Raw genomic sequence first — 57,671 nt, forward strand, 5'->3', positions numbered from 1 at the left:
GCCAATTTTTCAGCTTTAGAATATTTCATTCGAGCCATAAAAAATACTCCCCTTAGATAAGCAGATTTTTATATTTTATCTGTCTACCTAATGGGGAGCATATCATCTTTTTTCAAAATGGATTCTTTTTCGTTCACACTAAATAAGGATTTGTAAAAAAATTCTGATCAAACTTTATTTCAAAGTTACAAAAAACAGAGGTTCTTTTTTGAAGGATCAAAAGATTAATTTCACGCACCGTATTTTAAAAATAATACAAAAACTCAAAATGCAAACTAAAAAAATTGATACAACACACTTTTTCTTAATTTCATATACCGAATTGTTTTTTAATATAAATACTTCATGAAAGCAAGCAAAAAGGCACGTTGTCAATATTAGCACCTATATTCATACTAATATTGATATTGATACATTGAAAATTACATAATAAATATTATTTCTAGAATGAACGAGCATGATAGCAAAAAAACACGAATCCATTCAAGCAATACACAAAAAAAACTAATAAAATAAAAAATTATGACTTTTAATCCGTTTACAAAATTAGGAACCCATGATAACATATTAAAAAATTACATGCGATGAAGAGAAGAGTAAATAAAATGAATTCTTCACAGAGAGCTCCAGTAGCTGAAAAGGAGTAAGAATTCTTTATTGAACCAAGCCTCTGAGTATTACATCGGAACCTTTAAAAAGGGGGTGGTGTAACGGGAGCTCCCGTTATTGAGCTAAGGTATAAGCATTTCTAAAATGCCGTACCTGATAAGATTAATATGGTGACATATTAATAAACTGGGGTGGCACCGCGATGATAAATCTCGCCCCCAAGACTTTAAAGTCTTGGGGGTGGGATTTTTTTTATTGGACAAAATGAAAATAGCTAAAAATTCTTTATTAGAAGGGAGCTAGTGAAAATGAAAAAAACATTAGAATCATGGAAATATCCAGCACTTTTATTGTCCGGAATCGGTATTGCTAATCTTGGTGCATGGATATATTTAATCGTATTGAATCTTATAGTCTACAATATGGGGGGATCACCTTTAGCCGTAGCTGCCTTATACGTCATTAGACCATTAGCTACTTTATTTACAAATGCTTGGACGGGAAGTATGATAGATCGTTTAAATAAACGTAAGTTAATGATTCATCTTGATATATATCGCGCATTATTCATCGCTGTTTTACCATTCCTTTCATCTATTTGGCTTATTTATTTGATGGTTTTCTTTATAAGTATGGCTAGCGCTATATATGAGCCAACAGCTATGACGTATATGACAAAGCTAATTCCCCCAGAGCAAAGACAACGTTTTAATTCACTTCGTAGCTTAATAATCTCCGGGGCATTTCTAATTGGACCTGCAATAGCAGGTATACTTTTAATCATTAGTACACCTGGATTTGCTATATACATGAATGCTATTGCATTGTTTGTATCTGGAATGATTACGCTACTTATGCCGAATCTTGAAAAAGAAACTTTTTCAAATACATCCAATAACAAACTATCTCTTACATTATTGAAAAAAGATTGGATTACAGTTTTACATTTTAGTAGACAATATGTATATATCGTATTAATTTACTTTTTATTTCATGGAATGATGGTATTTACCGCAGCAATGGATTCACTTGAATTATCTTTCTCTAAAGAAATTCTATTGTTATCAGATAGTCAATATGGATTTCTAGTAAGCATTGCTGGGACTGGTATTATTGTCGGAGCTATAATAAATACCATTTTCACAAAGAAATTAGCGACTTCTTTTTTAATTGGTATAGGATCATTATTCATTTCAATTGGGTATATAATTTATGCTTTTTCAAATTATTTTTTAATAGCAGCTATTGGCTTCTTCATTCTTTCTTTTGCGATGGCTTTTGCAAATACAGGCTTTTATACATTTTATCAAAACAATGTACCGGTAGATATGATGGGGAGGATTGGAAGTATGTATGAATTACTTAAAGCAATCCTCACGATTCTTACAACCATTGTTTTTGGAGTTGCTACAAAATTCATTTCTATTCAAGTCGTAGTGATTGCTGGGGCATTTGTAATGTTATTTATAACCATTGTTTTATGCGTGCTAAATGTATTACCATCGAAGACAAAACTTTATTCGTCGCATCCATTAAGTTCTAAAGAAATTTGAAATAGGGAGGGAGTTATCATTTAAATATTGAAGATATTAACGAAAAAAACTACTTAAAAACGAGGTATGATTTCATGATAAAAACAAAAAAAGAAATTGATAAGGTTGTAAAAGAAATCACTGATAAGATAGATTTTTCAGGAGTTGTATTAATGAAAGATGAGGGAGAGGTGTTTCTTGACTCAGCGTTTGGTCATGCAAATAGAGCGGAAAAACTACCTAATACTGTTCAAACAAGATTTGGAATCGCTTCAGGATCTAAACTGTTTACGGCTATTGGGATTTGCCAACTGGTTGAAAAGGGTATGGTATCTTTTGATACGAAACTGATAGATTGTTTAGATATACATTTTCCTAACTTTCACAAAGATATAACAATCCACCATCTTTTAACGCATAGCTCTGGAATACCGGACTATTTTGATGAAAGTGTTATGGATAATTTTGAAGACCTTTGGAAGCAAACACCTATGTATCTATTAAAAACTTTAAGTGACTTTTTACCTTTATTTCAAGATGATAGAATGATGTTTACACCGGGAGAAAAATTCCATTATAATAATGCAGGATTTATCGTATTAGGGTTAATTATAGAAAAACAAACAGGTCTTGAATTCACTGAATATATCGAAAAATATATATTCAAAGAAATTAATATGAAAGATTCAGGTTATTTTTCTTTTGATAATCTCCCTCAAAATACCGCTTTTGGATATATAGAAGATAAGGGAAATCAAAGTTGGAAAACAAATATGTACTCTTTGCCTATTAAAGGTGGGGCTGATGGTGGAGCATTCGTTACAGCACAAGATATGATGAACCTATGGGAGGGACTATTCGACCATAAACTATTAAGCAAAAAGTATACAGATATCCTATTAACCCCTCATATACTTGTAAAAGAAAATCACTCTTATGGATACGGGATATGGATCGAGACACGAAACAAAGATGTCTTTAAATACCATGTTATGGGATATGATCCTGGTGTAAGCTTTCGTTCAACAGTTTATCCTAAATCAGGAATCGAATTGGTAATTATTTCAAATAAAGGATTTGGTCCAGAAAAAATGATAAAAGGGCTAGAAGAAATACTGTAAGTGCATTTTAGAAAAGTTCGCATTAGATTTGGAAGGGATTTATGAAAGATTATGAAACAAAAAGAATAAAAAATCTATTTGATCTTGATATAATCCATTTAATAGAAGAGAGCAAAGAAGAGGGGGGCGGTTTCTTGGAAGGTTAGTTAATGATTATCGAAATGGTACAAATAGTTTTAATAAGCCAGAAGAATCTTTATATGGTGTCTTTAATAAAGAAGGTGTCCTAATTGCGCTTGGTGGATTGAATATAGATCCTTTTTCAAGCGAACAAGAAATCGGACGATTAAGAAGATTTTATGTGTCTAGAGATTATCGAAGAAAAGGCATCGGTAAACTTCTGTTAGCTGTTCGTTCAATTGAAGAAGTAAAAGTATCTTATGAGTTTCAAAAGAATGCTAATTACATGTTAACCATTAAACTTAAGTAATGTTGCAAAAAGAAGCCTATGTTTATTTTCTTAGGTTTCTTTTTATTTTTTAGCTTGATAACAATGTGGTACTATCCCATGATTTATTTAATCATGAAATTCATTAATTATTTGGTCTTACAGCATCGGTAGTGTTCTGAGAGGAATTCATATATGTTTTTCAAACTAACAATATATTTACATCAGAGCCAAATGAGAGTTATTGAAGGTTATTGATGATATCAAAGGAGCGGAAAAAAGAATAACAGTAAGTAGACATTAGAAAATACGATTAAATATAAGTGAGATTGGTTAGGATAATTTAGTATCTTAAGATTCTTTATTTATTTCAATTTAAAGGAGAGACGATCATGCTGCGAAGAAGTCCACGAATAAAATCAAAAAACCGGTCGCTCTTATCTCAAAAAAAGGAGATTCCTAAATATTCTCAAGCTATTTCTTCGAATTTAGAAAAAAATCTTCATTTTTTTCAAATGATTTTTACTGATTGTTCAGATGTGGTTTTCCGTTCCTTTTTAATTGGAGACCAAATTGATGCTGTTCTCATTTATATTGAAGGTTTATCGGATCTTGAAGAAATGGATAATAATCTCCTATCTCCTTTAATGCAGGAGATAACAGAACAAAAAGACGTTATAAATCAATTAAAGAAAAGTAAGATTGCGGTGGCCAATGTACAGGAAATCGATGAAGTTCATGAAGGGATAGATTCGATTTTGCAAGGAAATCCTCTTCTTTTAATGGAGGGAGAGGAGCAGGCTCTTTCTTTAGGGTTGTCCAAATGGGAGAAACGATCAATCGAAGAACCCGTTGCAGAAGGTGTGATCCAAGGGCCAAGAACTGGTTTTGTGGAGACTTTAAGAATCAATACGTCTCTTTTGCGTAGAAAAATTAAAAGTCCAGATTTGAAATTCAAATCAATGAAAATCGGTCGCTATACGCAAACAGATGTAGCGATTGCTTACATCGAAGGACTTGTCGATCAAAGGCTGCTTGAAGAGGTTCAAAATCGGTTGCAACGAATCGATCTGGATGGAGTATTGGAAAGCGGATATATCGAAGAGTTGATTGAGGACAATTCTTTTTCGCCATTTCCTCAAATCATCAATACAGAACGACCAGATGTTGCGGCTGCAAGTCTTCTGGAGGGAAGAGTAGCCGTCATAATAGATGAGACACCTTTTGTTTTAGTTTTGCCTGTGACGTTTTTTTCATTGCTTCAGGCTCCAGAGGACTATTATCAACGATTTCTTATAAGTACTTGTATTCGATGGATGCGCTATTTATTTCTTGGGGTTTCTCTTCTGGGTCCTTCCGTATATGTAGCCATCATGACGTTTCATCAAGAAATGGTTCCAAGCACGTTGTTAATTAGCATTGTCGCATCACGAGAGCCTGTTCCTTTTCCAACGGTAGTAGAAGCCCTTATCATGGAGCTTACATTCGAAGCATTACGTGAGGCAGGAGTCAGGCTTCCTAAACAAGTTGGGGCTGCTGTTAGTATTGTGGGGGCCTTAGTAATTGGTGAAGCTGCTGTCCAAGCTGGGTTGGTTTCCGAAATTATGGTCATCGTGGTGGCTATCACCGGTATCTCTTCCTTCATGATTCCGCGTTATGTTCAAGGAACAGCATTTAGGATGCTTCGTTTTCCTCTAATGTTCGCTGCTGGAACGCTTGGATTACTTGGAGTCATGTTCGGGATAATTGCAATTAGTATCCATTTGTGTTGCTTACGATCTTTTGGAACTCCCTATCTGAGTCCGATTGCTCCCACCAAAGGGCGCGATTTGAAAGACGTATTATTCCGGGCACCTTGGTGGATGTTGAATACTCGTCCCCATTTAACAGGAGAGTATGATTCAGACCGGCAATCTCCCAGTCAGAAGCCTGCTCCCTCAAAAGGAGGTGAATAAACATGTTGGAGAAAGGAAAGATTTCCGCCATTCAGATGGGGCTCATAGCGTATCCTATGATTTTGGGAACCTCTATTCTGGCCGTTCCTACGATTATGGGGAGAGAGGCAGAACGAGATATGTGGATCTCCCCTATTTTTGCTTCATCCATGGGCTTTCTTTCAGTATATCTTGCCTACCGGCTTAACAAGATCTATCCCGACGAAACGTTTATTCAATACAGCGAACAAATTCTAGGAAGCCTGCTCGGAAAGATTCTTGGTTTTTTTTACCTATTTTTTTTGCTGGAGAATATCGGTAATTTCCTACGGCAATATGCGGAGTTCACAGTGGGTGCTTTTCTTCCGCAAACACCGCGTATTGTCATAATATCCTGTCTTACCTTGCTTTGTGCCTTTGTGGTTCATGGGGGGATAGAAGTATTGGGTAGACTGGCTCAACTTTATCTCCCACTATTTATTGTTCCTTTATTCATTATGGTGCTTCTTCTTCTGCGGGACTTTGAGATCCGAAATATGTTTCCCATCATGATGCATGGGATCAAGCCTTCTATATCGGGAGCGATGATCCCAGGATTAGCTTGGTTTACCGAATTCTTCGTTATTGCTTTTTTATTACCCTTCTTAACAAATCGGGAGAAAGGAAAGAAATGGGGCATGATCTCCGTTTTGGCCGTTACACTCACGATGGTAGTAATCAATCTGACAGTCCTTTTCTTATTTGGAGGAATGATGACTAGCAGCTACCTTTATCCGGTGTTTGAGGCAGCTCGGTATATACGCATTGGCGATTTTTTTGAACACCTAGAAGCCTTTATTATGGTGGTTTGGGTGGCGGGGATTTTCCTTAAAATATCAGTTTTCTATTATGCTCTTTCGTTAGGTACTGCTCAATGGTTAAAATTGTCTGACTATCGTCCTGTTGTCTTTCCATACGGTTTGCTTATGATCGTGTTCGGTATATGGGCACATCCTAATATACCGGAAATGACGCAGTTTTATAAAACGGCGAGTCCGTTATATAAACCGCTTTTCCTCATTGTAATTCCATTATGCCTCCTGTTTCTGGCTATGATTCGGAAGAAACATAATACAAAGAAGGGAGAGCGACAACAGTGAAATGTTATGTCTCGATTAACAGAAAAAATGCGCCCTTAGTTCCTCTTTTTTTTACATGTTTTCTTCTACTCACGGGTTGTTGGGATCGAGTAGAAACGAATGAGATGGCAATGGTATTAACAATGGCCATTGATAAAAGCAAAGATCAGCTTAAAGTGTCGGTTCAGATTTTGATTCCTCAAGGGGAGAAGAGTGGCCAACATGGAGCTGGTGGAGAGAATAAAACGACAATAGTGAGAACTGCATTGGGGAAAAGTATTACGGATGCTATGTCGAAAATTCAAGCAAAAACCACTCGTTTGCTCTTCTGGGGACAATGTAGAGTTTATATTTTTGGGGAGCAGCTTGCGAAAGAGGGTCTTCATGATGAAATAGACTTTCTTATACGCCACCCAGAACCACGGAATCGCTCATATTTATTTGTCAGTGAAGGGGAAGCAGCGCATCTTTTAACACTTCAGTCTCCTCTTGAGGGATACATAGGGCAATCCTTACGGAAACTTGCGGATGAACGGATGAATGCAGTTATTACTTTAAAAGATTTTCAACAAATGATTACGGGGGAGGCAGGTGGAGCTATTCTTCCTTACATTAAAACTAAAAATTTAGAACAGGTTGAAGAAAAAGAAACACTTGGCCCGATTCTTGAAACATCCATTTTTAAGAGAGACAAAATGATTGGGAAAATTGATCAAAAAATGACAAAAGGGGTCCTTTGGTTAAGAGATGAAATTCACGAAGCGGTTGTGGGAGTGAAACCTCAAAATGGAAGAGGGATTATAACAGTGGAACTCATTCAAGCACATACAGATATAGTTCCTAAAATTGAAAATAATAAATGGCAGATAACAGCGAATATTAAAACTGAAGGAAGTATTGTGGAGAATGCTACTGCTTTGGATGTTATGAAACCGGAAATAAATAAAATGCTTCAAAAAAAATTGGCAAAGGTTATCCAACAGCGGATCACTCAGACTTTAGAAGAGGTACAAAAAGGAATGAAGGCGGATGTTTTTCATTTTGCAGAAGCCTTTGAACGAAAATATCCGGAAAAATGGGATAAAGTGAAGGATCGGTGGAATAAGGTCTTTCCGCAAGTAGAGGTTGAATTAGATATTAAAATTCATGTGCGGAGGCCAGGAGTAGGCACGAGACCTGCAGGTTTGCCTAAACAAGAGGAGGGAAAGAAATGAAGATAGGGCCAACTGTTGCTATTACGTTCTTAGTGTGTCTTATGATTCTCTATCAGTGGCCCAACATGAATCATTATCCAAAAAAGGATAAATTCGTTTTTATTTCTTTGACAGCGATTGGATGGATTCTGGCTATACTGCTCAATCACTTTCCAGATATGCCAGGTCCTAATAAAATGATTCAAGTTATTTTCGAACCGTTTGAGAAGATGCTACCAAAATAAGAAAAGGCAATTCATTATTAAGGCTTTTCCATAGATTTTCTACAATGTATGTTGTATAGCCACCTATATTTTGATATTACTCAACATATAGGCGGCTATTCGAATTAATTTCAATTCGGGAGCTGGATAGCAATCGAACCAAACATACTTATAAGTATTAGTGGACATTAAAAATATATATAATGAATTCCGGAACAAAATAAATCGTATTAATATGATTCTTATATAATGAAAAAATGGGTTGGTAGCTAATTAATTGTAGAGAGATAAAATTTTTGTTTTGGGGATATTTCTTTTGTTAGCTTGATAGCGATGTACGTGCTACCCAAATATATATGATAAATCATAAAAGTCAGGTGGTTATAAAAACTACCTGACTTTTAATACGTTTATTCTCCCCAATATTCATGAATGATTCTTTGAACATGAACTTGTTGGAGAGTTGTTGATCGGTTTGCAGAAATTACTTTGTGCCTCTGTTTTTTATTTACTAATGCTGGTTGATTGTTCACTAGGTCAGGAAAAATTCCAAAAATGATATTGTGCTACTACATAGGCTTTCGTACTAAATGGGGTGTGCTGCGAATAGGCTAATAAAAGAGTATAAGCAAGGGGGTGTGGAATGAAACAATATCACATCATTGGAAAAAGCGTCAAACGAAAAGAAAGTGCTGATAAGGTAACGGGAAGAGTGAAGTATGTGAATGATGAGATAGAGGTTGGCACTTTATATGCAAAACTTTTAACGAGTGTATATGCTCATGCTTTTATTGAAAGCATTGATATAAGGAGAGCTAAGAAAATACCTGGTGTTCATGCTGTGATAACAGGAGCAGATTATCCTATTCTTGTCGGCTCTAGTATTGTAGATCGTCCTATCTTAGCCTATGAGAAAGTACGGTATTTTGGTGAACCTATTGCACTTGTTGTAGCAGATAGTGAAGCGATTGCTAAACAAGCAGTAACGCAAATACGTGTTACATATAAGAAACTCCCTGTGGTCCATGCCCCGCTGCAAGCTTATTTAGAAAGGGATATTCTCGTACATGAAAATGTAGAACAATATGAATTAGAAGAAGCAGTATATCCTGAAGCACATACAAACATTGCAAATAGAACGAAAATTCGTAAGGGTGATATTCGAGAAGGATTTGCAAATAGTGAAATCGTCGTCGAGGAAACGTTTTCCTTCAGGCAATCTGATCATACTGCAATGGAAACGCGATGTGCGAAGGTAGAAATTAAGCCAGATGGAGAGGTTATTGTTTATTCTACTTCGCAAGCTCCTTTTGAAATTAAAAGATCGCTCAGTACAGCGTTTCAAATTGATGAGGAAAAAATAATTGTGCATGTTCCTTTAGTTGGGGGAGCGTATGGTGGAAAGACAGCGGTACAACTTGAGTATTTAGCTTACCTTGCTTCAAAAGCGGTCGGTGGAAGGCGTGTTATCATTCGAAATAGTAGAGAAGAAGATTTTGTAACATCGCCTGTTCATATTGGTTTACAGGCTAAAGTAAAGCTTGGATGTACAAAGAATGGAAAGTTACAAGCTGCAGAGATTTTTTATTTATTTGATGGTGGTGCTTATGCTGATCGAGCGGTGACAATGAGTAAGGCAGCTGGATTAGACTGTACAGGTCCATATGCAATTCAGCATGTATCGTGTGATTCGCTCTGTATGTACACGAATCATCCATATGCGACATCGTTTCGAGGATTTGGTCATGCTGAGTATACATTTGTAATTGAAAGAATGATAGATATATTGGCAAATAAAGTAGACATATGTCCGCTGGAGTTTCGTATAAAAAATGCAATTGAATTAGGAGATACAACACCGACACAAGTATTGGTCACTAAAAGTAATACAGGGGATATTAAGGCGTGCCTACAAAAGTTGAAGTCGCTTATTAGTTGGGAAGAGAGTAATCGAATTGTTTTACCAAATGGAAGGATACGAGCCAAAGGAATTAGTTGCTTTTGGAAAAATTCAAATACACCAAATAATGCTGGAGCGGGTGCGACTTTAACCTTTAATAATGATGGGAGTGCAAATATTAATTGTGGTGCTGTTGAAATTGGGCAAGGAACGAAAACGATTTTGACGCAAATGGTTGCAGAAAAAATGAATATGAGTGTTAAAGATGTATCTGTCATGATGGAAGTCAATACACAAGTAGCGCCGAAACATTGGAAAACAGCTGCTAGTCGAACGACGCACCTTGTTGGAAATGCAGTTGTAAAAGCGGCTGAAGATGCAATGAAGCAGTTACTGGATACGGCTGCTCATTTACTTGGAACATCAGCACATGAGTTAGCAATTGCGAACAAGACTGTATATGTGAAAACAAATCCAGATATTTATGTGCCCTTTTCAAAAATTGTTTTTGGATATGTTGATTCGAGTGGAAAGGTAGTTGGATCACAAGTAATCGGAAGAGGTACTTATGTCTTTGAAGGGATTACAAAGATTGATTATGAAACAGGAAAAGGACAACAAGGACCGGAATGGGGAGTGGGAGCACAAGCGATTGAGGTTGAATTTGATCCACAGACGTATACATATAAATTAATTAAAGCAATAACTGTTGCAGATGCAGGAAGGATTTTAAATAGAAAAGGAGCAGAAACACAAATTATAGGGGCTATGAGTATGGGATTAAGTTTTGCGACGAGAGAAACGTTTCATTACGACTCGTATGGAAGAGTTCTTAATGATCAGTTTCGTTCTTATAAAGTGATACATTATGGTCAACACCCCAAATATATAGCTGAATTTGTGGAGGTACCGCATGACCAAGCTGCATTTGGTTCAAGAGGACTTGGAGAGCATGGAATTATCGGTATGCCAGCTGCTTTAGCGAATGCTTTATCAATTGCAGCTATTATTTCACTTCGTCAATTACCACTCACTCCTGAATTGATTTGGAAAGTAAAACAAGAGGAGGAGAATGGTGTGTATGATACCATTTGACTTTGAATATTATCGTCCGTGTTCCATTAAAGAAGCAATTCAGTTATTTCATCAATTGGATGAAGAGGGGAAAAGCCCCCTTTATTATGGGGGTGGCACTGAAATTATTACAATGGGTCGCTTACAGCAAATCGTTACGAAAGCGGTGATTGATTTAAAGGATATTCCTGAATGCAATGTTTGTGCATGGAATGATCGTAAGCTTACCCTTGGAGCTACATTAACATTAACAGAAGTTCAAGATGCAAAAGTATTTCCTCTTCTTGGAGAGACCGCTGAAAGAGCAGCAGATCACACAGCAAGAAATAAAATTACACTTGGTGGAAATATTGCAGGAAAAATTATATATAGAGAAGCAGTGCTTCCTTTTTTACTAGCTGATAGTATATTTGTTATTGCAGGAAGAGAAGGTGTAAAGCATATCCCGGCTCAGAAAGCGTTTATTGAGAAGTTACAATTGCAAAAAGGTGAGTTTCTTATACAAATTATAACAGATCAAAAATATGTGGAATTTCCTTATTATAGCGTAAAAAAAAGACAATTAGAGAAAATTGATTACCCGCTTGTAACAGTTTCTGCGCTAAAAAGTGATGATAGCATTCGAATAGCATTTAGTGGATTGTGTGCATTTCCATTTCGATCGCTCACCATGGAAGCAGCGTTAAATGATTGGGATGTTCCTGTAGAGAAGCGAATTGAACGCGCTCTTCTTCATATTCCTGCACTTATATTAGATGATATACGAGGCTCACGTGCTTATCGTATTTTTGTTTTGAAACATGTGCTTTACGATGTACTGATAAAGCTTGAAGGAGTGAGAGAATAATGGGAAAGGGACAATTTATTCTTCAAGTGAATGGGGAGGACAGAGAAGTAATTGTCAGAATGGCGGATACGCTATTATATACATTGCGGCATCAACTCGATTTAACAGGAGCCAAGCCGGGATGTGAAAATGGTGATTGTGGCGCTTGTACAGTTCTTGTTGATGGGATACCGATTAAGTCTTGTATTATGTTAGCTGTGGAAGCAATTGGAAAGCAGATTATAACGATTGAAGGTTTACGAGAAACGCCTATTCAACAAGCTTTTGAAGAAAAATGGGCTTTCCAGTGTGGGTATTGTACGCCTGGGTTTATTATGAATTGTCATGCGCTCGTCACACAAAAAATGGATGTGAATGATGCAGTTATTGAAGAATGGTTAAGTTCTAATATTTGCCGGTGTACAAGTTACCAAGAGATTGAAGAAGCTGTGAAATCTGTCTTACAACAGGAGCGAGAGAATTAATTATGACTTCTGTTCATACTGTACTAGAAGTATTACTATCTTGTGAACAACGCTGTGCCTTAGCAACAATTATTCATGTGGAAGGCTCCGCATATTGCAAAGAAGGAACAATCATGCTTTTTTGTGAAGATGGAACAAAGGTTGGAATGTTAAGTGCGGGTTGTTTAGAAGAAGAGGTGTCTTTTTATGCGGCAGAAGTAATAGCGAATCAAACCTGGTCTATTCATCAGTTTAATACAAAAGCGGAAGATGATTTATCTTGGGGGATGGGATGCAACGGTATCGTTCATATATTAGTCGAACATATAGATGATGAGTACAAAGCTTTTTTACAAACACTATATACGTATCTCAAGAAAGGCATTTCTGTTCGGATGATAAAAGATCTTTCTTTGCTACAAACTTTATTTATATGTGAGAACGGTGATACGTTTGGGAATGCTGAGGCTCCATTTTCACCTCTTTCTTTACATGATTTACATGATCAATGGTATTATCAACATTTCATGCCAAAGCCACGTCTTTTTATTTTTGGAGCAGGAGAGGACGCAAAACCACTCGTTCGGTTTGCGAAAGAAGTAAACTTTTTCGTAACAGTTTGTGATTGGCGTGAATCATTATGTAATACTTTAAATTTCCCGAGTGCAGATACTTGTATGATTGGGTTTCCGAAAGAGATTGTACCGCGACTTCTATTACGAGAAGAAGATTTTGTTGTGATTATGACTCATCATTTTCAGCGCGACCAACAATTGATTGAGCTTTTATGTGAACAATGCGTTCGCTATATTGGTATCTTAGGTCCACGCCATCGTACTGCACGTCTATTAGAAGGAAAAACAATATCAAAACCTCTTCGCTCTCCGGTAGGACTTACAATTGGAGCAAAAGGTCCAACAGAAATTGCGATTAGTATAATAGCTGAAATCATTCAAGAATTAAGGGGGAAGTAAAATAAAGATTGCTGGGATATATTTAGCTGCTGGAAACAGTCGGAGGATGGGTCCAGGAATACATAAACTGTACCTTCCATTACAAGGGAAACCACTTGGGAACATAGCGTTACAAGCAGCAATTTCTTCATGGCTCACACATATTATTGTGGTTACGAATGAACCTACCTGGATGTTAGAAAGAATGTGCCACGAAAATGTGCACATTCTTTCTTGTCCAAATTCTTATAGAGGACAGTCATACTCTCTTCAATGCGGTATTGAGAAGGTGAAACGGATGCATGTAGATGGAGTCGTTGTTCTTTTGGCTGATCAACCATTTGTGACAGCTGAATTTATTAATAAAATGATAAGTTGCTGTGAGCAAAATGAAAACATTCATTTTGTAGCAGCTAGTTATAGAGGGATAAGACAACCGCCTGTTTTATTTACAGAAAAGGTGTTTCCGCTTTTTCAAGCATTAAAAGGAGATGAAGGGGCACGTGCAATTTTTACGCAGCCTACAATAAATGGAATTTCATTGTTGTCTGAAAGCGAGAGAATGTTTTTTGATGTAGATACATGGGAAAAATATCAGCAGGTAAAACAAGAATATGCGGATTGATAAGGAAGAATTTATCCCGCATTAAAGAGGATTAGGCCCCAACCTCAAAATCATGAGAGAGCTGAAGACTTTAGGTGGGGGGATAAAGCCCCCGCTGATGGAAGTTTCACTTTATTTCTCCGAAGTTGAATATTTCCTTTATAAGTGTAAATATGACGAGCAGAATCATTTAAAAATGATTCTTTTTTATGATCTCGGAAATGGTAATACCTCCTACTTCTTTACCATAGTTTGCGTGTTAATTAGTAATACGATTTGTTGTCTCTACCTGAAAACAGGTTTTGTTCAAAAGGATTAGCAATTTTAAAAGAATTATCTTGTGATTTTTAATTTTTAGCGAGGGTCCCTTTAAGAATAAAATCAGAAAAAGAGGTTACAAATAAAATGTAATAGTAAGGCATACGTAATCTATATCAACTAAAAAAGTATCCATAAGACTATAATGTTTTAGTTATCAGAGAAAATGAATTTGAGGTGGTTTGATGAGGAACAAGCATAAACAAACTATAACTACAACAAGTGAATCTATTCAAAGTGTAATTAAATCATTTAAAGAATCTGGTGATTTTATTCAATTTCATTATCCACAAACGCCTCAATCTTTTGTAATTTCTTATTTTACAACTCTTGTTGATTCGGAGATATTACATCGGGATATTTTGCCCTTTTTAAATAAATCAACATACTCTTCTTTGAAAGAACTATCGGATGCACTACCTATCGAAGAGATAATAATTACTAGAAATTTGGAGCAAATTAAATCTAAATTACTGACTGGCTGTATAATCATCCAATTTAATCAGGAGGATGAAACATGTGCACTAATCCGAGCAGGAGCGAATCAGGCACGCTCTATCACAATACCAGAAGAAGAATTTAGTGTAACTGGTCCTAAAGAATCTTTTGTTGAAACATTAGAAACCAATTTGTATTTAGTTCGTAAACGATTACCAACCCCACAGTTACAAATCAAAGAGCTTTCAGTCGGAACACTTTCCAAAACTAAAATTGCTGTTCTTTACATAGAAGGTGTTGCAAATGAAGAAAATGTACATACTGTTTTGCAACGTATTAGTGATATTCAATATCATCAAATTCTTGATAGTTCGTATATCGAAGGAATGATTTCTGACAATAATAATTCCGTATTTCCTCAATTACTTAATACAGAGCGACCTGACCATGCAGCTGGCGTCCTTGGAGAGGGGAAAATCGTTGTATTAGTAGATGGTTCTCCTCATGCTCTTGTTGGACCATCCACGCTAGTTGAATTTTTTTCCGCGTTTGAAGACTACTTTATTAACTGGCAAGTCGCCTCTTTTTTTCGGATTATTCGGTTTTTCGGCGTACTTTTTTCTATTTTGGCGACACCTATATATGTAGCCGTTTTAAGCCATCATTATTTGATCGTTCCAACGGATTTAATAAGCACCTTAGTTATTTCGAGAAGTACCATTCCACTACTACCCATTTCAGAAGCTATTATTTTAGAGTTGACTATTGATATTCTTAGAGAAGCTGGGGCAAGACTACCTGTAAAAGTGGGACAAACTATTGGTATTGTAGGGGGGATTGTTATTGGAACAGCATCTGTTGAAGCTGGGATAACTAGTAATGCCCTTCTTATTATTATTGCGCTGTCTGCATTAGCTTCATTTACAACACCTGTTTATAAAATGGGGATTGCCATTCGTTTAATTCGTTATCCATTCCTTTTTTTTGCAGGATTATGGGGATTATTAGGAATTGTGATGGTCTCTATTTTTTTTATGGTTCATTTGTTACGTTTAACATCCCTTGGAAGACCGTATTTAGAGCCGATTTATCCTTTTCGTTTTCATGAGTTAAAGGATGCTTTGATTCGCTTACCTTTATCAGATCACACAAACAGATCTGTAGAGCTAAAATCGTCAGATAGTGTACGATTTTCACACAAAAATGCTAAACCAAAGGAAGATTTTGATGAATAATCAGGAGGATTGCGGTTGTAATGTTAAATACGCCTATAAAAAAGCAGTTTTTGATATCACCATTTTTTGCCTTTTTTCTCATTCATACTATGCAAATCGGAGTAGGATTTTTAAACTTTCAGCGAAAAATCGCTTTAAAGGCAGGTCATGATGCTTGGATTGCAGTCATATTCGTAGGCATCGGAGTACATCTCCTTATATGGATGATTTATTCTATATTAAATAAAGAAAAAGCCGATCTTATCAGCATACATCGAAATATGTTTGGGAAATGGCTTGGAGGAATGTTAAGTTTTGTATTTTCACTGTATGTTTTCTTATGTGGACTTATGTATATGGAAACAATGTTAGAAATTATTCGAATCTGGCTGTTTCCTACATTAAATAAATGGACTTTTGCACTTGTTTATCTAATAAGCGTGTATTATATCATAGCTGGTGGTTTTCGTACTATAGTAGGAGTAAGTTTTTTTGGAGCGTTAGTGCCATGTTTATTCTGGTTTACGCTTTTCATACCTTTGGATTATGCTGATTTTCGAAATTTATTACCCATTTGGGATCATTCCGTCATAGATATGTTCCTCTCTGCAAAGGAAATGGTTTTTAATTTTCTTGGTTTCGAATTTCTATTTTTATACTATCCTTTTTTCAAACAACCAGAGAAATCGCAGAAATGGGTTCATTTGGGACATTTTGTTTCCATGTTCATTTATTTGATCATTACTTTTCTTACTATAGCTTACTTTAGTGAAGGACATTTAGAAAAAACTGTTTGGCCAACATTAACGATGTGGAAAATTATCAGACTACCTATTGTAGAAAGATTTGAATTTATGGGGGTCATTACATGGACAATGGTCGTTTTACCTAATATATGTTTATGTTTTTGGGCTGCTAGTCGTGGAGTAAAAAAAATATTTAAGGTGCAACAAAAATCGATTCTAGTGCTTTCTTTAGTTATTGTTTTTATGGCTATTTGCTCATTATCGAATCCGGAGATAAAACAAGTAAATCGTATTGTATCAACAGCAGGATTTTACATTGGATTTGTATATATTCCGATTCTTTTCATTATTTATCAAATTCGATACAAAATGAGGAGAAAGTCATGAAACTAAAAATTGTCGCCTCAATTATTATATTGCTTCTTGTTTTTATATTTGGACGTGTCCAAAAAGATGTGTTAGATGATGTTCGCTTAACAAAAGTTATTGGATATGATAAGACGAATGGAAAGCTGACTGAAGCAACGGGGTTAGCTGCTATACATAATGTCGATAAAAGCATTAGTAATAAAGTGTTAACTTCGAAAGACACATTGTCTAAAGAAAATCGTGAGAAAAAGAATGAACAATCGGATTTACGTGTTGCTAGTGGGACACTGGAAGTCGTTCTTTATAGTAATGAAGTAGCGTCAAAAGGAATTTTAAAACTCGTGGATACTTTACATCGTGATCCTAATATTAGTTCACGTTTATTGCTAGCTGTCGTGGATGGAGAAACGAAAAAAATTTTAGATAATCAGTATAGTAATAAAGATACAGGCAGTTTCTTATCTTACTTGCTAGAACACAATATCAAGACGGGGCTATTACCTAAAACAAATCTTCACGTATTTTTATCAGCGTATTACACAAAGGGAAAAACTCCTTATTTACCGTTAATTAAACTTGAGAATGACGGAGTACTTATTAAAGGGATTGCCTTATTTAAAGGAGATCAGTATGTAAAAACAATAAACAGGGATGAAATGTTCCTTTTTAAAGCCTTACTGGAAAAGATTAAGTTAGGGAGTTTAAAAGTTAAGCTAAATGAAAAAAGTGATGTCTCTGTTCAAAGCATCATTACCAAAAAGAAAATTGTAGTTCGAAACGAGAAAACAAAACCTGAAATTTTTATTCAACTTAAAATAAAAGGTATTGTTAGGGAATTTGAAGGAAAAGCGTTAGGGAAAAACGTAGCTAAACAAACAGAGCAAGCGACAAATAAACAATTAGAGAACCAAGCTAACAGACTTATTAAAGATTTTCAAAAATTAAATATCGATCCTTGGGGCTTTGGTAATGAAGTGAAAAGTCATACCAGACAGTGGAATGCTCGAAAATGGAAAAAAGACTACCCTGATATTAAAATTAACGTTAAGGTTCATTCAGACATAACCTCATCGGGTATCGTAAAGGAATAATAAAAGAAACTATACTTGGGATTATTCATATATTTAATATCAGGAAAGAAGAAAGAGATGCATTTCTGATGAAAAGCACCTCTTTTATATGGTATATGAACGATTGTAAAAATGGACTATATATGTTATGGAGTTATAAAATACAAATTTTATATAAATATATTTGCTAATAAGATTATCCCAAACCTGTATTAACTTAAGAAATGTATTGTTCCCAAAAATGATAAAATGAGCGTTTTATCATCGATGCATAAATTTTTGTTCTGGAGCTAACGATCTTTGGCAGTGTAATGGTGATGGGATAGCCACCAGAGAAAGGGTAAAATACGTAAGTTGTTTGAAATGATATCATAAATTGCAAGCTAGCAAGTAGTATAGATTCTATGTTCTTACCAAGTTATTTTCGTATCAGAGTCCTTCTGACACAAACCAAGTTATACCATCATATCCTTATGGGGAAAGGGTGTGATGAGTTGAGTTACTTTACTTGTGTTCCGTATTATCCGCCCTATCCTTACTTATATTGTCCCCCTTACTATGGAGCTAGAACAATTTATCCAATGAATGACTATTATGCTTATTCACCTTATCAGGACTATCACAATTATTTATATTCTCCATTTCCTGCATATGAAGGAGAATATAATTATGAAAACCTTCGTCAGGTGGATAAGGCCATGTACGCGGCTATTTGGGAGAAAAGTCATGGACCGGAATGGCAAGCCCGTCATGACCTGACTGCAGAACAATATCAGCGGACGTTCAATGAATTGGTTGCGCAAGGTTATCGTTTGATTCATATAAATGGTTACACTGTGCACGGACAGGATTATTATGCTGCAATTTGGGAAAAACGTGATGGTCCCGAATGGCAGGCTTGGCATGGCTTAACGCCAGCACAATATCAGCAGACGTTTGATAGGTTGGTTGCGCAAGGCTACCGTTTGGTACGCGTGAGTGGTTACGGTAGCAGTGGACAGGATCGCTATGCTGCAATTTGGGAGAAAAGTCATGGCCTGGAATGGCAAGCCCGCCATGGTTTGACTGCAGAGCAATATCAGCAGACGTTCAACGAACTAGTTGCACAAGGCTACCGTTTGGTGTGGGTGAGTGGTTACTACTCGCATAATTAAGCTTCTAATACTCTGCTTAAAGAAATTATCGGAATGCAAAATGATAAAACCATAGAAATACGAGGTATTATATAGTACCTCGTATTTCTATGGTTTTTATTTTTAGTTATTGAGATAGAATGCCACAATGCTCATTATTTTAGTGCCAATGTTTTGTGTGCCTAACTCATTTATCCCGCTATTTGAGAGCAGTAAGAATCTCACCTCAAAATTCAGCAAAAACAAAGAAGTTAGGTGGGGGACGGGCTGCACGCAAAATCACGATTGGTGAGGCTAATAATCAGTGGGGGATGAAGAAAACCCCTACTGATTAAAGTTTCACTTTATAGTTGTTATTATTGTAACAACTTAAATTCGAATAAGCGGTATTTCGAATTTTTTACAGAGCAATACTCTGGGATTTGTAAAGAACAGGGGTAATGTATTAAATTATACAAGTTTTCTAATTGTCATGCGCAAATCACTCCGTTTAGCTTAGTATCCTGCGGTTAATATTGACAGAAGAAAAAGATTAATATTAAACGTGAGAAAGATAAATGGCATTTCGATTCATGTATTGAAAAGAAATTCCAGTGTGGTCCGGAGATGTATCAAGACAATGATATTGATCAAGGAAGTTACAAATAAGTGTTTAAAATCCGTGCAATAAGATTAAGCTAATACAGATGTTTCTTACTACTATCATGAAAGGGTGTCAAATTTGGAGACAAAACGTTGTTCACATAGGAATTGCCAATGTTTTATTGTACCTAACTATGTTCTGGAGAGTTTAGCGCAAAATGAAGTGGAAGCAGCACGGATTAGTTTATCAAAAAGTAGACAAGTTCGCAAACGGAGAATGTTGAAAGAGTATGATATTACTGGTGTTGTCGCCCTAACTGATGCAGGAACAGGACCGCGAGATGAATCTGCTCGTCATGTATACGATTGTAAAGGCGGGACAAAACTTCGGGTGAATGAGGTTAGGAAAGAAGGAGACAGATCAAATGGGGATACTGTAATTGACCATGCGTACGATTATGTTGGTGTTGTACGTGACTATTTCAAGAATGTGTTCCACCGTAATTCTATTGATGATAAAGGACTTGATCTTATTCTGAATGTTCACTATGGGCATAACTTTCAAAATGCCTATTGGGACGGTGATGAAATGGTGTTTGGTGATGGAGATGGAGTTATTTTTACTAGTTTTGCAAATTCACTCGATGTCATTGGGCACGAACTTACACATGGTATCACTCAATTTACTAACGGATTAGAATATGAAGGTCAATCTGGGGCTTTGAATGAACATATTTCGGATGTGTTTGGAATTGCAATTAAGCAAGCTTATTTAAAGCAAACAGCACAAGATGCGGACTGGCTAATTGGTGCTGATATAATGGGACCAACACTAAAAGGACAAGCCCTTCGTTCAATGAAAGCACCTGGTACTGCATTTGACAATAAACTAATGGGTAAGGATATGCAACCTGATCATATGAAAAACTATTATCAAGGGGAACGTGATCACCATGGTGTCCATATCAATAGTGGCATACCAAACAAAGTGTTTTATCTTGTCTCCATGGAGATTGGAACAGATAAAGCAGCTTTGATATGGTATAATGCAACACACAGCTTATTTGCAACTACAAACTTCACTCAATTTGCGCAAATCGTAATTAAAGCAGCGCAAAAACTTGTTGATAGTGGAGAAGTTCCTAAAACGGCTACCAAAACAGTAGAATCTGCTTTTAAAACGGTGGGACTATCTTCTTAGACATATTCTTTATCATGAATTGGAGGCTTAATATTAATATGCATATCCAATTTAGTTGTACCGGGGGACTGGCTAACCTCCACTTAACCTTTCAGACAGAGACGGTCGAGTTACCAAAGGAAAAAGCTAAGGAATTACTTGATTTAATCAAGCAAGCTAATCTTTTTAATCTTAAACCAAGTGAAGTAAAGGTTGCTACAACCAAAGGAGCGGATGCTTTTTCTTACCAGCTAAAGATAGAAGATGGAAAGGAGCAAAAGTCCTTTTCATTTACCGATGTAACAGCTCCGCAGGAAGTGCGCCCTTTACTGGATTATTTACGTAATTTGGCGATTGCAGAAAAAATGAAGGAATAATAAAAAAGGAAATAACGTTTAAGGTGCTGGTGTATGAGTAATGATTTCGCTCCACTATATTATTCGAGTACTTTTGTTGTCTAAAAGCATATCTCCAGGTATGCTTTTTTCTTTTTTAACTGTCCAATTGCTATAGCATAAGGCTGGGTTCTTATCCTCGTGATGACACGAGGTTTGTAATCTTTGTGTTTTAGGGATAGTTCAACTGTTTAGCTTGGTGGAGATGGAGTGTTATCTCAAGTTTTTGGCATTTCATTGTACTAAAAATTATAGGGTGTATTTGAAAAAATAGGTATAATAGGCGATTTTTTATATAAAATAGGCGATTGTATGATTTCCCTAAAATACAATTGAGCATAGTATTTTGGATAAAGGCCCTTATTTGTTTTGGTCATGTACTAGAGAGGAAGTGTTCAAAGTAATGTTTACAAATGAACTGAAATTTATAAAAAGGAGGGAGTAGAATTGACAGGTTATAATTCTAATCAATATTTTTCAGAGAACAGTATAACAAACTCCTCTATAGAAGGAGTTTATGAAGATATAAAACCTGTGAGTAGACCCGGTGACATGAATGATATGAATGAACCGTTGTACCGACAACCGAGTGGTAAATTCTTTGCAAAAATATACGACAAGGATACAGAAAAGCCCATTAAGGATGTCAAAATATCGATTTATGAAATGACAGAAGAAGGGCGAATTTTAACTTCGCGACAAAGTAATGTTATTACGGTGCATACGAATGAATTTGGTGAGACTGATACGGTTGCATTACCTGCTCCTCCTAAAGAAAATGCTTTAGAGCCTTTAGGTGCTAAGCCGTACTTTGAATATGCGGTATCAATTGAAGCGGCTGGTTATGCACCGGTAATACTTCGTGGTACACAAATTTTTGCTGATGTTACGGCGAAACAGATGATGGAACTGATACCTGTTAGTGGAACGGAAGGACGTCAATCAGTGGAAGTAATCGATATTTCTGAACACACATTAATCGGACAGTATCCGCAGCAAGAACAGCAGCCACAACAGCCACAACAGCCACAACCACAGTCTACCAGACGAAATGGTGATTATGATGTTTTGATACCTGAATTTGTTATTGTTCACGATGGACATCCTAATACCCCTGCGCCAAGATATAAGGTGAAATTTAAAGATTATATAAAAAATGTGCTTGCTTCTGAAGTATTTCCTTCGTGGAGAAAGGATGCCCTTCTAGCCAATGCTCTTTGTGTTATGTCTTATACGTTAAACCGTATATATACAGGATATTATGAAGGAAAAGGATTTACAATTACAGGTATCACACAATTTGATCATAAATATACTCATGGTAGGAATACTTTTGAAGAAACAGATAATGTAGTGGAAGAAGTATTTAAACAATATATTGCAAAGCCTGGAAAAATTGAACCGCTTTTTGCACAATATCGTGCTGGTAAGAAGGTCCCGTGTCCATATGCGAGTCGACCAGGAATGCTCTATCAGTGGGGAACTGCATGTCTTGCAGAGCAAGGGATGAATTATATAGAAATTTTGAAATACTATTATAAGGAAGTGGAAATTCGTTTAGCTGAATTTATACAGGTTATTAAGCCGTTCCCTGGATTTAATTTAAAAGAGGGGGATCAAAAAGAAGCTGTTCACACTGTCCAAAAGTATTTATATCACATAAGGAAAAAGTATAAAGATATTCCTGAAATAAATGTAAATGGAATATTCGACCCGAATACAACAAATGCAGTAAAGAGTTTTCAAAAACATTTCAAACTTCCTGAAAACGGAGTTGTGGATGAACTAACTTGGAATAAGATTACTGATATATATGTATACGTGACAAATCTTCCAGGGATTTTCCCAATTCTACAGATGGGTAGCCATGGGGAAAGTGTTAAAATATTGCAAATTTTGTTAAAGAAATTTGGATTTTATGTAGGAGAGGTAGATGGGGTTTTTGGAATGGGAACTGACCAATCGGTGAAAGAATTTCAGAAAATCAAAGGTTTTACTATTACGGGAGTGGTAAGAAAGGAACTATGGAAAGTTCTAGAAGAGATGCAGTTTTCTGTAATAGGATCGCGAACGTCTTTACCTAACGTAACAAATAATTCGATGTTTCATGGAACACATACAAGTATAAATGAAAATAAACACAATCCTTCTTCCAATACAAACGTATCGTCTACGTATTCACCCCCCACATCATCTATACCGAATACATCCGCATATCAACAATCAACATATCCCTATTATGGAAACGGATATTCTCCTTTTTACTAATTACTTAGTACTATTAAAATATAAAGGATTGGTTAACTAAAATAACTGTATAGGAAGGAGGAATTATATTGATCGGATATAATCCTTATCAGCAAGACTTAGTAAAACGATCATTTTATCAAAATCCCTATTTTTTTAATGAAGAATATTATAATCAAAGTGCAGAATATTTTTATCGTGCGTCGACAGGTAAGCTAATTGTATCTGTTTATGAAATGAGTACAGAAAAGCCGATTAAGGGAGCTAAAGTATCAATTCGTAAGCAAGAAGGAAATGGTACCATTATCACTACACTTCAAACGAACGAAATTGGTCAAACCAATGTCGTTTCTTTACCAGCGCCTCCTAAAGAGTATACCTCAGATCCTCTAGGGCCAAAACCTTATTCTGAATATATTCTAACTATTGAAGCTCCTAATTATGGAGTCAAAGTAATTCGAGGTGTACAAATTTTTGCAGAGACTACAGCGAGACAAAAAGTTGAAATGGCTCCTATTATTCGGACAGGAAATCAGCAATCTATAGAGATTATTGATATACCCAAACATAAATTAACTGAACAATACCTCGAACGGCAACTTCAGCCACAGTATTCTAGTTCTAGTTGTATTCCCTCGTTTGTATATAATGTTAAAATACCAGAGTTTATTATAGTCCATGATGGTGAGCCTCATGCCCAAGCTCTGCGATATAGGGTGACATTTAAAGATTATATAAAAAATGTAGCTGCTTCTGAGGTATATCCCACATGGCCGAAAGAAGCTCTGAGGGCCAATATTATTTGTATGACATCTTTAACATTGAACCGTATATATACGGGGCATTATTTTGAAAGAGGATTTACAATTAGTAGCTCTGCTCAATTCGATCAATCCTATAATCATGGTAAAAATAATTTTGCAGAAATAGATGATATAGTTGATGAAGTATTTAATCAGTATATTGCCAAACCGTACAGTATTGAACCTTTATTTATTCCCTATTGTAGTGGAGTGAGGATTTGTCCAACTGGATATTTTAGTAAATGGGGAAGTAAATATCTTGCTGATCAAGGAAGAGATTATTTGAGTATTATTAGAAGCTATTATCCGGTAGCAGAAATTCGATTTGTATAATTGAGGGTTTGAGAATATAATCATAAAATCTTGATTCTAGTGCAAAAAACTTAAACCATCTCTCAATCTCGACATACTGATAGTATTAATCTAAAAAGGTGAGAGATAAAGAAAATACGCATTAATGGAAGTTGCGCTTTATTAATCGCTCATAACATCTGAAGAAAACAAATAACTCGTGGCAAGTCGATGAAACGCCTATTAAAGTAAAAAGAAAGTGGATGTACCTCTGGCATACCGTAGATTTCGAAAGAAATACGATGGGTTTTTATCACATTAAAACATGAAAAGATTGCAAAACACTTTTTAGTTTTGCAGTCTTTTCATGTTTCTAAGCCATGTGTCATCAGGTGATAAGAATCCGCTGTATCCTGAATAGAAAAAAACAATAAAATTTCATCATATAAATATAACAATTTTTTTTGCTTTTATTACTACAAAGACTCTGGCGATTGATTCGAAGTAATCTAAATTGAGTTTATCTTTTTATAATTGAAAATTTAAAACCAAAACAACTACTGTTTGATTTAATATGTATAAAAATGAATTTTATTGTTGAAATTCTGAATATTAAAATGTAATATAAAAAAGTATGTCTAATATTATGATTATTTTATAAAAGAACAGTAATGAAACTATACAGTTATGTACGTGATAAGTGGAAATCATTTATTACTAGTACATGTATTTGTAAAGTTTATTGAACTATAAAAATAAACTTGCTAGTTTTATATAGTGTTTTTAAGTAAACGTTTAATATTAAATAATATTGACAGGATAATTAGAAAAATTCACATGGAGGTTTCAGGAATGGAACATGAAAGTAGATTTGAAGAAAAGCAACAAAGACGCCGACAACGTGGTGTCGTTAATATCGGATTGAGTGTAGTACTATTAGCTGTCGGCATGATTTCTTATCAATTACTTTTCACTTCTCAAACGAAAGGAAAAGAAAATGTAGCACAAGGGAAATCTGCTCAAATAGCGTCTAAAGATGAAAAAAGCAAAAAATTAGAAGAGCAAAAAATAAAACAAGCCGAAGAAGAAAAAGCTAAAGAACAAGATCAGAAAGAGACTGAAAACAAAAAGGGAATAGAACAGAAAAATCAAGAAACAGAAACTATAAAAGCAAACGAAACAAAACAAAATGAAAACAAAGTAAAAGAACAAGAAAAACAAGTAGAACAAAAAAATAATAAAATTGACGAACAAAAAATGAATGAAGAAAAAACAAATAAAAAGCAAGAAGAAAAAAATACAGATCAGACAAACCAAAATGGTCAATGGCAACCAATTGGTACGCAGCAAGGGACAAAACCTACTATGCAATTTAAAGAGGGAACGACAGATTGGAATGAGATGAAAAAAGCAATTTCCTATGCAGTTGATGTTCCTGAAGGCCAACTCATTTATGATTTTATTGGAAATAACGGAACGAATAAGGCTTATGGTAATGTACGTGATAAGCAAGGGAAAAAATATAAAGTATATATTGATTGGGTTGAAAATAAAGGGTGGAAGCCAGTATCTGTTCAGGCAGTAAAATAACTATAACAATCAATCATTCATTGTCTGCTTAACAACAACTTATATCTATTCAAACCAAAAAACACTATTCTTTTTATAAAATCAAATAAAAGAATAGTGTTTTTGTTATTTTTTCTTTTAAATTGTAATAAACTTATCTAGTTTTATCCTGCTATTTGCAGGCAGTAATACTCCCACTTCAAAATGTAGTGGAACAAAAAATCCAGGGAAGTTCTATCAGTTTTAAGTGAATGTAAATACGTTAATGATATGATAAAGCTTGTTTCCCCAATGCATCCCAAGATTGAATAAAAGTTTCTTTGTTTACTTTATGTGCTTTTTTTCCAGTTAAAGGGTCATTGACATAAATGTACCCGTTCTCAAAACCTATGAGTACAACAGCGTGTAAATCCAGAGGAGCTGTAATTTGTTTGTTCTCATGTTTCCAAGACTCCCATCTATCCGGAACTTTGTAATCTCCTGTCGTCCAAATCACTACAGGTTTACCCGCTTTGATTTGAGTTAACACATCATTGAAATCCTTTCCTGTTAAGTTCACTGTCCGATTTGGAAGGTAATGTTCCATCAATTCTTGTAGTGGTTGAACGTAAACTGCATATCCTTTATTTCTCCCCGTTATATCTCCAACGAATCCTTCTTTAGGATCTCCCCATTGAATGATGTCACCAGCTTTGCTCATTGAAAGTGGTTCAGTATCTTTTTTGATCCTGTTAGCTAACTGCATTTTATTGACTTTAACACCCGCGTGCTGTAATACCATCGCTAAGCTTGTAACTTCGCAACCATATTTTAGTTCAGGTTTTTGTGATATTAATGGCACATCTAAAATGATCTTTTCTTGGACTGAGGGAACTGTGGATTGCATTTGTTTGTTTTGAGATGTTGGATATTTCACGTTTTTTGTTAATCCAACATTTTTATTTCCAACATTGGACTCCTGTTTTTCAGTTGGAGGTTGTTTTGCAGAACAGCCTGCTAAAATGAAAAATAGAACATATACCATTAAAAGTGTTTTCACGTCATCCACCTTCTTTATGTAGTTCGATACATGTCATACTATTTCATTAAATATAGTTTTTTATTAATAGTGTGTTTTAATTTCTAAAATATTTAATGTTACTGTAACTGTTAGTAGAGAACGACAGAGATGTGTGAAAAAATAGGTCAATATTACAGTATTTACCGAATAATAATTTACTGGTGTTATTCCCAAAAAGATTATTTTGGGTTCTTTATTAACGTTTCAAAATTCGCATTTAAAATGGTAATTTCTAGAAATGATATATACATATTCAAACAATTGAAGATATACAAACAAGGTGAAAAACATATCATTCCTTGATTAGTAAACATTAAAATGGTGATACTAATAAACATGGAATGTTTATGACAAAGGATGATACTATGATCTTTATTTACACTGATTTTGGCGGAACACATACTACTTCACTTGCTGCAGCCTACCATTTGAATAAATTACCAACTGACCGGAAATTAACAAAAGAAGAAATTTTAAATGTAGAGTATTTCAATAAACTCAAAACTTCTGATATGGGAAAAATTATTTTTCGTGGGAGAGATGAGGGAGGAAATCCGGTATATACAGTAGGACACGGAACATCAAAGCTAGTTGTACCTGCAATGAAAAATTTAAGTGCGATTCTTCAGCAGCAATATCAAAATAATGAAAAAATCATTTTTTCAAATACGTCACCAACTGTACCGATACCCATGACGTTTGGTGGGCTATTTTCTAGAAGGTTACATATTGATTTCATTGGTGTGCCATTACTAGTATGGGGCGCTAAGCTTTGTTGCGATAATATACAACGATTAGTTACTTATACGAAAGAGGCTGGTAGAATGACAAATGATCATGTTGTTATTTTAGAGAATGAAATATTTAAATAAAAGCGCAGGATTACGTATCCTACGCTTTTTCTATAGAAATTCGACCTTTTTTCGAATGACAATCTTATCAATATCTTCTTCTTCATCACCAATATATAAACCACGCTCTTTCAAATATACTTCAAAATATAAATCTGCTTCTGCACGTTCATCATAAGGTTTCACAGATAAAACAAACCCTAATTTATTTTGTTCTTCTAAATGAGAAGTGGAGATATACGCAGGAATACTATGGCGTAAAAAGAGCTCCTTAACAGGAATTATCATATCTTTCATTAGCTTCGATAACATACTCATTTCAAAATCAAAATTAAAACGATCAATGCTAGATAAGTCTGCAAATACAACCCCAATAAAACCAGTATTAAATACCTCTTGATACTCTGCGTCTTGATGATTATAAAAGTTTTTTTCAATTAAGTAATTTTTAAAATAAGCAACACCATCAGTCTTTTCGAAAGGTTTCGTGGAAAGAACAAAACCTATTTTCTTTTGTTTATGTAAATACACACAAGACATATGTGCAGAAATCGTATGCTCTTTAAATAAAGAACTTGTTGCTCCTGCAAGACCATCTAACACATGATGGACAATTTGGAGCTTTTTGCGAGCAAAATAATAGGATTTTTTTTGTAGTTCCAATGTATCAATAAAGACAGAGCCAATAAAGCCTGTATTTGAGATAATAGGTGTATGCTTTTTTCTTCCTCTGCGCTTGTTTTGAGCCATTGTAAAAATCATCCCTTCAAGTACGATTGAAATAAAAAGAACATTTGTTCGTATATTTATATTTTACTATTAAACCGCTATAAAGTAAAGGGATTTTCACCAAAATACAATAAAAAAGACACCTTTTAAAAGGTGTCTTTTTTATTGTAGGGAAGAGGATTCAACCCAATTTTATTTGCAATTTATATTATGAAACAGAGACAAGTTCTTCTGCATCTTCTACATCTAAATGACAATCCATTGTACGTACATCTTGATCTTCATGACTTCCGAAATAAATAGTAATTTTCATATGTATCGCTCCTTTATTCTAGGAATACCTAAAATAATTACTAGTAATGTTACTGATTATTATATACCACTTTTTCCATTTCGACAATCTTATCTAGTTTATAAGTTTATTTTGTTAAGATTAAGAATATTTGTTAAAATATCTTTAATTACATTTAAGGAGGAATTAGCATGTTAAAAACGGTACAAACATTCTCAAGTGAAGGAAGAGGAGTGAATAGCATCTAAGCTAAATTAACACTCCTGCTTCCGGATTGAATACTAGTATCGGAAAGTAGGAGAACATTTGAACAATCGTACGCTGGCAAACCATAATATTTCTATTTTATTTTGGGTACATTTTTTTGGAACAATTAGCTTTTTACAGGCAGTTATGACGTTATTTTATGTAGAAAGAGGATTAACTCCCTCAAATATTTTTATCGTATTAATGTGCTGGAGTGGAACAGTCCTAATCGGGGAAGTACCAGCAGGCGTCTTTGCAGATCGATTTGGTTTAAAGGCTTCTTTTATAACAGGAGCATTTATAAAGATAGCAAGCATTTCTATTTTGTTCTTTGCTGATAACATACGGCTGTTTTGTTTGTATAGCTTATTGAATGGTTTATCCGTCACTTTTTTCTCGGGTGCTGATGAAGCCTTAATATATGAATCTTTAAAAGATACGAATGAACAACACCTTATGGATAAAGCGATGGGGAAAATTCAATCAGCAAGTTTTATTTCAATGTTAATTGCTGTTATTTTTGGATCTTATTTTGCGAAAGATTTAAAGGAAGAGCAATTTCTTATTCTAATTATACTCGGGTTACTTTTCCACTTCGTAGAATTGATTTTACTTCTATTTATAAAAAATCCCAAAACGAACTTTACGTATAGTGAATCTTCTTTTTCACAAGTAATAGAAGGTATACGAGTCATTCGAAAAGAACCTCAATTACTTATTATGTTTTTGAATATATCACTTGTATTTATTGCAGCAAGTGCAGTTTTTGATAACTACGATCAACTCTTATTAAAAAACGCAGGAGTTCCCATATTTACAATTGGTATGCTGTACGCCCTCGCTGCAATAGGTGGTTATTGTACATCCATTTCTATCGGATGGTTAACCAAAAAATTCTCTCGTGTATTTCTATTAAATCTTTCAGGCGTTTTAGCTGTCGGGGGATTACTATTAGCAGCATGTTTTGGAGATACGCTATAGATTGTTTTAGGAGCATTTATCATATTACGATTTGTAAGAGCGATAAGATACCCAATTTATTCACAGCTAAGTAATGACATTATTCCATCACATGTACGTGCAACAACAATTTCACTGTTATCAGTCCTAGATTCTGTGCTTGATTTAATTATCTTTGGTACGTTATCTGTAATTGCTGATTACGGATTGTCTGTTATTTTTATTGGATGTGCTGTGATTGCTCTAATAGGTACTTGTTTACCAATCAAGAAGGATAGGGAAGTACAGCAGAAAAAAGAGTTATGACCAATTTTTAATAAACATCTCTTTAAAATAAAAAGATGTTTATTTTATCTACTCGAACATTTTCATGTTGTTTATTACTATTGAAAGTTTATAATTTGCGTATGTATTTAACTCTTCTAAAAATTCATCTAGTTCCTGATGGGAGGAAAAGAAACCTTCTGTTAAATAGCATCCATCTCCGCTAATTTTATAAATGTTTTCAATGCATGATTGCCGTTGTACAAAAGATAAAAATGGTTTGTGAACTAAAGCTTTTGTATAAATTGTTAAAAATGTTTGAATGGACTTACCAGCTTTGAATCATTGTTTACTTACAAGAAAAGAATTAATCACATATTTAAATCAACAAAATATGCATACAAACATTCTGGTCCCAAACGATAGAGAAACATTAGAATTTAAATGAAAACCTTCTGTTAGGTGCCTTTAATTTATGGAACAAATAGAAGGCACCTAATAATACTTAATTGAAATCGCTCTCTCTAAATAAGATATAATTAAATTTATGAAACTATAAAAGATTATAAGAATTGAGATGAGAGGTTTAAAAATGAATTTGAAAAAAATTCACTTTGTCATAACCATTTGTATTTTGATAGGGATCAGCGTTACAATTCTACAGCAAATATCAGAAACAAAGTCTATAAAAGCTAAGAATCTACCAGATAAAGTACTAACAATTGCGCATAGAGGCGCATCTGCGTATGCCCCAGAACATACGATACCAGCCTACAAATTAGGCCAACAATTAAAAGGTGACTATATAGAAATAGACCTTCAAATGACAAAAGATGGGCACTTAATTGCTATGCATGATGAAACATTAAATCGAACAACAAATGGCTCAGGACGTATTAAAGATCATACATTAGAAGAAATAAAAAGCCTTGATGCCAGTAGCTTTTTTAATAAAAAACATCCCAATCTAGCGAAAAGTGAATTTAAGGACGTAAAAGTACCCACGCTTGAAGAAATTATTGAAATGTTTGGACGTGATGCGCGTTATTATATCGAAACAAAATCACCAAAGGACTATCCTGGAATGGAAGAAAAACTGTTAGAAGTACTTAGTCGATACCAACTAAGTGATCCGACTCTCGTAAAAGAAAAAATAATCATCCAGTCATTTAGTAAAGAAAGTTTAAAGAAGATTTATAGCCTGAATTCTAACATTCCGCTTGTACAACTATTAACATATAAAAAGGCCAAGAGAGTAACAAATGCAGAATTAGAAGATTATAAAAGTTATTGTATTGGTTTAGGAATGAATTACGCGGCTGTTGATGCTACATTTGTTCAAAAGGTACATAATCAAGGGTTAGAAGTTCATCCATTTACAGTGGATAAAACGGAAGATATGAAAAAATTAATTGAGTGGGGCGTAAATGGAATGTTTACGAACTATCCAGATCGTTTACAACGTGTAATTTCTACATTTTATAAAAAAGATTAATCAAAAAATAATATGGAATTTTCGTTTCAGCTTTGCTCCTCTATAATAGAGATAAATTATCATAAGTGACAAAAAATACATTATAATAAATAGAGGGCTAACCCCCTTATTTATTTCTTATAAGGAGAGTGCTTATCATGATTATTAAGTTCATTCGTTTCCGTTAATTTGAGGTACATTACATTTATACTCGTTCATTTTTCTAAAATGCATTTCGGTATGTTTTAATGTATCTTTTTAAAATGACCAAATTCGAATGAAATGAGGAAATAATTATGAATGAAAAGATAACTAAAATTAATGGAATTGATATATGTACAGAGAGCTTTGGAAATCCAACTCATCCAGCGGTCTTGCTGATTATGGGTGCAATGTGTTCGATGGTTTACTGGGATGAAGAGTTCTGTCAAAGATTAGCTGATACAGGGCGATATGTTATTCGATTTGATAATCGAGATGTTGGACGTTCCGTTTCCTATGAACTAGGAAGTTCTCAATATACTGTGGTAGATATGGCGGATGATGCTGTTGGAGTACTCGATGCATACGACATTACTCAAGCTCACATTGTTGGAATGTCATTGGGTGGTATGATCGCTCAAATTATAGCAGTGAGGCATCCTCAAAGGGTTCTAACAATGACTTTGATTGCATCAAGTATTTTTGGATCTGATGACAACAACCGGAATTTGCCCCCAATGGATGAAAAAATTCTTGCTTACCATGCTAATGGAAATAAATTGAATTGGACAGATCACGAATCTGTTGCGAATTATTTGGTTAGAGGATCGGAATTACTCTGTGGATCAAAGCGTAATTTTGATAAGAAGAGAGTCACGAAGCAGGTAACAAAAGAAATAAAACGAGCAAACAATCTACTCAGCATGTTTAATCATACACTTCTTAAAGGTGATGCTTACTATGAGGGGAAATTAAAAGAAATAAATATACCTGCGTTGGTTATTCATGGCACAGAAGATACGGCGCTTCCATATGAGCATGGTTTGGCTCTTGCTAATGAAATTCCTAATGCATCTTTATTAACCCTCGAAGGAACTGGTCATGAAATTCATTTCGACGATTGGGATAATATAATTAACGCTATTGTGAAACATACTTAAAAGACTTCTAGAAAATAAAAAATATTTTTAAAGCAGAATCTCTATTGATTATTCAATAAAGATTCTGCTTTTTAGAGATTAATAATGAAAGTTACTCATTTGTATGTCTTTTATATTTTCTTGCTACCTTTATTATAAGAGAAACACCAATCAATGTAGGTAGAAACCAAAACCATAGTTTAGGAAGTAAATTCATTGTAATAGTAAGAGAGGGATTTAGATGTTCACATCTATAGACTATTTAAAACAGGAAATGAAAAACAGCAAAGGGCATATGATGCTATAAATAAGTTGAATTTGATGGATATATTAGCCTCATATCATCCAGTGCTTTGCGGTACAATCCCTATCAGTATTGATATAAACAATTCTGATTTAGATATTGTAATGGAAGTACATAATTTTGATGATTTCGAGAAGAAAGTTCAATATTCATTTGTTTGTTATGAAGAGTTTACTATAAAAAGAAAAATAATTAGAAACATACCTACTATAAAAGCCAATTTCCTATTTGAAGGTTTCAAATTTGAACTCTTTGGGCAACCACAGCCTGCGCGACACCAATATGCATATAAACATATGATCGTTGAACACACATTACTTATGCAATTGCCTCATATTCGGAAAGATGTCATACATTTAAAAGAACAAGGTATAAAAACAGAACCTGCTTTTGTAAAAGTTCTAGGGATTGATGGAGATCCGTATGAACAACTGATTGTATTAGGAAAAGAAATGAAATTATGGTAAGGAGGAATAGATAATGGCTGAAAAAACAAGAACAATAGAAATTATGCCTTATAATCCTAAATGGAAAGAAGAGTTTCAAAAAATTAAACAGATGATTGAAGGATACATAGGTGATTTGATTTTAAGAATTGAACATGTAGGAAGTACTTCTGTTGAAGGCTTAGCAGCAAAACCAATTATTGATATGGACGTAGTTATAGATAATTATGCTATTTTACCTGACATCATACAACGTCTAGAAAAAGAAGGCTATCAACATCAAGGGAATCTAGGAGTTGAAGGACGTGAGGCATTCCAAAGAACATATGTAGATAGTTTCATGAAGTACCACCTCTATGTTTGTCCAAAGGATGGAAAAGGTTATTTAGAGCATATCGCTTTACGGGATTATTTGTCATCTAATGAGACTGCCCGGAAAGAATACGAAGAACTAAAATATCGCTTGGCTGAAAACTATCGATTTGATATTGATCGTTATTGTGAGGCTAAAACAGGTTTTGTAAAGGGGATTTTGAATAAGACAATTTATAAAAACTAGAAAGGGAACAAAAAAAAGAATTGCTACCTTCAATATTTGGAACAAGCAAACATTATGGACAGAACGACTAAGCGCTATCTGTGAAGAAGTAAAGAAAATTAATGTGAATATATGCGATTTCCACAGTTTAATGAAATACTAAAAAATACAATAGCAAATGAAAAGTCCTCTTCTTTAAAAGAAAGAGGACTTTCCTATGATTCTATTAACTCTCGAATCATTTCACTCAATTGATAAATTCCTTGCGTGAGATCTTCGACAGGTGCATAGCCATACGATAAGCGAATATGCTGGTCAGATTCCTCTGCATAAATACGCCCTGGGTTGAGAAGTATTCCTTTAGATAACGCCTTTGCGTATAATTTTTTTATTGGAATTTTCGGCTTTATTTTTAACCATATAAAAAATCCACCACTAGGAATATTCCATTCTACAATGTCTTTACAATACATATTCAATGCTTGGATCATTGTTTTTCTTCGTACTTTTAACTGCGCTCTCACCGATTCTACATGCCTCTGATATAAACCACTAGATAACCATTCAGCAGCAACCCTTTGCGATAAAGAGCTAGATCCATAATCTGTTTGCATTTTTATATCTGATAACCTTTCAATTACAGGTTCCGGACCGATAATCCAGCCAATTCTTAAGCCAGGACTGAGTGTCTTTGATAAACTGCCAATATGTAATACATGACCATATTGATCCATTGCCTTTAATGGGAGTGGAGGTGGTTCATCAATCCATAATTCTCGGTAAATATCATCTTCAATTAAAGGGAGTTGCTCCTTCTCACAGACCTTCATAAGTTCTTTCCGGCGGTTTTCTGACATTAAAACTCCTGTTGGATTATGAAAACAAGGGATGGAATATAAAATATTTTTCTTCTGACTATATTTACTTCGTCTAGATAATTCACTTGGTATGATACCATATTCATCCATCGATACCCCTGAAAAATGTATACCCGCTGATTGAAATACATGAAGTGAATATAAGTAAGAAGGCTTTTCAAGTAAGACTGTGGATTCTCGATGTAAAAGGCCAACGGATATCAACTGTAATGCTTGCAATGCTCCAGAAACAATAAGTATAGAAGATGGAGATACATGAATACCAAATGATTTTACGTAATTACTTATCGCTTGACGTAAAGGTAAAAATCCTTTTGGTTCTTCATATCCGAAAATCTCTAGTGTTTCAGAAACATTCCGCATGACGAATTGCATTGTTTCTAACGGGAAAATATCAGAGGCGAGTTCTCCTTTACTAAGATGAATGAATTTCTTATTTGATTCTGCTTCGTTAATTTCTTGAACCATTCCTTTACTAGGTTTATGTAAACCTGCTTTCACATACTCATTCCAATTAGGCGGGGGATCAGTTGCTAATAATGTCCATGTATTATTCATTACAATTGTTCCCATACCCATTTGTCCTTTAATTAAGCCATCCGCTGTTAGTTCCTCTAATGCAGTGATAACTGTGCTGCGATTTACCTGAAACAGTTGTGCTAGTTTTCGTTGGCTCGGAATTTTACTACCTATCGGCCATTCTCCGTTTGCGATCTTTTCTTTCATATACTCTATAATCTGTTGATATTTTGGAAGTTGTTTTTCTAATTTTTCATTGTACATATTTATAAAAACTCCCTTTAGTCTCTAAAAAAATATAAAGTGGTTGGTTTTTTCACTACATAACTGGTTGAAGACATTGTATCAACTATTGAATATGATGAAAAGAAATAATTGGCAAAAGAAAAGTGGTTGACTTTTATGAAAGGGAGGAGAGCAATGCAGAACAACAAATGGGATTTTCGTATGTTATCCGCACACGGTTTTACTATTATCCTTTGGGGTACAGCCTTTCCAGGGATTCGTATTGGACTTGAAGCATATACACCTGAACATCTTACATTATTACGTTTGCTAATAGCTTCATGTATGTTACTTATCTTTGCATGCATAACCAAAATGCGTTTACCAGATTTAAAAGATATACCAGTAATTTTCATATTAGGAGGTCTAGGTTTTACTGTTTATCATATCGCATTAAATTATGGAGAAAAAAGCGTAAGTGCTGGACCCGCAAGTTTAATTGTATCAGTGACTCCTATATTTACTGCAATTCTTGCACTCATATTTTTGGGCGATAAATTAAATGTAAGAGGATGGATTGGCGGATTGGTTAGTTTTATTGGGATAGCCTTTCTATCATTAGGCAATGGAGATCCACTACAATTAAACAGCGGTATATTACTTATTTTACTAGCGGCATTTTCAGAAAGTGTATTTTTTGTTTTCCAGAAACCTTATTTAAAAAAATATGGATTCCTTACATTTACAACTTATACAATCTGGTCTGGAACTATATTTATGCTAATCTTTCTACCAGGAATTGATCAAGAAATAGTCAAAGCACCAATAGAAATTACTCTTAGCGTTATATATTTAGGTCTTTTCCCAACTGTACTTCCTTATATAGCTTTAGCTTACATAACCTCTCGTGCAGGCGCTTCTGAAGCAACAAGTTCTCTTTATTTAACACCAGTAGTTGCATGTTTTGTAGCGTGGATCTGGTTAGGTGAAATACTAACCTTAACATCTATAGTCGGAGGTGGCATTACTATACTTGGGGTTTTAATTGCTCATATAAAATCCGAAAATATACATAAAAAAGGAACTAAACAAACAAATTCCATATAAAGTAATTCTTGCATTTAATATTTTATTTAAAGAGGAAAATACTGCGGTTTGCTGAATATAAAAGAAGAATACAGATGGGAGGTTTTTAGAATGCCAAATCATCCACTTTTCAAGAGTGATTCTATAAGATGAACATACAATTAAAAATCGTAACAAGAGATAACTGGGAAGAGGCACTAAAATTACATGTATCTAAGAAACAACAGGAATTTGTACCAACAGTAGCGGTGTCGATTGCCAAAGTATACATTAAACCAGATGGTGAAAATGTAGAATATATTCCATTCGCCATATACGATAACGATACTATAGTTGGTTTTATTATGCATGCTTTTGAACCAAATACATCGGACATGTATTGGATTAATGGATTTATGATTGATGAAAAGTATCAAGGGAAAGGGTATGGCAAAGCAGCTTTAACTGAAATGATTAAATGGATTACAACTGAATATACGGAATGTAAGGAAATTAGATTGACTGTACATAAAGAGAACATGAAAGCAAAGACATTATACGAGAGTTACGGGTTTAAAGAACTAGGTCATGTTTATGGCGGAGAACAAGTATATCGTTTACTTGTTTAACTTTCATTTAGAAAAGATGTGAAGTAGCATATGCAGTTTAACGAAGTGAAAATCGAAATATTTATTCCAGAAAAATATATTGAAACTCTGCGAGATGAATTAAATAAAGTTTACGCTTGTAAGGTAGGTAATTATGATAACTGTCTATCTTACAGCACTGTTAAGGGGTACTGGAGACCATTAGATAACGTATCACCTTTTAACGGAGAAATCGGTGAAATATGCGAAGGGCAAGAATGTAAGGTTGAGATAAGATGTAAACAGGAAATTGTAAAAGACGCACTTGCGGTTATTAATCGTATTCATCCTTACGAAACACCTATGATTTATATCATCCCATTATGAAATCAATACTTTGGACAAATTTGAATATATTACATATCATGACGCAATATATCAAGTTTTAAGTTTAGAAGATTATTTAAAAGTATATGCAAAGTCTATTCATGACAGTTATAGAAAAACAAAAAATAACAATAAAGATTTGATCAAAATAAATGCTATTAAAGAACTACTGAAAATGGAGGGGAACCTTAATTGAAAACAAAGTTCCATCATCATCTCCCATTATAGTAATAAATCCATTGGTACAAACAACCTGAAAATAGGCTTCCGAACAAGGTACAGCACCTGGTTATTGCTCATATTGTGTTGGTGTACGTATTGAATTTGGTTTAATAGTCCTATTTTTACTTAGATTTAACGAACGGAAAGTATAAAAAGTACGAGTGGATTTTTTATTATTAAATGGAGGTCATGAAAATGAATGAATTTCATCAAGAATTGCAATCATTAAATCTTAATGATTATCAACCAGGAAATGTTGTGTATTGGGATCAACAAAACCAATATCCATATTACTATGTTCAAGATGATGCTCGTCGTTGTGGTGGATGCGGCGGTTGTGGAGGGTGTGGAGGTCGTTGTGGTGGATGCGCGGGTCGTTGCGGCGGTTGTGCAGGTCGTTGCGGTGGATGTTTTGGTTGCTTTAGTTGTTTCGGTTGCTGGAGCTGGTGGTTCATTTAACTTCGTAACATAAATGGAGTTATTTATGAAAGAAAAGTGTGTATACATGTCCGGACTGTAGGGGCACTTTTCTTTCATTTTATAAATTAGAAAAATGAAAGGCTATCTATTGTTTTCATCGAATTTAATATTGATATGCGATTTTACATAGAGGTGAATAATATAGTGGATAAATACCAGAAATTAATTTCATGGGTAGAAGATATAAAAGAAAATAATTATAGTTCTGCAGCAGCACTTTATATTATAAAAGATAATGAAGTAGTAATAGAACATTATAGTGGAAACCATTCAAACGATCCAAATAGCACAAAGGTAACGGCATCTTCACAATTTAATGTTGCCTCTGCTAGAAAAAGCTATTTAGGATTAGCGGTTGCTTATGCGCTTTATGAAGGGAAAATAAAAGACATTGATGACTATGCATCTGATTATTTCAAGGAGTATGATCAAGCTTTGCTTGGTAAGACAACATTAAGACATTTAGTAACTCATTCACACGGTCTGAATGAAAAAACGGATGGAACGATTTATCGTGAATTTGAGGCAGGACAAAGCTGGGCATATTAGATGATGGGACAGAAAGTAATCTTTTTGTTTCTGCAAGGGAATTTGCTCATTGGGGTAATCTACATTTACATAAAGGCTCCCTAAACGGAAAACAAATTGTTCCAAAAGAAGTTATTGAAATTTCTACAAGTATTCAAAGTCCCAAATATCAAAACAAAGACTTACCACAAAATGGGTTCTTTTGGTACGTTCAAAATACACCTGTTTTACAAAGTGAACTTGGTGAAAGGGTCCCAAAAGGCTCCTATCAAATATTAGGGATTACAGGGCCGACCATTTTAGTTATTCCTGAATATAATGTTACCGTAGCTAAAATGTATAATAAGCGATATAACTATGGTGCAGATAATTACCTGTATTATTTACATGAATTTAGTAATTTAGTCGCTGACACATTTTGCACCAGTAAAAACAACTCAATTGGGGTATAACTACTTTTATAAAGAAAAGGAGTGAACCTTAATGAAAAAACAGTCAAACAAAAATAAAAAACAAAATATAAAAGATATGAGCACTGAACAAAATGCTATTTACAGTGATCCGAAAGACGCAGCTAATATGCAAACTGTTCCGCAGCCAAAAGATTACGATGAAATTGAATATTAATCTGTTTTGATTTACCATAAGACTTTTTTATGAAAGAAAAATACATCTTAAGCCCTATAAAAATAACGATAATCTTTGATATCATATATACATAAGCATTTGAGAATGTCTTATCTTAACACAGCTTTTCTGCAACCGTATATAATCTACAAAAAGGCACTTCATTAAGAAGTGCCTTTTTGTATGCTTAAAACAAAAATAAGACCTTAATTTCTAATTTAAAATTCGTATCTTGCAAATGATCATGGATATACTAACTTTTGATAACTTATGTCAATTAAAGAAAGGGACAGTTTGCATGAAGCAAGCATCTGTAAATCCATGGCTTATTGTCCTCGGCACAATCATTGTCCAAATTGGTCTTGGAACGATTTACACATGGAGTTTGTTCAATCAACCTTTAGTAAGTAAATTCGGCTGGGAACTGAATGCTGTAGCGATAACTTTTTCTATTACCAGCTTTTCTTTATCGTTCTCCACTTTGTTTGCAGGAAAATTACAGCAAAAAATGGGACTTCGTAAACTTATTTCAATAGCAGGCGTCGTTCTTGGGATAGGCTTAATACTTAGCTCACAAGTGTCCTCATTGCCATTATTGTACTTACTAGCTGGCGTTGTAGTCGGTTATGCAGACGGGACAGCTTACATCACGTCATTATCAAATTTAATTAAATGGTTTCCGAATCGTAAAGGTCTTATTTCTGGTATATCTGTTTCAGCTTACGGAATGGGTAGCTTAATTTTTAAATACGTAAATGGAAAGCTAATTGATACAGTTGGTGTATCACAAGCATTTTTATATTGGGGCATTATTGTTTTAATTTTAGTACTAGCAGGAGCATATTTCTTACATGAAGCTGCTGAAAACAAAACGATGACTCAAGCATTAAATAACGATTATACAACTCGAGAAATGTTACAAACAAAACAAGTATATCTTTTATTTTTCATGTTATTTACATCATGTATGAGCGGATTATATTTAATTGGTATGGTAAAGGATATAGGAGTTCAACTTGTAGGACTGAGTGCTGCAACTGCAGCGAATGCTGTTGCGATGATTGCAATCTTTAATACTGCTGGTCGAATTATTTTAGGAACACTCTCAGACAAAATAGGAAGATTAAAAATTGTTTCTGCAACGTTTGTTATTATCGGGCTGTCTGTTTTTACACTAAGTTTCATGAACTTAAATTACACAATTTATTTCGTCTGTGTAGCAAGCGTTGCTTTTTGCTTTGGAGGTAATATTACCATATTCCCAGCTATAGTGGGGGATTTCTTCGGTTTAAAAAATCATAGTACAAATTACGGGATTGTTTATCAGGGATTTGGATTCGGTGCGCTTGCAGGTTCGTTTATCGGGGCAGCATTAGGCGGATTCCAACCTACTTTTCTTACAATCGGTGTACTATGTATTATATCCTTTATTATCGCTATTTTGATCCGTCCACCAAGCGGAGCGAAGAAAAAAGAAACACAAAAATTTTATCGGAAAGTAGCTTAACCTATTTAGATTTTTTATAGAAAAGAGCCCTGAATATTAGGGCTCTTTTCTATAAAAATTTAAATTTTTCCTTTCCGGTTATTTTATAAATAATATAATTCACGCTAAAAAGATTACAAAAGATGTGTTGTAATTTCTCGATTTGATATTTTGTCAAAAATATAATAGCCCAATCCCAAAAATGTACCTAAAAGTCCTAAAACTAATAATACTTTAAAAACTTCCTATATATATATTTAATTATCAATATAAAATGTTTTTTCGTTATCATCACCTATAAAGAAAGAGAACTATTAAATGAAGTTCTAAATTTTGTTTGATAAGATTAAATTAAATTACGGTCTAAAAAGGTGAGAAGATAACTTGTATAAACACACTGATCATATATATTCCAGTAGCATGTATACATATTTAGTAGATCTCCCTAGAAATTTTTCTTATGAAACTCCAAATAAGACCGATGAAGGGATTTAAAGCATCCTATTATTTATTAAAGGAGGAGAACTAGCGTGGAAAGAATACGAAAAAAGATTACAAATCATCTTCGAATCTTAATGTTTGTAGGTATGTGTTTCTCTATTTTATTTTTCACTACACGTATTCCGCAAACAGAAGCAGCTATTCCTACGATGCTTAGTACTAAAGAGGTAGAGACATTTGCTGATAAATTCATGTCAAAGCAAATGGAGAATAAAAATTTTCCAGGAGCAGCTATAATCATTGTAAAAGATGATAAAATTTTGTTCCAAAAAGGATATGGTTTTTCTGATAAAGAGCATAAAATCCCGATTGATCCAAAACAAACTGTTTTCCGTTTAGCTTCAATTTCAAAAGTATTTACAGCTAGTGCCGTTATGCAGTTAGTGGAGCAAGGGAAAGTAGATTTAAACAGAGACATAACCGATTATATGGGGGGATTAACGTATCAAAATAATTTCAACGAACCAGTGACAATGAAACATTTACTTACTCATACAACAGGATTTGATTATGTAGATCCTAGACCCGACGATATCAACAACCACCTTAATGACTATACACGTCTTAAGGACTATGTAAAAGAAAATATGCCTACAGTTGTCAGAAAGCCCGGAGATACTTATACGTATGATAATTTTGCCTCTATGCTCCAAGGATATATAGTCCAAAACATTACAAATACTTCTTTTTATAAATATATGGCTTCTAATCTTTTTTATCCACTAGAAATGCAAAGCAGTAGTTTTGTTATGACCAATTTCATTAAAAATAAACTTGCAACTGGATATGACAGCAACGGAAATGTAATTCCATTCTATGAAACAAAACCGTCAGACATGCCACAAGGCAGCATGTTTTCTACTGGAAGCGACGTAGCGAATTTTATGATTGCTCAATTGAATGGTGGCAAATTTAAAAATAAGCAAATTTTAAAACAGGAAACTATTCAAGATATGCAAAAAACGAAATATGCGATACACCCAAAATATCCAAATATGGCATATGGATTTGAATTCTTTTCTCCTCAAAGTCATAATGGCCAGTATGTATTTGGAAAAGGTGGGAATATTCCTGGTTTTTCGTCTTTAATGTGGTTAATACCAGAGTATAAAATAGGTGTTTTTGCGATTACAAATCAAAATGCTTCACCGCTTCCTTTTGAATTATTTAATGAATTTATGAATCACTATTTTCCAGATAACACAAAACCAGAGTATTTAAATCCAAGTAAAGAAGAATTGAGAAAATTTGAAGGATACTACCGTGACTTACGAATGAAAAATGTGATTACAAAAATAGAAGCGGCTGATGGAAAATTACTTGTAAGTGATAAAATAAATGGAAGTCAAGAATTAAAACAATTAGATCCATTATTATTTGAAGATGCAAAAGGAAATTATATGGCTTTCAAGCTTAATAAAGATGGCACAATAAAAGAGATGATTTATTGGAATTTTGCAAGCTCTGCACTTAAATTACCTGAACCTAAACGATTCGATGATATAGACATTAGTCATCCATATGCAAAATATATTGATCCTTTACAGCGAAATGAAATTTTACAAAATAATAGCGATGGAAAATTTCTTCCTGAAGTAGCAATTACACGTGGAGAATTTGCATATTTGTTATCGAAAATAGCCTATTTTACACCCCCTTCGAAAAAAGATCCTGTTTTTTCGGATACAACTAATCATCAATACGCCCCTCACATTCAGAAGTTATATGAATTTGGTATTTTACGTGAAAAAGAAGGGGGAAAATTTTCTCCAGATCAAGCAATCACAAGACAAGAAGCGGCATGGATTGCTTGGCATTACTTAAAAATGTTTGGAACTCCATCTGTAGATGCAGTTTTAAAAGGAGAAACTGATGAATGGGCAATTGAGTCTGTTAAAAATATTATTGGTCATCGATTAGTAGGACCTGAAGTTATATATAACGAGGACGGATCAGCAGACTATTTATCGAAACAATCAATGAAACGACAAGAGGCGGCAGCGTTATTGTTTTACCTAATGGAAGCTCGTTAAATTTTTTAAATAAAAGATAATAGTGCTTAAGGAAATGAATGTATTATTTTAATAAACTATATGCAGGAAAATGGCACTGCACATTGATTTAAAAATAAAACAATGGATTACCTGTCAATTTCGACAGGTTTTTTATTTTTATAGAAAGGTTTTAAAACAAATCTAGTGGATAGTGTACAGTTGAAACTCTAAAAGTGTATGGAGCTAGTGAATCTTAGGGAGGAATATTTAGATGTCAAACCATGAAAACGAAGAAATGCTAACAGGAGGGAATGTCTCTAACGTTTATCGTTCGGGAGATACTGTGCGACGAGAATTAAAGACAGATAGTTCTCAAATTCATAAGCTATTAAAGCATTTGGAGAGAAAAGGTTTCAGTTATTCACCAAAGTTTTTAGGTATTGATGAAAAAGGAAGAGAGATATTATCATTTATTGAAGGAGAAGCTGGTAATTATCCTTTAAAAGAATACATGTGGTCTGATGATGTCTTAATAGAAATAGCGAAAATGCTCCGTCTTTATCATGATTCTGTGAGTGATTTTTCATTTGATGATAGCTGGCAATCGATAGATAATACTCCCAAACAATTTGAGGTACTATGCCATAATGATTTTGCAATATACAACATTATTTTTAGTCATGAAAGACCAATAGGTATTATTGATTTTGATGTCGCTGGACCTGGTCCAAGACTTTGGGACATAGCTTATACTCATTATACTTGCGTCCCCTTAAGTAGATTTTATCTTTCTGAAACAGGTGAGAAAGTTTATTATAATTCATTACAGCATACTAATCGTATAAAACAAAGAGTTAGATTGTTTTTTGAATCTTACGGTGAGGGAATAGAAGAAGAATATTACTCATTCCCCTAAGTCTATTAAAAATCAAAAAATCCCTACTTTTTATCTAGAAAGTAGGGATTTTTTTCGTAGTAAGATTAAATACCGCCACCAGGTTCTGTCATGTAAGAAGTAATATTTTGATTTAACTCAGGTACAGCACTATGCTTAACAACAGGATTATTTAAACCGAAGGATAAAACAGCAACACTGATTAAACCTAATAATTCAATTTTAATCTTCTTCACTTCAAATACCTCTTTTCTTTTAGTAGGATTCTAGCTTCATGGTTCATACGATAATAATCACACGCTTTGTCTTTCGTGCCCTTATCGAACCACTTAACAGCTAATAATTCGGAGTAGTTTAGAATTTCTTTCCATAAATCTTGTTCTTTAAAGTAAGAAATCGCATCCAATATGATTTTTTCTAACTTTTCGATTGGTTCATTTTCAATCATAGCTTTTAAAATAGTAAAGCGGTATTCATATTCTTTTGTACAATCCTTTAATCCTTCTTGGACATAAAAATTAGCTTCTTTTAAATTCCCTAATTTGAAATGCTCTTTAGCTAATGTATGAATACCCTTTTTCTGATAAGGGACTCTTGGTTGGCTAAACTGTTCAAATGCGTCTGTTAGATGTCGTATTGCTAATTCTGAAAGATCTTGTTCGGCATAAAACACACCTAAATTGTAACGGACAGTTAAAGCTGCTTTCGATTCCTTTTCTTGTTCAAGAATATTCAAAGCTGACAACAAATATTCTTCTGCCATATCGTATTGTTCTAGCGTTATATAAGCCATTCCTAATGTGTTTTGACATGCTCCTAATTTCGTTTTATATCCATTAGCAGTAGAGAAAAATTCTATCGCTTTGTTAACATGGTTAATTGCTAAAGTAGGCTGTGCTAAGTAGTAATGATAGAGAGCAGCACGATAATGGAATTCCGCTTGTTCTTCTTTGTTTTGCATCAAAGATAATAGACCTTCAGCAAGTCCATAATGGTGTTCTGCTCGAGTGTATTGCCCCAATTCACTTGCATGAATGAATTGGAAGAAATGGTAATAATATTTTAAATAATTATCCGGTTCTTCTAGAAGATAGCTGAGATCTTCTAGGTCTTTTTCAAAATCTCCACATAACATTTGAAAACGGAAGTTTAATAAGGAGTAATAAGTAGATAGTTCCTTATTGCTAGTAAACTCGTTAATTTTTTTATCCATTTCTTGTTTTAGAGAAGTAGCTTTTTCAAGATGTTGAGAAAGCATTTCGTGATACCAAGTGTTTAACATTTTATATTCACTTTTTGAAACGATGTTTGTATTCAATAGAATCCTCCTTCCAATTGTATTATCTAAATTTTACCACAATTATTTATAACGGGTGATAATTAACCAATACAAATGAATGTTGAAAAAAATCATTCGGAATATTCAATAAGTAAAAGCGGGAGATTCTTCACTTTCTATAAGTAAAAGAAAAGAGCATATTGAAAAAATCATTTCCTTGATGAAAGAAGCAAAATGATTTTCTGCTCCATCCGAATTAAAAGATGCCTACAAGGAGTATAAATAATTTCCTAGTTCTTTAGATAGTTTTTGAACTAAAGTATAAAAATAGAAATAACGAAAAGTTCAGCTTTGTTTGCTATAATTCAATTTTATGCGAAAAAGAGCGCGGCCTTTATCGCAACATTCTTGGTCATTTTGTTCATTCGTTATTATTTTAGAACCCATTTGGATGGATTAGATCCACAATCTGTTGGAATCCTCTTTTTCACGGTAGCATTATGTTATATAGTTCCTTGGCGAATTGGTTGTTACCTGAAGTTCCGAAAAGTTTATCAAGAGGGACAACAAAGTACACCAACTACAAATTAAAGAAAAGGTCATGTGATTTTTTATAAGCACATGACCTTTTCTTTAATATCTATTGAGGGATATACCATTTGATTTTATAAATGATAACCATTTGTTTACTTATACCAGGAATTAATCACACAATCACACTCTTACAAACTTGTAATGTTTATGTCACCTTCTTGAATAGTACCCTAAAATACTTCTTTTATATACTTAAGATAAATCTACTAAAAGAGAGGGGAAAAGAAAATGCATGAAGTGATTGGGGAAGTAGTAGTTGGTCTATGCGAATTCGTTTTTGAGGTTTTCGCTTACGGAAATACAGATGAAAAGAAAAAGGAATAGCTCCAATTTGATTTATAATTATGCTTTTTCGACGTTAAAAGTAGATGAAGTTCATGCGCAAGCCTGGAATGATAATATAAACTCTTGTCGTTCTATGGAAAAGATCGGCTTCCAATATAGTAAATCACTATATCCTTTATAAAGAAGATTGGTTAAAGAAGAATATATCTTCTAAGAGACTATATACATAAAAAGCGCACCATCTATTTCATTGGTGCGCTTTTCGTTTTATTTAATCTGAGAAGGCGTGATATGCTCTAACCATAGGATTCCATCGTATTGTTGGTTAGGAATCATGATTTCAGCTTTATCCTTTTGCCCCCAATGCAGCCCAATAATTGGCATATACATCCAAGAGGTTTCAGGACGATTTGTCTCACCTTTTATATTTACAAATACTTGCGGATGTTGCGCAGATTTCAAAATTTCTTCGATACTATTAGCTGCATGTTTTTCATTTACAGGAAAAGGACCATCGTTATTCGAACCTAAACTGCTCCCGCTATAAGCATATAATCCCATAGAATACATTTGATTTTTCAAGTATTTTGGCATAACATCCATCATATTTGGAAATGGAATTGGATAAGGATCTGCTTTTAACATTTTAGAGTTCTGTTTTCGTATATGATAATTATGTCCCCACACAATTATTTTTTTGTTTTTATACTGCAGTTCACTTAACCACGCTAAATTTTGTCCCATTTGTTTGTCACGTGAGTAATATGAAAAATCCGAAAAAACTGGCTGAGGTGGGATGTATAATTTATCTTTCACTTCATTTGGAATATGTGTTTTAAGCGTATCGATTCGAATCTTGATTGATTTTTCTAGAAAATTTACATCATACGATGTTTTAGGCGCTACTTGTTGTAATTCATTCGTATGCTGTTGGATAAATTCTGTTACTTTTTCATATTTACGCAAAAGAGGGGACTGCATTGCCTGAAATTCTTCATAGGAAGAGACAGAACGGTATTTCACGATTTCTTCTTCTGCTTCTACGAGTAGTTTACCTATTTCAGGATTCAATTTGCTAATCCATTCATTTGCGAATGTTGCAAATGTAGCAGTTGAAGCATTCCACGGGATATTTATATCGAATCCCGTTAAAATAAGAGGCGTTCCTTTTTCTTTTTGTTCTTTTATGTACTGAAATAATTCTTCCACATCTTCTGTGAACCATGTTCCATGAATAGCTTTCTTCATCGCTTGCTCAGCTGTTAAATCATCTAAATTTTGATACACGGTATTCGCTTCCGCAAATCCTGATTCAAACGCAATCACATCATAACCCATTTCTTCATGCAAATACTTAATCATACGAACCTTTAATTGATTCATTTCTGTTGAACCATGAGTAGACTCACCTAATAAGACAATACGTTTGTCCTGTAAGGTTTGCTTTAAAAATGACAAATCATCATTAGAACTAGCGGTTGGTTCCTGTAATTTGACCGCATTTTCACTAACCCATTTCTGCCATTTTTGTTGATCTGCAGGTAATTCCTCAGCAGATGCCATTGTTGAAAACGTTGTTAATGCAAATAAAGTAGTTACTAACCCTTTTTTCCATTTCGAAAACACACATACCCCTCCTAATTTTTATAGACTTTATCACATAAATCTAATCATCTATGATTCATCTAAAAATAATAGGTACAATTAGATTTATATATTTATACTAAAGGATAGGATTTATACAAGGCAAGAAGAAACGAAGGATAATTCTGTTAAATTTTAAAATTCTATAAATTAGGGGTATAAAAATAACTTACCGTATATACAAAGTTTCTTATGACCGGAAGAAAAAGCGGGACAATAACATACATAACTGCTAGAAAAATAGTATAGATGTACAGAATAGACATATAGCAACAGTAAGAAGGAAGGATATCATATCTAAACCATATAAAAATGCTGCAATCGATTTTGATAGGTAATAATAGATAGAACATTTGTTTTTTATATGATATAGAGGAAAGTGCAGAAATGATTAATCTTTATTTAGAAGGGGAGAGTACGTCTAATATCGCAAAATTAGCTAACGTCTCGGCTAGATATGTTCGGATGGTCCTAACAGATAACAACGTTGAAAAACGAGCAAGAGGTAGTTGAAAACGAAAATATAATTTGAATGAAGATTACTTTAAAAAATGGTCGAACAACATGGCGTATATTTTAGGCTTCTTTATTGCTGATGGTGTCATTATGAAGGATAATCAAACCGTAAGTATTTCTCAAAAAGAATCAGGTATTTTAGAAAATATAAAAATAGAGCTTAATTCCAATCAACCGTTGTATCAAAACAAAAACACTGGCGTTTATATGTTGAATTTAAACAGTAAAATAATGAAAAATGCTCTTATAGAGTTACACGGAATTATGCCTTGTAAATCATACAATGTACAATTTCCGTTTGTTCCAGAAGAGTATTTACATCATTTTATTAGAGGGTATTTTGATGGAGATGGACATGTAAATCCCAAAAGATACTTTGTAAGTTTTGTCGGTGGTTCATATAATTTTATGAAATTTTTAAAACGAATACTAGATGATCATAACTATCAACCGAATTTTATTGATAAAGAAAAACAGTATCGTATATACCTAAGTGGTAAAAACACAATCAAAAAGTTCTCAGCGTGGATTTATACAGATAAAGAATTGTTTTTGCAATGAAAATACGAAATTTTTCAACTGAAGAAATAATTCTTATGAACCAAAATTGCTGAGCCGATACATTCTAATCATTAATATTCAAACAGTTCGTGTGCTAAATTATAAATTAGACACACGAACTGTTTTTTCTCCCGATATAAAATAAAAAGAGCAGGGCACCTTGACACGAAATAAATAAGTTACTTCTTTTTTCTAGTAGACATAATATATATTATAGGTAGTTATAGAAAAGAAGTGTTTCCCTGTCTCTAAATACAAGTAAACTACACAAACTGAGATGAAACGAAGATTTTTAATGAAATTCGCTTTAAATATTGTTCTTTTAAAATCCCTCAGTTTCCATCGCTAATTTACGATTGAATTTCTCACAGCAATTTTCAAATTAAAAATCTCGTTGAATTATAAATGTTGCGGATGTCTATAAATTTACGACGCGATTAATTAAATAATTTTCATTTTGTTAGTAAAACGATTTTAAATTCGTACATGTAAGTTTTTATCCAGTATTTCTACAGCTTCTCATATTTATATCCCGTTTATTAAATATGGTTAAATTTAGGGTTTCCTATACAATTTACCTAGCTTACTTATTGTTTGCTGTAATTTTTCATTTTAGTTAACATAATCTATGATTATTCCTAAAAAAATCCCCCTATTTTTTAGGAAGACTTTTTTACGATTTATAGTTATTTTTTTGCATTTTATAATGGTTCGCCATTCATGCTACATAAATTAAAAAAATTTAAAAGTTCTTGCTGATTTATTATGTTTCATTCGTATAGTCAGGTATACATTCATATTGATAAATGTAGCGCCTCTTCCCTATTTCCCGTCTATATTAAGGTTATATATTCACTTAATACATTCAAAAGAGATTTCTATACATTAGCAACAATCCCAATTATACAGCACATTCGAAAAATCCAAGTTTATTAAATCCTCTTTTCTTATAAAGAAATTCGCAACTCCACAATCTCCCCACATAATTCCTAGAGAATCGTCTGTATCAATTTGCAATAATAAAATGTTATGTTCTCGATATATTTTTCCCCATTCTCGTGGATCTGTTTGTGTAAAGAACGGATAGCCACCGATTTTATGTCCTTGGCCCTCAAATTGCTCTTCATAGAGTTCGGCTAACTCAATTTCGTCTTCAGCGTCAACGACTTCTTCTAAATCGATCCTATCTTTGGAAAATGCTCCAAATCGATAATCTCCTATTGTTACAGGCTGATAACCTGCTTCAAATGATAATTTCGCTGCTTCTGGTACAACAAAATACTCTAAATCAAGAGCATTTAAATAACTAAAATCTGTTACAATTTGATTTTTATCTTGATTGATTTCAGCATGATAAATAATACGAAAATCTTTTTGTTTTGTTGGATGATCAAAGTCTGCTCCAACAAGATCATCTTCTCCGCTTACAAAAAATTGTAGTAAACCCTTCGTTGGCATAGGTTCAATGTGAGGAATCTCTTCAAAATTCAACTGCGCAAGTAACATCATTGGTTTTCCAGTTGAATCCTTCGGGTGCTCATGATGAATAGGTAAATACGGATAACCACCAAATTTACTTTCAAATAGAGTTGTTTCACTTATTTCTCCTGTAACTTTAATATAAGGCTTTGCACTTTCCTCTAAAACGTCTCTATACTGTTCTAGCTGCTTTGGTATTTGTAAATGATATGTATTTGTCATTCTCCATTCCTCCCTTGCATAATAAATCAAATAAGCCTACCTCAATTATATAACAAGTGAGAGACTTGTTGAAAAATGCTAAAAATCCGTTTTCACTCTCATCTTTTGTGCGCTTACGGGACAAATTAAGTTATGTTCCAGAACCTTTTTATTAATAGTTCGAATTAGCTTTGTTGCTTCTTCAGGATCTGTAATCTCTTTCAGTTTTTCTTTTGAATGATCAATTTCCTTTGAAAGTTCAATCCATCTAGGTAAAACATGGTTATCTTTCAATATTTTATAAAGCTGTTTTTCAGGATTATAAGAAAGGTTTTTATCAATATTAAGTGGTTTTCCCTTGCCAGGTAAATCATCAAAAGCCCCTGATTTTTCTGCACGCTTAATGATAGAACTAATATGATCCTCGTACGTGTAAGACCAAACCTTCTCATCCTTTACTAAAATCTCTTGTTTTTTTAATGCTTTATCCAAATCTTTTTCATTCATATTTCTCCCTCCCCTTCTTTTTAAAATAACGCCCTTGAATGATTTAACGCTAATATCCCCTCAGCAAACTGTTCACGCCACCAGATTTCGTCATGACCGCCTTGAAACTCACTATAGGTAATTTGATATTCTTTTTCTCTCAATGTCTTATACAGGCTTCTATTAGCTTGAAGCTCTTCTATTAAAAATGCGTTCATATTATCATTATAAGTAAGCTCATGTAATCGATCTATTTGATCAATTCCAACAACAATACATGAAGGGATTTCTTGTTTATGTATGAAATGATCAAGTGTTATCGGTGCTGAAAGGTTTTGTATAAATGCATTTCCATCAAATGCTATAAGAAGGTCTTGAGGGCTAGAAGTGTGAGAATAATCATGAGGTGTGTAAATATATAGATTTCGTGTATTGCCTAAAACGGAACTGTAAAAAGAATATGTTTCAACTTTCCCTTGAGGATTATAATTTTTAGGGAAACTTTTATCGTACTCCATTTCCATTCCTAGTTCTAAAACAGCTGCTCTATCTGTTCCCTCTCCGAAAATTTTACTGTTAAATGAATCTACCTGATACTGTTCACTACGCGCTACCCAATCATGTTCAAAATGATCATTAACTGAAAAGTGATAGGTAGAAATGAATTTTTCATTCGTTCTAAATGTTTTATAAATTTGTATCTAAAAGCTTTTCTAAGTAATTGGAATTAAGGTCCCAACCAGGATAACTACCAAATACATAAACATTTTCTGTATCCTTATCTCCTAGCCATATGTACGTTATAAGGCGATATTGCTCATTCATTGGACAAATCTCTATAAGTGGTGTATGTAAAGCTTGTTTATTTCCATTGTTTAATTGATCTGCAAGTTCTGCTATCTTAGGACTTATAATTGACTTCATCCCTCTTCCCTCCTTTATACTATTCTATAGGTACTTCTTGTTTTACAAATAAATTCCTATATAAATATGGTAATAAACTTGTATATTTTATGAACAAAAAACACACAAACGATTCTAGTCTGTGTGTTTTCATTCTTATTCAGTAAGATAATAAAGTAATAACTTACGTGCTCTTTCATAATACATATAGTCTCTATAGAATATTGGATAATGTTCAATATATTTCTCTAAAAAACGAAATTGTTTAAAACGGTCAAAAAATGATATACGAAGCGATTTTATTTGCTCAAATGGGATTTTCTCTACATTTCCATGTAACACATAACTTAATGTTCCCGCAATATTCATCCAATATAGATCCAAGTCAGCATTCATACAATCATCCTCAGAAAACATCTTCTTAAAATCATAATACATTTGACGTGTGTCCTCATACGGAAATGGCTGATATAAAAGATTATGTAGTTTCTGTAACTCGTTAAATATCACCTTTTTTCCTAGTATCAATCAATCATTCACCTCTCTATTTCTTATTTCTCTATCCATTCTAACAATCTTTCATATTGATTTTTTGCATCGTTATACCCAAGACTATATAGATTTATAAGCTTTTCTTGATTCCTCTCAATTCCACTTACAGGAAGCTGCATGCTTGGTTGAATGATATAGAAATTTCCTTTTTGTTCACTAGAATTCATATACGAAACAGTTTCATTATAAAAGCGATAATGCTCTACTAAAAGTTTAGAGATTTTTGGGTATCGTCTATATAAAAATTTAGCCATTGAAGAAAACTTATTCCGTTGTTTTTCATACCCTTCAGGTTTAGTCATAATAACAACATTCTTTTGATATCCGTCTTTTTGTGCCTTACGAACAGGAATAGGATCAATGATTCCTCCGTCTAGTAGTTTTTTACCATCATAGTCTACAGCAGGCGCAATAAATGGTACAGAACTCGATGCACGAATAATTTTTAATATATCATCCCCATGCTCCTGTTTCGTATAATACACTGCTTGTCCTGATTCACAATCAGTTGTCCCAATAACAAACTGCTCATTTGTATGAAGAAAGGTTTGAAAATCAAAGGGGACAATCTTATTCGGTACTTCATCAAACAGAAAATCCATGCCAAACAATTCTCGTTTTTGTATGAAGTTTCGATATGATATGTACCGAGGGTCTGACACTAATTCTGTATTTACTTTTTTATTTCTCCCTTTTTGACGAGATAAGTACGTCGCACCCATACACGCTCCTGCTGAAACTCCAACTACATACGGGAAGAATACATCATTCTCCATAAAGTATTCGAGTACTCCTGCTGTATATAATCCTTTCATTCCTCCGCCTTCTAATACTAAACCGATATTTTTCATCTGTGCTCCCTCTGCTTTTGTTTCTTACTTTTATTTTAGCACAAGATTTTATGATGAAGTGCTAAAAAGTTCTTTGCAATTATAGCAAAAAGCTCTTGAAATAATGTAAGAATCTCTATCTCCTTAACGTGATACAATATAAGAAACTCATTCCACAAATGATAAAGGAGGAATTTCATATGAGTTTATTTAGCGGTATTTTAGGAAATGCATCTGATACGAATACAGATAGTGTAGAACGTGATTTGCAAAAGATTATGTTAGATGATGAACAAGTCGAACATGCATATAAATTAATTCGAGATTTAATTGTATTTACAAATCGTCGAATGATTTTAGTTGATAAACAAGGGGTGACTGGTAAGAAAACAGAATACCACTCTATTCCATATAAAAGCATTACACAATTCAGTATTGAAACAGCAGGTCATTTTGATTTAGATGCTGAACTTAAAATTTGGATTTCTAGTACGCATGAACCAATTACGAAAGAATTTAAAGGTGACGATAGTATTTTAGGGATTCAAAAAGCATTGGCAAAACATACAACTAAATAACAAATTTTTGTATTTTTATACAAATCCCAAATTACTAACCCGAGTTTTTTGGAAGAAAATACACTTAATTCTTTTAAATATACAAAAAGATAGATTATATAAATTTATTTTATATAATCTATCTTTTTGTTGTTAGTACTATAAAATTAAACTTTTAATTATTTGGATTTACAATTGCTAATTATTCTTACCTTTAAACATTTTATTCTCCTTTCCTTTTTACCAACCTAATCGTTTACGTAAAGAAGTAATATGTGCTGTATGATGACGGCCATGCCATGAATATAATCCGATTGCCACCCCAAGTTTTGTCTCACCTGATTCCGGGTGATTAAACGTTTTTTCAAAGTCTGCAGTTTCTAAAGAACTTAATAAATTTACCCACCTCTTATGTAAAGCTTCTAATAGCACTAGAGAAACATCTACTGGTAACTTCGAATCTGGAAGCTCTGCCCATTTCTCTTCTTTATAAGGTTTAATAGTTGGATTGTTTTCTGTTAATGCTAATTTAAAACGAATGTAACTATTCATATGACTATCTACAACATGATGAACAACTTGCCGTACTGTCCAGCCGTTAGTCCGGTATGGCGTATCTAGCTGCTCTTTATCTAAATCTTTTATTGCTTTCGTTAGTTCGATAGGCAGTTTTGCAATATCTTGTATCCACTTTTCTATTGTGTCATGTGTAATATTTTCTCCATAAGTAAATTGACCAATTGGATAACGTAAATCTGTCATTATATTGTTCCCCTTTTGTTTTGAAGTTTCTTTGTATCACATGTTATTCTGCTTCCAAATGTAATGTATGAAGTCTGTTTTTTGATCAAGTGGAACACGTGAAAATCCCGTTTTTTCTAACACTTTTTGTGAAGCCAAATTATCCTTTGTTGTTTTTGCATAAATTTCATTAATTTGATGTTTTTTTGCTTGACCTAGAAGTAGTTTTACTGCCTGAACTGCAATTCCTTTTCTAATAAACTCTTCTCCTACACGATAACCTAGATAACCTAATTGCTGCTCTTTTTCTATATCTACTAAATTTATTCTCCCTACAATTCTATTTTTTAAATTCCGTATAAGATAAAAGTACGAGGTTCCTTCCTCTTGTTCTTTCAATAGTTCATCGTGTTTACGCTGGAAAACCTCATACACATAGTAATCTTCTCCGCGACTAGGTACCGTTTTTTCAAAAAATTCTCTGTTATAACACTCAAAAACAAACAATTCTTCTGCATCTTGCTTCTTTAATTTTTCTATGTATATCTCCATTCATCACTCAGCCCTTTTTCAAATCAATTAACTTCTATATATTCGTTATTGAATAGTAAATCCCTCTATTTCCGCCGACTCCTAAGCATAGCAAACCATACTTTTGGATGAAAAAGATGTAGTGGACTACGAATCAGGTTCATCACCCTAACCAACCGAATGTAAATTTCTGGATCACTTGCGGAAAGTTGATATATTTTTTTCGTATACCATTGCTGGAATGGTTGTATAAACGGTTTATTTCCTTTTATCTCAGGATGGCGAAATGCCTCTGTTGTAACCATTTCCCACGGCGTTGCAATAATCTTGGAAATACGCTTATAAAAGTCTCGAGTAAAATCATTTTTTAACGATTTTCTTTGCTTTAAACTCAATTGTAGCGCGACAGCTTCCATAGCAGCGACAGACATCCCTTGTCCAAAAACAGGATCAAAGCGACAGTGAGCATCTCCAATTACTAAGAACCCTTCTGGTATATGTTTCACTAAATCAAATCGGCGACGTACTTGGTATGGAATCTTATGTATTTTTATATCTGTAATAGGTTCCGCTTGTTCAAGAAAACGAATTACATCTGGGGCAGGTAACTTATGAGCAAATGCAAGAAATTCTTCATCCGTTTGTGGCGCTGGTTCATTGGCATATCCACTAAAAGTTACAAAATAACGATCGTCTTCAATCGTTTGAATAAGAGCACCATAAGGATTTTCAGGAAAGCTCGGAGAAATAAGCAAATTACACCAGTCCAGACGTTCTTGCTGTTTCAGACGAAATAATCGAGTGGCGTAGAACAATTGAATCCACACCTTTTCTTCTTTCACTTTTATACCATATGTTTGTAACCAATCTATATTTTTTGAACCAAATCCACTTGCATCTACAACTATCTCTGCATGAAGTTCTTCTTTCACTCCTGTTTTCAAACAACGTACTTTTACTCCAGTGATTTTGTTATGTTGCTGATCTATGAATAATTGTTCAACCATTGTTTCATATTTCGTTATAATATTAGACACCTGACTCATTCGTCTTTGTATATGCCACTCGAGCATGGGACGACTTTGTTGAACAGAATTCAACTCCCCAACAAATGGTTGTTTCCATAAGCCAAAATGATGCCATTTCAAATCTCCAGTAAAATTATTTACAATACCACCATCTTCTTTAAGCTGAGTCATAATCGCAGGGAATAACTTTTCAATTGCCTCTTCACCACCTTTTAATAACACATGGGGATGATGACTTTGAGGTGCTCTTTTTCGAGGGCCTTTTTCATTCCACTCTTCGCCTGCTTCTAAAATGATTACTTCTTGAAAGAAATCAGATAAAACTTTTGCTGCTAGTTTCCCAGCGATACTTCCACCAATGACTATTGCTTTCTCCAACATGTTTCTACCTCCTACTAATATGGCACCTTATTCTGCATTTCCCTAACATTTTAATAAAAGCATAAAATAAAAAATCCTGCTATAAAATTATAGAACAGGCTTTTTTTATCAACATTTATTCATCTTTTC

47 protein-coding genes, 9 pseudogenes and 1 other annotated feature are annotated in these 57,671 nt (G+C 33.9%); of the genes and pseudogenes, 41 read left to right on the forward strand and 15 right to left on the reverse strand.

Annotation, left to right across the window (positions count from 1 at the left end):
• Nucleotides 1-575 precede the first annotated feature (575 nt).
• Nucleotides 576-832 (forward strand) — a binding site (T-box leader).
• A gap of 85 nt (nucleotides 833-917) precedes the next feature.
• From AZF08_RS27210 to AZF08_RS27310, 23 genes and pseudogenes are all read left to right on the forward strand, one after another.
• Entirely contained in the window at nucleotides 918-2,162 is a 1,245-nt protein-coding gene (locus AZF08_RS27210) for an MFS transporter (RefSeq protein ID WP_033675655.1), read from the forward strand.
• A gap of 74 nt (nucleotides 2,163-2,236) precedes the next feature.
• Complete coding sequence (locus AZF08_RS27215) at nucleotides 2,237-3,262, forward strand: serine hydrolase domain-containing protein (protein ID WP_033675652.1); 1,026 nt, start codon at nucleotides 2,237-2,239, stop codon at nucleotides 3,260-3,262.
• A 229-nt stretch (nucleotides 3,263-3,491) separates the two neighbouring features.
• A pseudogene (locus tag AZF08_RS32310) lies at nucleotides 3,492-3,554 on the forward strand (GNAT family N-acetyltransferase); the annotation flags it as partial.
• Between the two features lie 9 nt (nucleotides 3,555-3,563).
• Nucleotides 3,564-3,692: a hypothetical protein gene (locus AZF08_RS32315; protein WP_338059092.1), complete on the forward strand. Its 129-nt coding sequence runs from the start codon at nucleotides 3,564-3,566 to the stop codon at nucleotides 3,690-3,692.
• A gap of 350 nt (nucleotides 3,693-4,042) precedes the next feature.
• The gene (locus AZF08_RS27220) at nucleotides 4,043-5,605 is read left to right on the forward strand and encodes a spore germination protein (RefSeq protein WP_033675651.1); all 1,563 of its coding nucleotides are present in this window, start codon (nucleotides 4,043-4,045) and stop codon (nucleotides 5,603-5,605) included.
• Between the two features lie 2 nt (nucleotides 5,606-5,607).
• Nucleotides 5,608-6,723 carry a GerAB/ArcD/ProY family transporter gene (locus tag AZF08_RS27225; protein ID WP_200875224.1) on the forward strand — a complete coding sequence of 372 codons (1,116 nt, stop codon included), beginning with the start codon at nucleotides 5,608-5,610 and terminating at the stop codon, nucleotides 6,721-6,723.
• Entirely contained in the window at nucleotides 6,720-7,916 is a 1,197-nt protein-coding gene (locus AZF08_RS27230; protein WP_033675649.1) for a Ger(x)C family spore germination protein, read from the forward strand. Before AZF08_RS27225 ends, AZF08_RS27230 begins: the two co-directional genes overlap by 4 nt.
• On the forward strand, nucleotides 7,913-8,140 hold the full coding sequence (locus AZF08_RS27235; protein ID WP_033675648.1) for a hypothetical protein: 228 nt from the start codon (nucleotides 7,913-7,915) through the stop codon (nucleotides 8,138-8,140). The genes AZF08_RS27230 and AZF08_RS27235 overlap by 4 nt, the downstream gene beginning before the upstream one ends.
• A gap of 622 nt (nucleotides 8,141-8,762) precedes the next feature.
• The gene (locus AZF08_RS27240) at nucleotides 8,763-11,114 is read left to right on the forward strand and encodes a xanthine dehydrogenase family protein molybdopterin-binding subunit (RefSeq protein WP_033675646.1); all 2,352 of its coding nucleotides are present in this window, start codon (nucleotides 8,763-8,765) and stop codon (nucleotides 11,112-11,114) included.
• Nucleotides 11,101-11,940, forward strand: coding sequence for an FAD binding domain-containing protein (locus AZF08_RS27245; protein ID WP_033675645.1), 840 nt, complete (start codon nucleotides 11,101-11,103; stop codon nucleotides 11,938-11,940). Before AZF08_RS27240 ends, AZF08_RS27245 begins: the two co-directional genes overlap by 14 nt.
• Nucleotides 11,940-12,404 carry a (2Fe-2S)-binding protein gene (locus AZF08_RS27250; protein WP_033675643.1) on the forward strand — a complete coding sequence of 155 codons (465 nt, stop codon included), beginning with the start codon at nucleotides 11,940-11,942 and terminating at the stop codon, nucleotides 12,402-12,404. Before AZF08_RS27245 ends, AZF08_RS27250 begins: the two co-directional genes overlap by 1 nt.
• A gap of 2 nt (nucleotides 12,405-12,406) precedes the next feature.
• Nucleotides 12,407-13,357, forward strand: coding sequence for an XdhC family protein (locus AZF08_RS27255; protein ID WP_033675641.1), 951 nt, complete (start codon nucleotides 12,407-12,409; stop codon nucleotides 13,355-13,357).
• Between the two features lies 1 nt (nucleotide 13,358).
• Nucleotides 13,359-13,961 (forward strand): nucleotidyltransferase family protein, encoded by a 603-nt coding sequence (locus tag AZF08_RS27260; protein WP_082246102.1) that lies wholly within the window; start codon nucleotides 13,359-13,361, stop codon nucleotides 13,959-13,961.
• Between the two features lie 482 nt (nucleotides 13,962-14,443).
• Nucleotides 14,444-15,931, forward strand: coding sequence for a spore germination protein (locus tag AZF08_RS27270; protein ID WP_051725811.1), 1,488 nt, complete (start codon nucleotides 14,444-14,446; stop codon nucleotides 15,929-15,931).
• 20 nt (nucleotides 15,932-15,951) lie between these two features.
• Nucleotides 15,952-17,043, forward strand: a complete 1,092-nt coding sequence (locus AZF08_RS27275; RefSeq protein WP_033675635.1) for a GerAB/ArcD/ProY family transporter — start codon at nucleotides 15,952-15,954, stop codon at nucleotides 17,041-17,043.
• On the forward strand, nucleotides 17,040-18,116 hold the full coding sequence (locus AZF08_RS27280) for a Ger(x)C family spore germination protein (RefSeq protein ID WP_033675633.1): 1,077 nt from the start codon (nucleotides 17,040-17,042) through the stop codon (nucleotides 18,114-18,116). The genes AZF08_RS27275 and AZF08_RS27280 overlap by 4 nt, the downstream gene beginning before the upstream one ends.
• A 473-nt stretch (nucleotides 18,117-18,589) precedes the next feature.
• Nucleotides 18,590-19,249 (forward strand): hypothetical protein, encoded by a 660-nt coding sequence (locus tag AZF08_RS27285; RefSeq protein WP_235190069.1) that lies wholly within the window; start codon nucleotides 18,590-18,592, stop codon nucleotides 19,247-19,249.
• Nucleotides 19,250-19,949: 700 nt separating this feature from the next.
• Entirely contained in the window at nucleotides 19,950-21,011 is a 1,062-nt protein-coding gene (locus AZF08_RS27290) for a M4 family metallopeptidase (protein WP_033675631.1), read from the forward strand.
• 38 nt (nucleotides 21,012-21,049) lie between these two features.
• Nucleotides 21,050-21,367, forward strand: coding sequence for a protealysin inhibitor emfourin (locus AZF08_RS27295; RefSeq protein ID WP_033675629.1), 318 nt, complete (start codon nucleotides 21,050-21,052; stop codon nucleotides 21,365-21,367).
• Nucleotides 21,368-21,937: 570 nt separating this feature from the next.
• Nucleotides 21,938-23,653 (forward strand): peptidoglycan-binding protein, encoded by a 1,716-nt coding sequence (locus tag AZF08_RS27300; RefSeq protein ID WP_082246109.1) that lies wholly within the window; start codon nucleotides 21,938-21,940, stop codon nucleotides 23,651-23,653.
• 68 nt (nucleotides 23,654-23,721) lie between these two features.
• Complete coding sequence (locus tag AZF08_RS27305; protein ID WP_033675627.1) at nucleotides 23,722-24,768, forward strand: SpoIID/LytB domain-containing protein; 1,047 nt, start codon at nucleotides 23,722-23,724, stop codon at nucleotides 24,766-24,768.
• Nucleotides 24,769-24,923: 155 nt separating this feature from the next.
• A pseudogene (locus tag AZF08_RS31685) lies at nucleotides 24,924-25,141 on the forward strand (DDE-type integrase/transposase/recombinase); the annotation flags it as partial.
• Between the two features lie 437 nt (nucleotides 25,142-25,578).
• Nucleotides 25,579-26,316, forward strand: a complete 738-nt coding sequence (locus tag AZF08_RS27310; RefSeq protein WP_033675625.1) for a YrrS family protein — start codon at nucleotides 25,579-25,581, stop codon at nucleotides 26,314-26,316.
• A gap of 241 nt (nucleotides 26,317-26,557) precedes the next feature.
• Here AZF08_RS27310 and AZF08_RS27315 read toward each other — a convergent pair whose 3' ends face one another.
• Nucleotides 26,558-27,334 carry a C39 family peptidase gene (locus tag AZF08_RS27315; protein ID WP_033675624.1) on the reverse strand — a complete coding sequence of 259 codons (777 nt, stop codon included), beginning with the start codon at nucleotides 27,332-27,334 and terminating at the stop codon, nucleotides 26,558-26,560.
• 386 nt (nucleotides 27,335-27,720) lie between these two features.
• Here AZF08_RS27315 and AZF08_RS27320 point away from each other — a divergent pair, with 386 nt between their 5' ends.
• The gene (locus tag AZF08_RS27320; protein ID WP_033675622.1) at nucleotides 27,721-28,227 is read left to right on the forward strand and encodes a DUF3189 family protein; all 507 of its coding nucleotides are present in this window, start codon (nucleotides 27,721-27,723) and stop codon (nucleotides 28,225-28,227) included.
• A gap of 30 nt (nucleotides 28,228-28,257) precedes the next feature.
• On the opposite strand, the gene AZF08_RS27325 is transcribed toward AZF08_RS27320, so the two are convergent.
• Entirely contained in the window at nucleotides 28,258-28,968 is a 711-nt protein-coding gene (locus tag AZF08_RS27325) for a hypothetical protein (RefSeq protein WP_200875223.1), read from the reverse strand.
• Between the two features lie 565 nt (nucleotides 28,969-29,533).
• Here AZF08_RS27325 and AZF08_RS27330 point away from each other — a divergent pair.
• Nucleotides 29,534-30,739 (forward strand): annotated as a pseudogene (locus AZF08_RS27330) (MFS transporter).
• A 48-nt stretch (nucleotides 30,740-30,787) separates the two neighbouring features.
• On the opposite strand, the gene AZF08_RS31925 reads toward AZF08_RS27330, so the two are convergent.
• Entirely contained in the window at nucleotides 30,788-31,021 is a 234-nt protein-coding gene (locus AZF08_RS31925) for an Lrp/AsnC ligand binding domain-containing protein (protein ID WP_082246105.1), read from the reverse strand.
• A gap of 274 nt (nucleotides 31,022-31,295) precedes the next feature.
• Between AZF08_RS31925 and AZF08_RS27335 the strand changes: the two genes are divergently transcribed.
• The 4 genes and pseudogenes from AZF08_RS27335 (at nucleotide 31,296) to AZF08_RS27350 (ending at nucleotide 34,601) form a co-directional block, all read left to right on the forward strand.
• On the forward strand, nucleotides 31,296-32,192 hold the full coding sequence (locus AZF08_RS27335) for a glycerophosphodiester phosphodiesterase (RefSeq protein ID WP_033675659.1): 897 nt from the start codon (nucleotides 31,296-31,298) through the stop codon (nucleotides 32,190-32,192).
• Nucleotides 32,193-32,467: 275 nt separating this feature from the next.
• Nucleotides 32,468-33,313, forward strand: a complete 846-nt coding sequence (locus AZF08_RS27340; RefSeq protein ID WP_033675618.1) for an alpha/beta fold hydrolase — start codon at nucleotides 32,468-32,470, stop codon at nucleotides 33,311-33,313.
• 220 nt (nucleotides 33,314-33,533) lie between these two features.
• Nucleotides 33,534-34,063 (forward strand): annotated as a pseudogene (locus tag AZF08_RS27345) (DUF4269 domain-containing protein).
• 13 nt (nucleotides 34,064-34,076) lie between these two features.
• Nucleotides 34,077-34,601: a GrpB family protein gene (locus tag AZF08_RS27350; protein ID WP_033675616.1), complete on the forward strand. Its 525-nt coding sequence runs from the start codon at nucleotides 34,077-34,079 to the stop codon at nucleotides 34,599-34,601.
• 194 nt (nucleotides 34,602-34,795) lie between these two features.
• Here AZF08_RS27350 and pdxR read toward each other — a convergent pair whose 3' ends face one another.
• A complete protein-coding gene (pdxR, locus tag AZF08_RS27355; RefSeq protein WP_033675614.1) occupies nucleotides 34,796-36,241 on the reverse strand; it encodes a MocR-like pyridoxine biosynthesis transcription factor PdxR in 1,446 nt (481 codons plus the stop codon).
• Nucleotides 36,242-36,397: 156 nt separating this feature from the next.
• Here pdxR and AZF08_RS27360 point away from each other — a divergent pair, with 156 nt between their 5' ends.
• The 9 genes and pseudogenes from AZF08_RS27360 to AZF08_RS27405 form a co-directional block, all read left to right on the forward strand.
• A complete protein-coding gene (locus AZF08_RS27360; RefSeq protein ID WP_033675612.1) occupies nucleotides 36,398-37,309 on the forward strand; it encodes a DMT family transporter in 912 nt (303 codons plus the stop codon).
• A gap of 128 nt (nucleotides 37,310-37,437) precedes the next feature.
• Entirely contained in the window at nucleotides 37,438-37,896 is a 459-nt protein-coding gene (locus AZF08_RS27365; RefSeq protein WP_033675610.1) for a GNAT family N-acetyltransferase, read from the forward strand.
• A gap of 30 nt (nucleotides 37,897-37,926) precedes the next feature.
• Entirely contained in the window at nucleotides 37,927-38,241 is a 315-nt protein-coding gene (cutA, locus tag AZF08_RS27370) for a divalent cation tolerance protein CutA (RefSeq protein ID WP_033675608.1), read from the forward strand.
• Between the two features lie 417 nt (nucleotides 38,242-38,658).
• Nucleotides 38,659-38,922: a heterocycloanthracin/sonorensin family bacteriocin gene (locus AZF08_RS27380; protein WP_033675604.1), complete on the forward strand. Its 264-nt coding sequence runs from the start codon at nucleotides 38,659-38,661 to the stop codon at nucleotides 38,920-38,922.
• 165 nt (nucleotides 38,923-39,087) lie between these two features.
• Nucleotides 39,088-39,923: pseudogene (locus AZF08_RS27385) on the forward strand (serine hydrolase domain-containing protein).
• Between the two features lie 31 nt (nucleotides 39,924-39,954).
• Nucleotides 39,955-40,098, forward strand: coding sequence for a hypothetical protein (locus tag AZF08_RS30995; protein WP_033675603.1), 144 nt, complete (start codon nucleotides 39,955-39,957; stop codon nucleotides 40,096-40,098).
• Nucleotides 40,099-40,396: 298 nt separating this feature from the next.
• Nucleotides 40,397-41,605: an L-lactate MFS transporter gene (locus AZF08_RS27395; RefSeq protein WP_033675602.1), complete on the forward strand. Its 1,209-nt coding sequence runs from the start codon at nucleotides 40,397-40,399 to the stop codon at nucleotides 41,603-41,605.
• Nucleotides 41,606-42,114: 509 nt separating this feature from the next.
• Nucleotides 42,115-44,118 carry a serine hydrolase gene (locus tag AZF08_RS27400; protein ID WP_033675601.1) on the forward strand — a complete coding sequence of 668 codons (2,004 nt, stop codon included), beginning with the start codon at nucleotides 42,115-42,117 and terminating at the stop codon, nucleotides 44,116-44,118.
• A 232-nt stretch (nucleotides 44,119-44,350) separates the two neighbouring features.
• Nucleotides 44,351-44,980: pseudogene (locus AZF08_RS27405) on the forward strand (phosphotransferase); the annotation flags it as partial.
• Nucleotides 44,981-45,060: 80 nt separating this feature from the next.
• On the opposite strand, the gene AZF08_RS29490 reads toward AZF08_RS27405, so the two are convergent.
• Both AZF08_RS29490 and AZF08_RS27410 read right to left on the reverse strand, forming a co-directional pair.
• Nucleotides 45,061-45,210 carry a Phr family secreted Rap phosphatase inhibitor gene (locus AZF08_RS29490; RefSeq protein WP_082246098.1) on the reverse strand — a complete coding sequence of 50 codons (150 nt, stop codon included), beginning with the start codon at nucleotides 45,208-45,210 and terminating at the stop codon, nucleotides 45,061-45,063.
• Entirely contained in the window at nucleotides 45,207-46,292 is a 1,086-nt protein-coding gene (locus AZF08_RS27410; protein WP_033675599.1) for a response regulator aspartate phosphatase, read from the reverse strand. The genes AZF08_RS29490 and AZF08_RS27410 overlap by 4 nt, the downstream gene beginning before the upstream one ends.
• A gap of 327 nt (nucleotides 46,293-46,619) precedes the next feature.
• On the opposite strand from AZF08_RS27410, the pseudogene AZF08_RS29495 reads away from it, so the two are divergent.
• Nucleotides 46,620-46,844, forward strand: a pseudogene (locus tag AZF08_RS29495) (CcdC protein domain-containing protein); the annotation flags it as partial.
• Nucleotides 46,845-47,399: 555 nt separating this feature from the next.
• On the opposite strand, the gene AZF08_RS27415 reads toward AZF08_RS29495, so the two are convergent.
• Nucleotides 47,400-48,758, reverse strand: coding sequence for an erythromycin esterase family protein (locus tag AZF08_RS27415; protein ID WP_033675597.1), 1,359 nt, complete (start codon nucleotides 48,756-48,758; stop codon nucleotides 47,400-47,402).
• A 405-nt stretch (nucleotides 48,759-49,163) separates the two neighbouring features.
• Between AZF08_RS27415 and AZF08_RS27420 the strand changes: the two are divergent.
• Nucleotides 49,164-49,853, forward strand: a pseudogene (locus AZF08_RS27420) (LAGLIDADG family homing endonuclease).
• Nucleotides 49,854-50,738: 885 nt separating this feature from the next.
• On the opposite strand, the gene AZF08_RS27425 reads toward AZF08_RS27420, so the two are convergent.
• The 5 genes and pseudogenes from AZF08_RS27425 to AZF08_RS27445 all read right to left on the reverse strand — a co-directional run bounded on the left by AZF08_RS27425 (nucleotide 50,739) and on the right by AZF08_RS27445 (nucleotide 54,325).
• Nucleotides 50,739-51,554, reverse strand: coding sequence for a YwqG family protein (locus tag AZF08_RS27425; protein ID WP_033675595.1), 816 nt, complete (start codon nucleotides 51,552-51,554; stop codon nucleotides 50,739-50,741).
• A gap of 78 nt (nucleotides 51,555-51,632) precedes the next feature.
• Nucleotides 51,633-52,040, reverse strand: a complete 408-nt coding sequence (locus tag AZF08_RS27430; protein ID WP_033675593.1) for a DnaJ family domain-containing protein — start codon at nucleotides 52,038-52,040, stop codon at nucleotides 51,633-51,635.
• 20 nt (nucleotides 52,041-52,060) lie between these two features.
• Nucleotides 52,061-52,943 (reverse strand): annotated as a pseudogene (locus AZF08_RS27435) (alpha/beta hydrolase).
• A gap of 135 nt (nucleotides 52,944-53,078) precedes the next feature.
• Entirely contained in the window at nucleotides 53,079-53,450 is a 372-nt protein-coding gene (locus AZF08_RS27440) for a YxiJ-like family protein (protein ID WP_033675591.1), read from the reverse strand.
• Nucleotides 53,451-53,473: 23 nt separating this feature from the next.
• Nucleotides 53,474-54,325, reverse strand: a complete 852-nt coding sequence (locus tag AZF08_RS27445) for a patatin-like phospholipase family protein (RefSeq protein WP_033675589.1) — start codon at nucleotides 54,323-54,325, stop codon at nucleotides 53,474-53,476.
• Between the two features lie 179 nt (nucleotides 54,326-54,504).
• Between AZF08_RS27445 and AZF08_RS27450 the strand changes: the two genes are divergently transcribed.
• Nucleotides 54,505-54,882 (forward strand): PH domain-containing protein, encoded by a 378-nt coding sequence (locus AZF08_RS27450; RefSeq protein ID WP_033675587.1) that lies wholly within the window; start codon nucleotides 54,505-54,507, stop codon nucleotides 54,880-54,882.
• A gap of 219 nt (nucleotides 54,883-55,101) precedes the next feature.
• Here the strand turns inward: AZF08_RS27450 and AZF08_RS27455 are convergent, their stop codons facing one another.
• The 3 genes from AZF08_RS27455 to AZF08_RS27465 form a co-directional block, all read right to left on the reverse strand.
• Complete coding sequence (locus tag AZF08_RS27455; RefSeq protein ID WP_033675586.1) at nucleotides 55,102-55,623, reverse strand: YfiT family bacillithiol transferase; 522 nt, start codon at nucleotides 55,621-55,623, stop codon at nucleotides 55,102-55,104.
• 36 nt (nucleotides 55,624-55,659) lie between these two features.
• Nucleotides 55,660-56,154 (reverse strand): GNAT family N-acetyltransferase, encoded by a 495-nt coding sequence (locus AZF08_RS27460; protein WP_033675584.1) that lies wholly within the window; start codon nucleotides 56,152-56,154, stop codon nucleotides 55,660-55,662.
• A 65-nt stretch (nucleotides 56,155-56,219) separates the two neighbouring features.
• Nucleotides 56,220-57,542, reverse strand: coding sequence for an FAD-dependent monooxygenase family protein (locus AZF08_RS27465; RefSeq protein ID WP_033675583.1), 1,323 nt, complete (start codon nucleotides 57,540-57,542; stop codon nucleotides 56,220-56,222).
• Nucleotides 57,543-57,671 lie beyond the last annotated feature (129 nt).

This window comes from Bacillus gaemokensis (genome assembly GCF_001590835.1).
Classification (GTDB): Bacteria; Bacillota; Bacilli; order Bacillales; family Bacillaceae_G; genus Bacillus_A; species Bacillus_A gaemokensis.

Bases quoted from the DNA above. Each gene is read 5' to 3' on its own strand.
- AZF08_RS27210 (WP_033675655.1), top strand. From the start codon at position 918: ATGAAAAAAACATTAGAATCATGGAAATATCCAGCACTTTTATTGTCC.
- AZF08_RS27215 (WP_033675652.1), top strand. From the start codon at position 2,237: ATGATAAAAACAAAAAAAGAAATTGATAAGGTTGTAAAAGAAATCACT.
- AZF08_RS27220 (WP_033675651.1), top strand. From the start codon at position 4,043: ATGCTGCGAAGAAGTCCACGAATAAAATCAAAAAACCGGTCGCTCTTA.
- AZF08_RS27225 (WP_200875224.1), top strand. From the start codon at position 5,608: ATGTTGGAGAAAGGAAAGATTTCCGCCATTCAGATGGGGCTCATAGCG.
- AZF08_RS27235 (WP_033675648.1), top strand. From the start codon at position 7,913: ATGAAGATAGGGCCAACTGTTGCTATTACGTTCTTAGTGTGTCTTATG.
- AZF08_RS27240 (WP_033675646.1), top strand. From the start codon at position 8,763: ATGAAACAATATCACATCATTGGAAAAAGCGTCAAACGAAAAGAAAGT.
- AZF08_RS27245 (WP_033675645.1), top strand. From the start codon at position 11,101: ATGATACCATTTGACTTTGAATATTATCGTCCGTGTTCCATTAAAGAA.
- AZF08_RS27250 (WP_033675643.1), top strand. From the start codon at position 11,940: ATGGGAAAGGGACAATTTATTCTTCAAGTGAATGGGGAGGACAGAGAA.
- AZF08_RS27255 (WP_033675641.1), top strand. From the start codon at position 12,407: ATGACTTCTGTTCATACTGTACTAGAAGTATTACTATCTTGTGAACAA.
- AZF08_RS27270 (WP_051725811.1), top strand. From the start codon at position 14,444: ATGAGGAACAAGCATAAACAAACTATAACTACAACAAGTGAATCTATT.
- AZF08_RS27275 (WP_033675635.1), top strand. From the start codon at position 15,952: ATGTTAAATACGCCTATAAAAAAGCAGTTTTTGATATCACCATTTTTT.
- AZF08_RS27280 (WP_033675633.1), top strand. From the start codon at position 17,040: ATGAAACTAAAAATTGTCGCCTCAATTATTATATTGCTTCTTGTTTTT.
- AZF08_RS27295 (WP_033675629.1), top strand. From the start codon at position 21,050: ATGCATATCCAATTTAGTTGTACCGGGGGACTGGCTAACCTCCACTTA.
- AZF08_RS27300 (WP_082246109.1), top strand. From the start codon at position 21,938: ATGAATGATATGAATGAACCGTTGTACCGACAACCGAGTGGTAAATTC.
- AZF08_RS27310 (WP_033675625.1), top strand. From the start codon at position 25,579: ATGGAACATGAAAGTAGATTTGAAGAAAAGCAACAAAGACGCCGACAA.
- AZF08_RS27320 (WP_033675622.1), top strand. From the start codon at position 27,721: ATGATCTTTATTTACACTGATTTTGGCGGAACACATACTACTTCACTT.
- AZF08_RS27325 (WP_200875223.1), bottom strand. From the start codon at position 28,968: ATGATTTTTACAATGGCTCAAAACAAGCGCAGAGGAAGAAAAAAGCAT.
- AZF08_RS27340 (WP_033675618.1), top strand. From the start codon at position 32,468: ATGAATGAAAAGATAACTAAAATTAATGGAATTGATATATGTACAGAG.
- AZF08_RS27350 (WP_033675616.1), top strand. From the start codon at position 34,077: ATGGCTGAAAAAACAAGAACAATAGAAATTATGCCTTATAATCCTAAA.
- pdxR (WP_033675614.1), bottom strand. From the start codon at position 36,241: ATGTACAATGAAAAATTAGAAAAACAACTTCCAAAATATCAACAGATT.
- AZF08_RS27360 (WP_033675612.1), top strand. From the start codon at position 36,398: ATGCAGAACAACAAATGGGATTTTCGTATGTTATCCGCACACGGTTTT.
- AZF08_RS27365 (WP_033675610.1), top strand. From the start codon at position 37,438: ATGAACATACAATTAAAAATCGTAACAAGAGATAACTGGGAAGAGGCA.
- cutA (WP_033675608.1), top strand. From the start codon at position 37,927: ATGCAGTTTAACGAAGTGAAAATCGAAATATTTATTCCAGAAAAATAT.
- AZF08_RS27380 (WP_033675604.1), top strand. From the start codon at position 38,659: ATGAATGAATTTCATCAAGAATTGCAATCATTAAATCTTAATGATTAT.
- AZF08_RS30995 (WP_033675603.1), top strand. From the start codon at position 39,955: ATGAAAAAACAGTCAAACAAAAATAAAAAACAAAATATAAAAGATATG.
- AZF08_RS27395 (WP_033675602.1), top strand. From the start codon at position 40,397: ATGAAGCAAGCATCTGTAAATCCATGGCTTATTGTCCTCGGCACAATC.
- AZF08_RS27425 (WP_033675595.1), bottom strand. From the start codon at position 51,554: ATGACAAATACATATCATTTACAAATACCAAAGCAGCTAGAACAGTAT.
- AZF08_RS27430 (WP_033675593.1), bottom strand. From the start codon at position 52,040: ATGAATGAAAAAGATTTGGATAAAGCATTAAAAAAACAAGAGATTTTA.
- AZF08_RS27445 (WP_033675589.1), bottom strand. From the start codon at position 54,325: ATGAAAAATATCGGTTTAGTATTAGAAGGCGGAGGAATGAAAGGATTA.
- AZF08_RS27450 (WP_033675587.1), top strand. From the start codon at position 54,505: ATGAGTTTATTTAGCGGTATTTTAGGAAATGCATCTGATACGAATACA.
- AZF08_RS27455 (WP_033675586.1), bottom strand. From the start codon at position 55,623: ATGACAGATTTACGTTATCCAATTGGTCAATTTACTTATGGAGAAAAT.
- AZF08_RS27460 (WP_033675584.1), bottom strand. From the start codon at position 56,154: ATGGAGATATACATAGAAAAATTAAAGAAGCAAGATGCAGAAGAATTG.
- AZF08_RS27465 (WP_033675583.1), bottom strand. From the start codon at position 57,542: ATGTTGGAGAAAGCAATAGTCATTGGTGGAAGTATCGCTGGGAAACTA.